Origin of the sequence: Citrobacter sp. Cb031, from assembly GCF_030336725.1 — a bacterium.
Taxonomy (GTDB): Bacteria; Pseudomonadota; Gammaproteobacteria; order Enterobacterales; family Enterobacteriaceae; genus Citrobacter; species Citrobacter braakii.
Genome location: NZ_JAOWDA010000034.1, coordinates 230,687 through 288,357, shown reverse-complemented (window position 1 = coordinate 288,357; position 57,671 = coordinate 230,687). Strand labels below are relative to the sequence as shown.

At 51.3% G+C, this 57,671-nt stretch carries 56 protein-coding genes and 1 pseudogene (2 of these 57 running past the window's edge); 34 read left to right on the top strand and 23 right to left on the bottom strand.

Going from position 1 to position 57,671, the window contains the following annotated elements:
- The 3 genes from narH to OGV93_RS17815 form a co-directional block, all read right to left on the bottom strand.
- Positions 1-1,398, bottom strand: partial view of a nitrate reductase subunit beta gene (gene narH, locus OGV93_RS17825; protein WP_003833388.1) — the 5' portion only. The gene continues 141 nt to the left of window position 1, outside the view; the window shows 1,398 of its 1,539 coding nt (coding positions 1-1,398); its start codon is at positions 1,396-1,398; its stop codon lies off the left edge, out of view.
- A complete protein-coding gene (locus OGV93_RS17820; protein ID WP_047358964.1) occupies positions 1,395-5,138 on the bottom strand; it encodes a nitrate reductase subunit alpha in 3,744 nt (1,247 codons plus the stop codon). The genes narH and OGV93_RS17820 overlap by 4 nt, the downstream gene beginning before the upstream one ends.
- 395 nt (positions 5,139-5,533) lie before the next feature.
- The gene (locus tag OGV93_RS17815; protein WP_016153284.1) at positions 5,534-6,925 is read right to left on the bottom strand and encodes a NarK family nitrate/nitrite MFS transporter; all 1,392 of its coding nucleotides are present in this window, start codon (positions 6,923-6,925) and stop codon (positions 5,534-5,536) included.
- 340 nt (positions 6,926-7,265) lie between these two features.
- Between OGV93_RS17815 and narX the strand changes: the two genes are divergently transcribed.
- Both narX and narL read left to right on the top strand, forming a co-directional pair.
- Positions 7,266-9,062 carry a nitrate/nitrite two-component system sensor histidine kinase NarX gene (narX, locus tag OGV93_RS17810; protein WP_016156734.1) on the top strand — a complete coding sequence of 599 codons (1,797 nt, stop codon included), beginning with the start codon at positions 7,266-7,268 and terminating at the stop codon, positions 9,060-9,062.
- Positions 9,055-9,705: a two-component system response regulator NarL gene (gene narL / locus OGV93_RS17805; protein ID WP_003020756.1), complete on the top strand. Its 651-nt coding sequence runs from the start codon at positions 9,055-9,057 to the stop codon at positions 9,703-9,705. The genes narX and narL overlap by 8 nt, the downstream gene beginning before the upstream one ends.
- A 21-nt stretch (positions 9,706-9,726) precedes the next feature.
- On the opposite strand, the gene OGV93_RS17800 is transcribed toward narL, so the two are convergent.
- Positions 9,727-11,112 (bottom strand): YchO/YchP family invasin, encoded by a 1,386-nt coding sequence (locus tag OGV93_RS17800; protein ID WP_142417373.1) that lies wholly within the window; start codon positions 11,110-11,112, stop codon positions 9,727-9,729.
- Positions 11,113-11,287: 175 nt separating this feature from the next.
- Here OGV93_RS17800 and OGV93_RS17795 point away from each other — a divergent pair, with 175 nt between their 5' ends.
- Positions 11,288-11,641: a DsrE/DsrF/TusD sulfur relay family protein gene (locus tag OGV93_RS17795; protein ID WP_016156736.1), complete on the top strand. Its 354-nt coding sequence runs from the start codon at positions 11,288-11,290 to the stop codon at positions 11,639-11,641.
- A gap of 262 nt (positions 11,642-11,903) precedes the next feature.
- Positions 11,904-12,149 carry a DUF1883 domain-containing protein gene (locus OGV93_RS17790; RefSeq protein ID WP_003833405.1) on the top strand — a complete coding sequence of 82 codons (246 nt, stop codon included), beginning with the start codon at positions 11,904-11,906 and terminating at the stop codon, positions 12,147-12,149.
- A 54-nt stretch (positions 12,150-12,203) separates the two neighbouring features.
- Here OGV93_RS17790 and OGV93_RS17785 read toward each other — a convergent pair whose 3' ends face one another.
- Both OGV93_RS17785 and chaB read right to left on the bottom strand, forming a co-directional pair.
- Positions 12,204-12,899 (bottom strand): gamma-glutamylcyclotransferase, encoded by a 696-nt coding sequence (locus OGV93_RS17785; protein WP_016156738.1) that lies wholly within the window; start codon positions 12,897-12,899, stop codon positions 12,204-12,206.
- Positions 12,900-13,095: 196 nt separating this feature from the next.
- On the bottom strand, positions 13,096-13,326 hold the full coding sequence (chaB, locus tag OGV93_RS17780; RefSeq protein WP_016153288.1) for a putative cation transport regulator ChaB: 231 nt from the start codon (positions 13,324-13,326) through the stop codon (positions 13,096-13,098).
- A 275-nt stretch (positions 13,327-13,601) separates the two neighbouring features.
- Here chaB and chaA point away from each other — a divergent pair, with 275 nt between their 5' ends.
- Positions 13,602-14,702, top strand: coding sequence for a sodium-potassium/proton antiporter ChaA (chaA, locus tag OGV93_RS17775; protein WP_016153289.1), 1,101 nt, complete (start codon positions 13,602-13,604; stop codon positions 14,700-14,702).
- A 152-nt stretch (positions 14,703-14,854) separates the two neighbouring features.
- Here chaA and kdsA read toward each other — a convergent pair whose 3' ends face one another.
- The 6 genes from kdsA to hemA are packed head-to-tail and all read right to left on the bottom strand — an operon-like array spanning position 14,855 to position 20,159.
- A complete protein-coding gene (gene kdsA / locus OGV93_RS17770; RefSeq protein WP_016156739.1) occupies positions 14,855-15,709 on the bottom strand; it encodes a 3-deoxy-8-phosphooctulonate synthase in 855 nt (284 codons plus the stop codon).
- A 35-nt stretch (positions 15,710-15,744) separates the two neighbouring features.
- Positions 15,745-16,554, bottom strand: a complete 810-nt coding sequence (gene sirB1 / locus OGV93_RS17765; protein WP_003020775.1) for an invasion regulator SirB1 — start codon at positions 16,552-16,554, stop codon at positions 15,745-15,747.
- Positions 16,555-16,556: 2 nt separating this feature from the next.
- Positions 16,557-16,949 carry an invasion regulator SirB2 gene (gene sirB2 / locus OGV93_RS17760; protein ID WP_016153291.1) on the bottom strand — a complete coding sequence of 131 codons (393 nt, stop codon included), beginning with the start codon at positions 16,947-16,949 and terminating at the stop codon, positions 16,557-16,559.
- Complete coding sequence (gene prmC / locus OGV93_RS17755; protein WP_200084528.1) at positions 16,946-17,779, bottom strand: peptide chain release factor N(5)-glutamine methyltransferase; 834 nt, start codon at positions 17,777-17,779, stop codon at positions 16,946-16,948. The genes sirB2 and prmC overlap by 4 nt, the downstream gene beginning before the upstream one ends.
- Positions 17,779-18,861 (bottom strand): peptide chain release factor 1, encoded by a 1,083-nt coding sequence (prfA, locus tag OGV93_RS17750; RefSeq protein WP_101700523.1) that lies wholly within the window; start codon positions 18,859-18,861, stop codon positions 17,779-17,781. The genes prmC and prfA overlap by 1 nt, the downstream gene beginning before the upstream one ends.
- A 41-nt stretch (positions 18,862-18,902) precedes the next feature.
- A complete protein-coding gene (gene hemA, locus OGV93_RS17745; protein ID WP_016153294.1) occupies positions 18,903-20,159 on the bottom strand; it encodes a glutamyl-tRNA reductase in 1,257 nt (418 codons plus the stop codon).
- 211 nt (positions 20,160-20,370) lie between these two features.
- Here hemA and lolB point away from each other — a divergent pair, with 211 nt between their 5' ends.
- From lolB to dauA, 4 genes are all read left to right on the top strand, one after another.
- Positions 20,371-20,994, top strand: coding sequence for a lipoprotein insertase outer membrane protein LolB (lolB, locus tag OGV93_RS17740; protein ID WP_047358971.1), 624 nt, complete (start codon positions 20,371-20,373; stop codon positions 20,992-20,994).
- Entirely contained in the window at positions 20,991-21,842 is an 852-nt protein-coding gene (gene ispE / locus OGV93_RS17735) for a 4-(cytidine 5'-diphospho)-2-C-methyl-D-erythritol kinase (RefSeq protein WP_287109899.1), read from the top strand. Before lolB ends, ispE begins: the two co-directional genes overlap by 4 nt.
- Before the next feature lie 217 nt (positions 21,843-22,059).
- Positions 22,060-23,007 (top strand): ribose-phosphate diphosphokinase, encoded by a 948-nt coding sequence (gene prs, locus OGV93_RS17730; protein ID WP_001518537.1) that lies wholly within the window; start codon positions 22,060-22,062, stop codon positions 23,005-23,007.
- Positions 23,008-23,131: 124 nt separating this feature from the next.
- Positions 23,132-24,814: a C4-dicarboxylic acid transporter DauA gene (dauA, locus tag OGV93_RS17725; protein WP_287109897.1), complete on the top strand. Its 1,683-nt coding sequence runs from the start codon at positions 23,132-23,134 to the stop codon at positions 24,812-24,814.
- A gap of 97 nt (positions 24,815-24,911) precedes the next feature.
- On the opposite strand, the gene OGV93_RS17720 is transcribed toward dauA, so the two are convergent.
- Complete coding sequence (locus OGV93_RS17720; protein ID WP_287109895.1) at positions 24,912-26,375, bottom strand: pyridoxal phosphate-dependent decarboxylase family protein; 1,464 nt, start codon at positions 26,373-26,375, stop codon at positions 24,912-24,914.
- Positions 26,376-26,390: 15 nt separating this feature from the next.
- The gene (locus OGV93_RS17715; protein ID WP_019076946.1) at positions 26,391-27,776 is read right to left on the bottom strand and encodes a diaminobutyrate--2-oxoglutarate transaminase; all 1,386 of its coding nucleotides are present in this window, start codon (positions 27,774-27,776) and stop codon (positions 26,391-26,393) included.
- Positions 27,777-28,387: 611 nt separating this feature from the next.
- On the opposite strand from OGV93_RS17715, the gene lysC reads away from it, so the two are divergent.
- A complete protein-coding gene (lysC, locus tag OGV93_RS17710) occupies positions 28,388-29,749 on the top strand; it encodes a lysine-sensitive aspartokinase 3 (protein WP_287109893.1) in 1,362 nt (453 codons plus the stop codon).
- Positions 29,750-29,873: 124 nt separating this feature from the next.
- Here lysC and ychH read toward each other — a convergent pair whose 3' ends face one another.
- Complete coding sequence (ychH, locus tag OGV93_RS17705; RefSeq protein WP_016153301.1) at positions 29,874-30,155, bottom strand: stress-induced protein YchH; 282 nt, start codon at positions 30,153-30,155, stop codon at positions 29,874-29,876.
- Between the two features lie 274 nt (positions 30,156-30,429).
- Here ychH and pth point away from each other — a divergent pair, with 274 nt between their 5' ends.
- Together pth and ychF are read left to right on the top strand one after the other, a co-directional pair.
- On the top strand, positions 30,430-31,014 hold the full coding sequence (gene pth / locus OGV93_RS17700) for an aminoacyl-tRNA hydrolase (RefSeq protein WP_046275292.1): 585 nt from the start codon (positions 30,430-30,432) through the stop codon (positions 31,012-31,014).
- Positions 31,015-31,129: 115 nt separating this feature from the next.
- Positions 31,130-32,224 (top strand): redox-regulated ATPase YchF, encoded by a 1,095-nt coding sequence (gene ychF, locus OGV93_RS17695; protein ID WP_016153303.1) that lies wholly within the window; start codon positions 31,130-31,132, stop codon positions 32,222-32,224.
- 390 nt (positions 32,225-32,614) lie between these two features.
- Here ychF and OGV93_RS17690 read toward each other — a convergent pair whose 3' ends face one another.
- Positions 32,615-33,664 (bottom strand): alpha/beta hydrolase, encoded by a 1,050-nt coding sequence (locus OGV93_RS17690; protein ID WP_016153322.1) that lies wholly within the window; start codon positions 33,662-33,664, stop codon positions 32,615-32,617.
- A 219-nt stretch (positions 33,665-33,883) separates the two neighbouring features.
- Between OGV93_RS17690 and OGV93_RS17685 the strand changes: the two genes are divergently transcribed.
- The 13 genes from OGV93_RS17685 to OGV93_RS23870 all read left to right on the top strand — a co-directional run bounded on the left by OGV93_RS17685 (position 33,884) and on the right by OGV93_RS23870 (position 44,886).
- Positions 33,884-34,564 carry a heavy metal response regulator transcription factor gene (locus OGV93_RS17685; protein WP_016156746.1) on the top strand — a complete coding sequence of 227 codons (681 nt, stop codon included), beginning with the start codon at positions 33,884-33,886 and terminating at the stop codon, positions 34,562-34,564.
- Positions 34,565-34,579: 15 nt separating this feature from the next.
- A complete protein-coding gene (locus OGV93_RS17680; protein ID WP_287109890.1) occupies positions 34,580-36,049 on the top strand; it encodes a heavy metal sensor histidine kinase in 1,470 nt (489 codons plus the stop codon).
- 70 nt (positions 36,050-36,119) lie between these two features.
- Positions 36,120-36,770, top strand: a complete 651-nt coding sequence (locus tag OGV93_RS17675) for a flavodoxin (protein ID WP_434532899.1) — start codon at positions 36,120-36,122, stop codon at positions 36,768-36,770.
- Positions 36,771-36,821: 51 nt separating this feature from the next.
- Entirely contained in the window at positions 36,822-37,469 is a 648-nt protein-coding gene (locus tag OGV93_RS17670) for a DUF4405 domain-containing protein (protein ID WP_103928427.1), read from the top strand.
- A gap of 107 nt (positions 37,470-37,576) precedes the next feature.
- Complete coding sequence (locus tag OGV93_RS17665; protein WP_103928292.1) at positions 37,577-38,056, top strand: (R)-mandelonitrile lyase; 480 nt, start codon at positions 37,577-37,579, stop codon at positions 38,054-38,056.
- A complete protein-coding gene (locus OGV93_RS17660) occupies positions 38,034-38,795 on the top strand; it encodes a carboxymuconolactone decarboxylase family protein (protein ID WP_287109889.1) in 762 nt (253 codons plus the stop codon). Before OGV93_RS17665 ends, OGV93_RS17660 begins: the two co-directional genes overlap by 23 nt.
- 135 nt (positions 38,796-38,930) lie before the next feature.
- Complete coding sequence (locus OGV93_RS17655; protein ID WP_287109887.1) at positions 38,931-39,995, top strand: alpha/beta hydrolase; 1,065 nt, start codon at positions 38,931-38,933, stop codon at positions 39,993-39,995.
- Positions 39,996-40,359: 364 nt separating this feature from the next.
- Positions 40,360-41,007, top strand: a complete 648-nt coding sequence (locus tag OGV93_RS17650; protein ID WP_047389848.1) for a thermostable hemolysin — start codon at positions 40,360-40,362, stop codon at positions 41,005-41,007.
- Complete coding sequence (locus OGV93_RS17645) at positions 40,997-42,433, top strand: AMP-dependent synthetase/ligase (protein ID WP_080859787.1); 1,437 nt, start codon at positions 40,997-40,999, stop codon at positions 42,431-42,433. The genes OGV93_RS17650 and OGV93_RS17645 overlap by 11 nt, the downstream gene beginning before the upstream one ends.
- Positions 42,434-42,435: 2 nt before the next feature.
- Positions 42,436-43,101, top strand: a complete 666-nt coding sequence (locus OGV93_RS17640; RefSeq protein ID WP_047389842.1) for an iron-containing redox enzyme family protein — start codon at positions 42,436-42,438, stop codon at positions 43,099-43,101.
- Positions 43,064-43,894 carry an SDR family oxidoreductase gene (locus tag OGV93_RS17635; protein WP_233618770.1) on the top strand — a complete coding sequence of 277 codons (831 nt, stop codon included), beginning with the start codon at positions 43,064-43,066 and terminating at the stop codon, positions 43,892-43,894. Before OGV93_RS17640 ends, OGV93_RS17635 begins: the two co-directional genes overlap by 38 nt.
- Positions 43,891-44,508 (top strand): tetratricopeptide repeat protein, encoded by a 618-nt coding sequence (locus tag OGV93_RS17630; protein WP_109017614.1) that lies wholly within the window; start codon positions 43,891-43,893, stop codon positions 44,506-44,508. The genes OGV93_RS17635 and OGV93_RS17630 overlap by 4 nt, the downstream gene beginning before the upstream one ends.
- A gap of 285 nt (positions 44,509-44,793) precedes the next feature.
- Positions 44,794-44,886, top strand: coding sequence for a hypothetical protein (locus tag OGV93_RS23870; RefSeq protein WP_353057862.1), 93 nt, complete (start codon positions 44,794-44,796; stop codon positions 44,884-44,886).
- A gap of 23 nt (positions 44,887-44,909) precedes the next feature.
- Here the strand turns inward: OGV93_RS23870 and OGV93_RS17625 are convergent.
- Positions 44,910-45,122: pseudogene (locus tag OGV93_RS17625) on the bottom strand (LacI family DNA-binding transcriptional regulator); the annotation flags it as partial.
- Positions 45,123-45,517: 395 nt separating this feature from the next.
- On the opposite strand from OGV93_RS17625, the gene OGV93_RS17620 reads away from it, so the two are divergent.
- Positions 45,518-46,369, top strand: a complete 852-nt coding sequence (locus tag OGV93_RS17620) for an aldo/keto reductase (protein ID WP_204565790.1) — start codon at positions 45,518-45,520, stop codon at positions 46,367-46,369.
- Positions 46,370-46,395: 26 nt separating this feature from the next.
- The gene (locus OGV93_RS17615; protein ID WP_287109886.1) at positions 46,396-47,385 is read left to right on the top strand and encodes an aldo/keto reductase; all 990 of its coding nucleotides are present in this window, start codon (positions 46,396-46,398) and stop codon (positions 47,383-47,385) included.
- A gap of 24 nt (positions 47,386-47,409) precedes the next feature.
- Here OGV93_RS17615 and OGV93_RS17610 read toward each other — a convergent pair whose 3' ends face one another.
- Entirely contained in the window at positions 47,410-48,303 is an 894-nt protein-coding gene (locus OGV93_RS17610) for a LysR family transcriptional regulator (protein WP_016156764.1), read from the bottom strand.
- A 148-nt stretch (positions 48,304-48,451) separates the two neighbouring features.
- Here OGV93_RS17610 and OGV93_RS17605 point away from each other — a divergent pair, with 148 nt between their 5' ends.
- On the top strand, positions 48,452-49,243 hold the full coding sequence (locus OGV93_RS17605; protein ID WP_047358276.1) for an SDR family oxidoreductase: 792 nt from the start codon (positions 48,452-48,454) through the stop codon (positions 49,241-49,243).
- Between the two features lie 142 nt (positions 49,244-49,385).
- Here OGV93_RS17605 and OGV93_RS17600 read toward each other — a convergent pair whose 3' ends face one another.
- The 5 genes from OGV93_RS17600 to ycgZ form a co-directional block, all read right to left on the bottom strand.
- Positions 49,386-49,937: a LuxR C-terminal-related transcriptional regulator gene (locus OGV93_RS17600; protein WP_016156766.1), complete on the bottom strand. Its 552-nt coding sequence runs from the start codon at positions 49,935-49,937 to the stop codon at positions 49,386-49,388.
- Positions 49,937-50,182, bottom strand: a complete 246-nt coding sequence (locus OGV93_RS17595) for a hypothetical protein (RefSeq protein WP_016156767.1) — start codon at positions 50,180-50,182, stop codon at positions 49,937-49,939. Before OGV93_RS17595 ends, OGV93_RS17600 begins: the two co-directional genes overlap by 1 nt.
- Before the next feature lie 128 nt (positions 50,183-50,310).
- Complete coding sequence (locus OGV93_RS17590) at positions 50,311-50,577, bottom strand: biofilm development regulator YmgB/AriR family protein (protein ID WP_016153343.1); 267 nt, start codon at positions 50,575-50,577, stop codon at positions 50,311-50,313.
- 34 nt (positions 50,578-50,611) lie between these two features.
- Positions 50,612-50,884: a hypothetical protein gene (locus OGV93_RS17585; protein ID WP_047358278.1), complete on the bottom strand. Its 273-nt coding sequence runs from the start codon at positions 50,882-50,884 to the stop codon at positions 50,612-50,614.
- Positions 50,885-50,926: 42 nt separating this feature from the next.
- Entirely contained in the window at positions 50,927-51,163 is a 237-nt protein-coding gene (gene ycgZ, locus OGV93_RS17580) for a regulatory protein YcgZ (protein ID WP_016153345.1), read from the bottom strand.
- Between the two features lie 318 nt (positions 51,164-51,481).
- Here ycgZ and OGV93_RS17575 point away from each other — a divergent pair, with 318 nt between their 5' ends.
- The 6 genes from OGV93_RS17575 to OGV93_RS17550 form a co-directional block, all read left to right on the top strand.
- On the top strand, positions 51,482-52,693 hold the full coding sequence (locus OGV93_RS17575) for a diguanylate phosphodiesterase (RefSeq protein ID WP_016156768.1): 1,212 nt from the start codon (positions 51,482-51,484) through the stop codon (positions 52,691-52,693).
- Positions 52,694-52,914: 221 nt separating this feature from the next.
- Positions 52,915-53,646, top strand: coding sequence for a MerR family transcriptional regulator (locus OGV93_RS17570; RefSeq protein WP_032931597.1), 732 nt, complete (start codon positions 52,915-52,917; stop codon positions 53,644-53,646).
- A 320-nt stretch (positions 53,647-53,966) separates the two neighbouring features.
- Positions 53,967-54,497 carry a Csu type fimbrial protein gene (locus OGV93_RS17565; protein ID WP_016153348.1) on the top strand — a complete coding sequence of 177 codons (531 nt, stop codon included), beginning with the start codon at positions 53,967-53,969 and terminating at the stop codon, positions 54,495-54,497.
- Positions 54,498-54,511: 14 nt separating this feature from the next.
- Positions 54,512-55,234 carry a fimbrial biogenesis chaperone gene (locus tag OGV93_RS17560; RefSeq protein ID WP_016153349.1) on the top strand — a complete coding sequence of 241 codons (723 nt, stop codon included), beginning with the start codon at positions 54,512-54,514 and terminating at the stop codon, positions 55,232-55,234.
- Between the two features lie 55 nt (positions 55,235-55,289).
- Positions 55,290-57,575, top strand: a complete 2,286-nt coding sequence (locus OGV93_RS17555) for a fimbria/pilus outer membrane usher protein (RefSeq protein ID WP_287109884.1) — start codon at positions 55,290-55,292, stop codon at positions 57,573-57,575.
- Positions 57,576-57,588: 13 nt separating this feature from the next.
- Positions 57,589-57,671, top strand: partial view of a Csu type fimbrial protein gene (locus OGV93_RS17550; RefSeq protein ID WP_137367344.1) — the beginning only. It continues 886 nt past the right edge of the window; the window shows 83 of its 969 coding nt (coding positions 1-83); the start codon lies at positions 57,589-57,591; the stop codon falls past the right edge of the window.

Here is a 57,671-nt window from a genome sequence, read left to right as displayed (position 1 = left end):
CGCCAGTTCACGATGGCTGCTCGGTACCACGAAACGATCTTCGTAGTTAGCAATCGCCAGATAACGATACATTTCCTGTGCCTGCGCTTCGCTTAAGCCCACCTCTTCCAGCGCACGGGTATCAACTTTACCGTCAACGGTTTCCGCACGTTTGTAGTGACGCATCGCCAGCATACGTTTCAGCGCCAACAGTACCGGCTGAGTGTCGCCTGCGGTCAGCAGGTTCGCCAGGTACTGAACCGGGATACGCAGACTGTCAACGTCCGGCAGAATACCGTTGCTGCCCAGCTCGCCCGCATCGGCGGCAGACTGGATCGGTGACAAAGGCGGCACGTACCAGACCATCGGTAGCGTGCGGTATTCCGGATGCAGCGGCAGCGCCAGCTTCCAGTCCATCGCCATTTTGTAAACCGGCGACTGCTGTGCAGCATCAATGACGCTCAACGGAATACCATCTTTCAGCGCTTGTTCAATAACAGCCGGATCGTTCGGATCGAGGAACACGTCCAGTTGACGCTGATACAGATCTTTCTCGTGCTCCGTGCTTGCCGCACTTTCAATCGCATCTGCGTCATACAGCAGTACGCCGAGGTAACGAATACGGCCTACGCAGGTTTCGGAACAAACGGTCGGCTGACCGGCTTCGATACGCGGGTAGCAGAAAATGCACTTCTCAGATTTCCCGCTCTTCCAGTTGAAGTAGATCTTCTTATACGGGCAGCCAGTGATACACATACGCCAACCGCGGCATTTATCCTGGTCGATCAGCACGATGCCATCTTCTTCACGCTTGTAGATAGCGCCGCTTGGGCAGGTCGCCACGCACGCCGGGTTAAGGCAATGCTCACACAAACGCGGCAGATACATCATGAAGGTATTTTCGAACTGACCGTACATCGCCTTCTGCATGTTTTCGAAGTTCTGGTCTTTGGCGCGTTTTTCGAACTCGCCCCCCAAAATTTCTTCCCAGTTCGGACCGCTGGTGATTTTATCCATCCGCTGACCGGTGATCAGCGAACGCGGACGGGCAATCGGCTGCGCCTTACTGTCTGCTGGGGCGTTGTGCAACGTTTGGTAGTCAAAATCAAACGGCTCATAGTAATCATCCATGCCCGGCAGATGCGGGTTAGCAAAGATTTTACCCAGCAGCAGTGCTTTGTTACCCATGCGCGGCTGCAGCTTGCCATTGATTTTACGGATCCAACCGCCCTTCCATTTTTCCTGGTTTTCCCAGTCGTTCGGGAAGCCAACGCCAGGCTTACTTTCGACGTTATTGAACCAGGCGTACTCCATACCTTCACGGCTGGTCCAGACGTTTTTGCAGGTCACTGAACAGGTGTGGCAGCCGATGCACTTATCGAGATTCAGCACCATGCCGACTTGTGAACGAATTTTCATTTTACGCTCTCCTGTACCTGGTCATTGCCTTCGCCATCCAACCAGTTAATGTTCTTCATCTTACGTACAACTACGAACTCATCGCGGTTTGAACCGACGGTACCGTAGTAGTTAAAGCCGTATGCCAGTTGCGCATAACCACCGATCATGTGAGTTGGTTTCGGCGTAATACGGGTTACCGAGTTGTGGATCCCGCCGCGCTGCTGGGTGATTTCAGAACCCGGCAGGTTAACAATACGTTCCTGCGCGTGGTACATCATGGTCATCCCGGCCGGCACACGCTGGCTGACAACTGCACGCGCCGTCAGCGCCCCGTTGCTGTTGAAGACTTCGATCCAGTCGTTATCTTCGATACCAAGATCCTTCGCATCAACTTCACTCATCCACACAATCGGACCACCGCGAGACAGCGTCAGCATCAGCAGGTTGTCGCTGTAGGTGGAGTGGATACCCCATTTCTGGTGCGGCGTCAGGAAGTTGAGCGCTTTTTCCGGGTTACCGTTAGATTTCTCGCCGATCACCGCTTTCACCGAACGGGTGTCGATTGGCGGACGATACACCAGCAGGCTCTCACCGAAGTCACGCATCCACTGGTGATCCTGATACAACTGCTGGCGACCAGACAGCGTACGCCATGGGATCAGCTCATGAACGTTGGTATAACCGGCGTTATAAGACACATGTTCATCTTCCAGACCTGACCAGGTCGGACTGGAGATAATTTTGCGCGGCTGCGCCTGGATGTCGCGGAAACGAATTTTTTCGTCTTCTTTATTCAGCGCCAGATGCGTATGGTCACGACCGGTAAATTCACTCAGCGCCGCCCAGGCTTTAACGGCAACCTGACCGTTAGTTTCCGGAGCCAGCGTCAGGATCATCTCAGCAGCATCAATTGCGGTATCCAGCATCGGTTGGCCTTTCGCCGGACCGTCAGCCTTGGTGTAGTTGAGCTTACGCAGCAGATCCATTTCGCTCTGGGTGTTCCAGGCAATCCCTTTACCGCCGTTACCGATTTTTTCCATCAGCGGACCAATGGAGGTGAAACGCTCGTAGGTTGCCGGATAATCACGCTCAACGGTCATGATGTGCGGTGCCGTAACACCTGGAATCAGGTCGCATTCCCCTTTTTTCCAGTCCTTCACGTCCAGCGGCTGCGCCAGTTCAGCGGCGGAGTCGTGCTGTATCGGCAGCGTAACGACGTCGGTTTCTTTACCGAGGTGGCCCACACAAACTTCAGAGAATTTCTTGGCGATGGCTTTATAGATTTCCCAGTCGCTCTTCGATTCCCAGGCCGGGTCAACGGCCGCAGACAGAGGATGAATAAACGGATGCATATCCGAGGTATTCATGTCGTCTTTTTCATACCAGGTAGCGGTCGGCAGCACGATATCGGAATACAGACAGGTACTCGACAGGCGGAAGTCCAGCGTAACGACCAGATCCAGTTTGCCGTCCAGTCCGTTATCCTGCCATTCCACTTCTTCTGGCTTCACGCCGCTCTGCTGGCCGAGATCTTTGCCCTGAATACCATGTTCAGTACCCAGCAGATACTTGAGCATGTACTCGTGGCCTTTACCGGAAGAACCGAGCAGGTTTGAACGCCAGATAAACAGATTACGCGGATGGTTTTTACCGTTTTCCGGCTGCTCTGCCGCAAAGCGAATAGAACCTTCTTTCAGGGATTTAACGGTGTAGTCCACCGGCGTCATACCTGCTTTCTGCGCTTCTTTCGCGATATACAGCGGGTTAGTCCCTAACTGCGGCGCCGACGGTAACCAGCCCATACGTTCAGCGCGAACGTTAAAGTCAATCAAATGACCGCTATAGCGGGATTTGTCTGCCATCGGGGACAGCAGTTCCTGCGCAGTCACCGTCTCATAGCGCCATTGGCTGGAGTGGTTATAGAAGTAGGAGGTACTGTTCATATGACGAGGCGGACGCTGCCAGTCAAGAGCAAACGCCAGCGGCTGCCAGCCAGTTTGCGGACGCAGTTTTTCCTGCCCTACGTAGTGGGCCCAGCCGCCGCCGCTCTGGCCGATACAGCCACAGAACACCAGCATATTGATCAGGCCACGATAGTTCATATCGAGGTGGTACCAGTGGTTCAAACCGGCGCCGACGATAATCATCGAACGACCGTGCGTTTTATCTGCGTTATCCGCAAATTCACGGGCGATGCGCACAATCTGAGAACGTGATACACCTGTAATTTTTTCTGCCCACGCTGGCGTGTACGCTTTCACGTCATCGTAGCTGGTCGCGCAGTTTTCATCGTTCAGACCACGTTCCAGGCCGTAGTTGGCCATAGTCAGATCGTAAACTGTGGTCACCAGCGCCGTAGAGCCATCGGCCAGTTGCAGGCGTTTAACGGGCAATTTATGCAGCAGAATGTTTTCCAGTTCGACTTTACTGAAGTGCTCGGTGCCTTCGCCACCAAAGTACGGGAAGCCCACTTCAGCGATATCATCCTGGCTACCCAGCAGGCTGAGCTGCAGTTCAGTTTCATCACCGGACGTGCCATCGCGCTGCTCAAGGTTCCATTTGCCTTTTTCGCCCCAACGGAAACCAATTGAACCGTTTGGCGCAACCATTTCGCCGTTGCTGTTAATAGCGACAGTTTTCCATTCCGGGTTATTTTCCTGGCCCAGAGAGTCAACCAGATCCGCAGCACGCAGCATACGACCAGCAGCATAGTAGCCGTCGCGCTCTTCGAGCATCACCAGCATTGGCATGTCGGTATAACGACGAACGTAGTCGGTGAAATATTGGCTCGGGTTATCGAGGTGGAACTCGCGCAGCATGACATGACCCATCGCCATTGCCATCGCCGCATCGGTTCCCTGCTTCGGAGCCAGCCACAGGTCGCACAGTTTGGCGATTTCTGCGTAGTCCGGGGTAATTGCTACTGTTTTGGTGCCTTTATAACGAACTTCAGTAAAGAAGTGCGCATCCGGGGTACGGGTCTGCGGTACGTTAGAGCCCCATGCCAGAATGTAGCTGGAGTTATACCAGTCGGCAGATTCCGGTACGTCGGTCTGCTCGCCCCAGGTCTGCGGGGAAGCTGGCGGCAGGTCACAGTACCAGTCATAGAAGCTCAGGCAGGTCCCGCCAATCAGCGACATATAACGTGCGCCGGACGCATAAGAAACCATCGACATCGCCGGGATCGGCGAGAAGCCTGCGACGCGGTCAGGACCATAGGTTTTGATGGTGTAAACGTTAGATGCGGCAATCAGCTCATTCACTTCCTGCCAGGAAGAACGAACGAATCCACCACGACCACGCGCTTGTTTGAAGCTTTTTGCTTTGTCGGCGTCTTCGATAATGGATGCCCATGCATCTACCGGATCGCTGTGCAGTCTTTTTGCTTCACGCCACATCTTCATCAGACGTTTGCGCATCAGCGGGTATTTCAGACGGTTAGCGCTGTAGAGATACCATGAATAGCTTGCACCACGCGGGCAGCCGCGAGGCTCGTGGTTGGGCATATCTGGACGAGTGCGTGGGTAGTCAGTTTGCTGGGTTTCCCAGGTCACCAGACCATTTTTCACATAGATTTTCCAGCTGCATGAGCCGGTGCAGTTTACACCGTGGGTTGAACGCACGATTTTGTCATGCTGCCAACGCTGGCGGTATCCATCCTCCCAGTCCCTGTTGGTATTGAGAAGCTGGCCGTGCCCATCGGCAAAGGTTTCGCCCTTCTGCTTGAAGTAGCGAAACCGGTCCAGGAATTTACTCATCGGTTTTCTCCTGTAGGAGCCTGACGGCTCTCTGATAAATCGACATTGCTTGATTGAGAGCGAAGGTAACGCTCTGAAAGGGCGTGAGAATTGATAACGATCAAGGCAGGCAGGGATGAAAATTGAGGGCCGATTTTGACATACCCCCTTAGTGGGATATCGATAAATCAATCAACATATTGAATTTTATTGATTTTTTTAAACTCACTTATCATACAAATGTTAAATTCTTTATAAGTGGGTATTAAGGGGTATCCCCCCTGTTTAGCATATTACGAGCGCCGTTCTAACAGGCTGTTGTCGCGTCATAATATAAAAGTATGTTGTAACTAATTGCAGGCAAAAAAAAGCGCGGTCTAACACCGCGCAATGGATAATCAACAGTTACTACTTTTTTACTTTTTAGAATGACGTCCGTACACCGCCCAGGTGATAACCACACAGGCGACATAGAAGATCAGGAATACTTTCATCGCATCGACCGGAGAGCCAGTTAATGCCAGGGACGTACCGAATGCTTTCGGGATAAAGAAGCCGCCGATCGCACCAATAGCTGAGATAAAGCCCAGCGCTGCCGCGGTGTCGGTCGCCGCCTCACGCATCGCTTTCTCTTCTGAACCGCCTTCAGCTTTCACTCTGTCCATCGTCAGCTTGCGAAAGATAACGGAAATCATCTGGAAGGTTGAACCACTCCCCAGACCAGCCGTCAGGAACAGCGCCAGGAACACCGCAAAGAAGGCGATGAAGTTGCCACCGACACCGTTTGATGGCAGCGTCAGGAACAGTAAGGCACTGAAAATAGCCATCAGCACGAAGTTCACCAGCGTTACACGGGTCCCCCCCAGTCGGTCAGAGATTGCGCCGCCTGCTGAACGAGCCAAAGCGCCAATCAACGGTCCAAAGAAGGCGTAATGCAGGATCTGTACCTCAGGAAACTGCGTTTTTGACAGCATCGCGAAACCGGCAGAGAAACCGATAAATGAACCGAAGGTTGCCAGATACAGCAGGCTCATAATCCACAGGTGCCCGCGTTTCAGCACCGGCAATTGCTCTTTCAGCGAAGCTTTTGAGGTTGCCAGTTCATTCATACCAAACCATGCGGCCAGCGTTAAAACAGCCAGGAACGGGACCCAAATCCATGCAGCGTTTGCCAGATACAGCTGCGTACCATCCGGTTGTTCAACACCCTGGCTGCCAAATGCGGCAAAGATTGACAGTGAAACCACCAGCGGAGCGACTAACTGCATCACGCTGACGCCCATGTTACCCAAACCACCGTTCAGACCCAGCGCGCCGCCCTGTTTCTGTTTTGGAAAGAAGAAGCTAATGTTTGCCATGCTGGAGGCAAAGTTCGCGCCGGCAAAACCGCACAACAGCGAGATAATGATAAAGGTACTAAATGGCGTGGAGGTATCCTGCACCGCAAAACCTAACCATACGCAAGGAATGATCAGGATACCGGTGCTGAACGCCGTCCAGCGACGTCCACCAAACAGGGGGACCATAAAGGAGTACGGTACACGCAGCAGCGCGCCGGACACCGAAGGTAATGCCGTCAGCATGAACAGTTGTTCAGTGGTGAAATCAAATCCGACTTTCGGTAAGTTCACCGCCACGGCGCTAAATAACATCCACACGCAAAACGCCAGCAGCAAGCAAGGGACGGAAATCCACAGGTTACGGCTGGCGATTCGATGACCACGCTGCTGCCAGAAGGCGGGATCTTCCGGCCGCCATTCGGTAATTACAGCTCCAGATGCCCTTTCCGGGGCAGATGAGTGACTCATAGACACCTCTGATACTTGTTTCGATGCCTGCCACATTAGGGTTTACAGCTGGAGGTAAGTTGATATAAATCAAAGGAAAAGGTGTCATTATTGATGCCTGAAATTTATCATCATCCTAAATGAGTACATAACTTCGGTAAAAAAGATGTGGTTTTTCACGCTTCTGTCGTCCCCTACTCCCCCTCGTTTAGGATCTCTCCCTCTGGCGGCAATTAAGGGGTAGCCCGTTTGAGGTATGGGTATACTCCAGTGTATCGCCGAGAATAACGCCACTGCCTGCAGCAGAATCGTCATTCAATAAGGTTTTCGGTTTTACGAAAACCCGAAGGAACAAGTCACCATGTTTAAACGTTGTCTTTCCCCGCTTACGCTGGTCAACCAGGTGGCGCTGATTGTTTTATTGTCTACTGCCATCGGCGTGGCGGGTATGGCAGTCTCTGGCTGGCTGGTTCAGGGCGTTCAGGGTAGCGCGCATGCAATCAACAAAGCGGGATCGCTACGCATGCAAAGCTATCGCCTGCTGGCGGCCATACCGCTGGACGCCAACGATCAACCACTACTGGATGAAATGGAGCAAACGGCGTTTAGCCCGGAATTGACGCGTGCCGCGCAGCGTGACGGACAACAGGCGCAATTAAAAGCCTTACAGGATTACTGGCACACCAAACTGGCACCGGGGCTTGCGCATGCGCAAACGCCTGATGCGGTTGCGCAGGATGTCAGGCGCTTTGTGGGCGGACTGGATAAGCTGGTCACCGCCTTTGACCATACCACCGAATTACGCATTGAACGCGTCGTTCTGCTGCATCGCCTGATGGCTGTATTTATGGCGTTGCTGCTGGTCTTCACCATTATCTGGCTGCGCGTGCGCCTGTTACAGCCGTGGAAACAACTGCTGGCGATGGCGCGAGCCGTCAGTCAACGTGATTTTACCCAACGCGCACATATCAGTGGACGTAATGAGATGGCAGCGCTGGGCTCGGCGCTGAATAATATGTCGGAAGAACTGGCCGAAAGTTACGCGGTGCTGGAACAGCGGGTACAGGAGAAAACGGCGGGTCTGGAGCACAAAAATCAGATCCTCTCTTTCCTGTGGCAAGCCAACCGCCGCCTGCACTCTCAGGTGCCGTTGTGCGAACGCCTCTCTCCGGTACTGAACGGTCTGCAAAATTTGACCCTGCTGCATGATATTGAACTGCGGGTCTATGATCTGGAAGATGAAGATAATCATCAGGAATTTACCTGCCAGTCCAATGTCAGCTGTGATGAGAAAGGCTGCCATTTGTGTCCGCGCGGTACGCTACCCGCCATTGACGGCGGTATCACACTGAAATGGCGGCTAACCGACGCCCATACTCAGTATGGTATCCTGCTCGCGACTTTGCCGTACGGACGCCATCTCAGCCACGATCAGCAGCAACTGGTTGATACCCTGGTTGAGCAACTGACCGCAACGCTTGCACTCGACAGGCATCAGGAGCGTCAGCAGCAGTTGATCGTGATGGAAGAGCGTGCCACCATTGCGCGCGAACTTCATGATTCTATTGCACAATCGCTCTCCTGTATGAAGATGCAGGTGAGCTGTTTGCAGATGCAGGGCGATGCGCTTTCAGATAACTGCCGCGAGCTGCTCAGTCAGATTCGTAACGAGTTGAACGCCTCCTGGGCGCAACTGCGCGAGCTGTTAACGACCTTCCGTTTACAACTGACGGAACCTGGATTAAGACCGGCGCTGGAAGCCAGCTGTCAGGAATACAGTGCGCGTTTTGGTTTTACGGTTAAGCTGGATTATCAGCTGCCACCGCGTCTGGTCCCTTCGCATCAGGCGATTCACCTGCTACAAATTGCGCGCGAAGCCCTGAGCAACGCCCTCAAACACTCTCAGGCCGATGAAGTAGTCGTGACGGTGGTGCAAAATGGTAAGCAGGTCAAACTTACAGTGCAAGATAACGGCTGCGGCGTACCGGAAAACGCCGAACGCAGTAACCACTACGGCATGATAATCATGCGCGACCGTGCGCAGAGCTTGCGCGGCGATTGCCGTGTACGCCGTCGCGAGACAGGCGGTACTGAAGTTGCTGTCACTTTTATTCCCGAAACAAACTTCACAGAAGTCCAAGGAGATACCCATGAGTAATCTGGAACCGGCAACCATCCTGTTGATCGACGATCATCCGATGCTGCGAACCGGTGTAAAACAGCTTGTCAGCATGGCGCCCGATATCACCGTTGTCGGCGAAGCCAGCAATGGTGAGCAGGGTATCGAGCTGGCAGAATCCCTTGATCCCGATCTGATCCTTCTTGATCTCAACATGCCCGGCATGAACGGTCTGGAAACACTCGACAAGCTGCGTGAGAAATCACTGTCAGGCCGTATCGTCGTGTTTAGCGTATCCAATCATGAAGAAGACGTGGTTACTGCACTGAAGCGCGGTGCCGACGGTTATCTGCTGAAAGATATGGAGCCGGAAGATTTGCTGAAAGCATTGCAGCAAGCGGCTGCCGGTGAAATGGTGCTGAGCGAAGCCTTAACGCCGGTTCTGGCCGCCAGCCTACGCGCCAATCGTGCAACGTCCGACCGTGATGTTACCCAACTGACGCCGCGCGAACGCGATATTCTTAAGCTCATCGCCCAGGGCCTGCCTAACAAGATGATCGCCCGCCGCCTGGACATCACCGAAAGCACGGTAAAAGTTCACGTGAAGCATATGCTGAAGAAAATGAAGCTCAAATCACGTGTTGAAGCCGCGGTATGGGTGCACCAGGAACGTATTTTCTGATAACGCGCGCATGCGTCATTGTTAACGAGGATCATTTTCCGAAACGGTAGTAAACGGTTCGGTCAGTGATAGCGTGATCTCATTGGAAGAGACACGCTGGCCCTGCTCATCTTCTACCACCACAGACAACCGCCAGCGGTTCGTCGCACCTTCTCTGCTGTCCCACTTCGGCATAATAATCGTCCAGCCCTGCGCGCTTCGGTTATTGCTGCCAGCCGTTAAGCTCAACGCCTGAGGATCGCCCTGCCACGTCAGGTGGCGGATCCCATGCAAACTACGCACCTGCAGCTTCAGCGCCACCGTCTCTCCCGGTTTGAGATCCCAGGGCGGCGTGGCCAAAAATACCGACAGCGTTTTACGCTGGCGATACTCCAGCGTCGGCAAATTGTTACGCTGCGGATCGTCATAACGACTGCCGCGCAGTGAACGGCTGTTCGCCACCTCACTGACCATCAACTGTTTTTTTAACGGCACGCCAAAACGGTAACTAAGCGTTAAGCCGAGGTTATTCTGGCTAATGCCGCTTTCACCCTGCTTATGCTGCGCTGTCACCGTGATCAGCGGCACCGGTGTATAGCTCAGCCCGAGGTTCACCGCCACCGGATTGTGATACCCGGTTCCCGAATGAAATAGATCCACCCGGTCGCCAAAATACTGTTCCACGCTGACGCTGGTATTGAGATGTTGATAGAACGGCATCCGCATTTGCGCGGTCAGATCGTAGCCGCGGGCCATCCGTTGTTGCTGGGTTGCAAAACGATCCTGCCAGGAAGACAACGGTTGATAATAGTTAGCGGATAAGCGCAAATATTCGCCCCATGCCTCCGCGCCGAGGCCTCCCCGGGGCAGATTTTCATCCAGTAAGTTGTCATAAAAGGTGTTGTAACCCAGTAACCAACCGTCGCGTACCCAACGTTGCCCAATCCCCGCATTACTGACTAAGCCGTCGTCCTGTTGCGTCACTCCTAGCTGGCTCCAGGTAAGATAACGTTGGTTGTCCTGCCACGGCACAAACCAGCTTCCCCGACTCCCGGTAAAACTGCCTTCGTTATCCACCTGCAACCCGATGCTGGCGTTTCCCCAGGGAGAAAGCCAGGATTCCAGTTGCTGATTCACCTGTTCGCTGACCGTATCTCGCACCTGGCCAAACGCGAACTGCTTCGCCTGTTCACCGGTATCAAGCCCGTTATCAGTCATGCTGGCTTCACCAAACGCTTTGACCATTTCGGCAAAATGCTTTTCGCCTGCCCGCGACTCCGGGGCCATACCAAGATCGGGCAAGCCATCACTATTGTTATCGAAAGGGTTTTCAGCCTGGTGCACAAAGGACGACTGCGCGTTAGCAGTACCGCCTGCCAGCGGCAAGAGTGCGAATACAGCAAGAGAAGAACAGATAATACGGCTCAAATCGTTAGTGGTTTCTTACATCAATTAGCCACAGTGGCATACTTATCTTAAACCATAACGTTTTCAGCGTTGATTTTCAGCCCCTCCCCCTTTTTTCGGCATTATCCTGGCATTGAGAAATAGGTGTAACATACGTGTCGGTTATTAACGCTCACATGCAGTAACAGGAGTAAAAATGCAAAAGATAGTGATCGTCGCGAACGGAGCGGCTTATGGAAGCGAATCGTTATTTAACAGCCTGCGTCTGGCTATCGCCCTACGCGAACAGGAAGCCGGTCTCGACCTGCGTCTGTTTTTAATGTCTGATGCCGTAACCGCAGGATTACGTGGTCAGAAACCCGCGGAGGGCTACAATATTCAGCAAATGCTGGAGATCCTGACTGCGCAAAATGTTCCGGTAAAACTGTGCAAAACCTGCACCGATGGTCGTGGGATCACGGCGCTGCCGTTAATTGACGGAGTGGCCGTCGGCACGCTGGTAGAACTGGCTCAATGGACGCTGGCTGCAGATAAAGTGTTGACCTTCTGATATACCGTTTTCAGGCAAGCGCACTGAAAGTGTCGATAATTTCCGGATTTAATATTTGATGGGCGCGGTTTCGTTGAACGTTAGCACGCCCGTTCAACCCTTTTGAGGTGTTTTGTCACTTTTGTTTAATCGTTATGCCATTTTTTGATCAAAATCAGCATCCTGTTGCTCCCCCTTTGGTGTTATGCAATGAGTGAAATGTGAACAACATCACGTAGCACTTTCGACAGAAAGTACGTTGTTTTCAAGAACGGGGTGAAAAATGGCATTAGTGAAGGCAAGTTTAAAGTTATTTGGTGGCGATACGGTGGTTGTGCGCTGTTCCGAGCGCTGTCACATCCATCTGATGAGCGAAAAAAATCACGTCAAAGACACGCAGTCCGACATCTTAAGCGTGCAGGATCGTGATAACGCATGGTTGACCGTGCCCTATACCGGCGTCTGGAACGTGCTGATCGACAGCCACAGTCAGTCGCTTGAGCATTCGATAAGTTATATTGCAGCCTAAGCGTGACATGCCCGAAAAGCGCCTGGCTTTCGGGCATACAATTCCACGCCGGGTTCAGGCAAACCCTGGCCGCATAACGCCTTCTGGCAGGTTCTCTCCCAACAATCGTTTGACCGTGATCACCAGATCATTAAGACAATCATCCTGCATCCCCAGCTTGACCAGCTCTTGTTCCAGCGAGAACAGATACTGGGCATTGGTGCCTAAAGGTCCGCTGGCCGCGGCGATAAGCGGCGCGATCACCTGCGCGCGCGTGTCTGACTCAAACAGCGGATGGCGCGGATCCATAATAAACACCAGCGCGTTCACCGTACGGCCGTCATCAAGCGCCAGCTGGCACCAGGTCGGCAGATAGCATCCGGTGATCATTTCTCGCTTCCACAACAGAGAAAGCTCTTGTTCCAGCGACGCGTCCGGCAAGCGGTAGGCCACACCGGTGGTACGTCCGCCCTCTTTCAGGGCCAACATGCGGCCTGGCTGACACGCCGTTCCTCGCCCCGCCGTCAGGCGCAGACAAAATGCACGGTGCCAGCCGACTAATGTGCCGGTACAGGACTCTTCAAACTCTAAGGCCGGGTTCCACATCAACGATCCATAACCGAAGATCCACACCGGTCCATCATCTGGTCGACAAGCGAGCGTAGCGGCCAGTGAGGCTGCACGTTGTTCCGCTGACCAGAGTAGTGATTCTTCAATAGCACCAAATGCCGTCTTACAGTCGGCATTCAATAAAAAATCACGCGTTAACACCTTACACCTCCGCCACTGCTGCTTCCCTGCGACAACTTTTTTGACGCCTTCCGGGCTTTTTTACTGCTCATTTTGAAACCAATAGCTGGACAATAGGCAATTCACCGCTCGCTTGCAAGCCAGTAACCGCGCGGCGTAGCACGATTCGCTAACGCCTGATGCAAGCGAGTTTATAAAGGCATTATAATTGATACTGTTACGTCTTTTTATGCCATTTACCATCATCACCTTTTTGGTAATCATTTTTAACCGCGGCCCACGCTACCTTATGTGCCGTCTCTTCTCGGGTGGCATCGTCACGGCGGTCAGATTTGTCTTTATACTGTTCCCAGGCGCTGTTGAAAGCTTCTTTATAAATGTCCTGAGCATGGGCTGGCAGAACGTGCTGCACGCTGTCAGGCAGATCGCTTTTAGATTTATAAGGCATTGTGAACTCCTCTTTTTAGGCTAAACCTTAAGTGTGGTTAACAATGCGGCGAGACGCCAATAATGGACATTTTTAGAAATTTTCTTTACCTAACCTTCTGTTAATTAAACAGTCTATAAACAAGAAATTGTTTTTTGGCCGCTTTGAGAGGGAAAACAGGTGATGTAGTAAAATTTCGTAAAATGTCACCTACAAAACCACGTTTTCTGTTATTTTTTACATTCTTTAATACTTTTTATAATTATAAATACCTGCAGAGATGGAGAATTAATGCAATGACACAAGCACATGAGGCGGTAAAAACCCGCCACAAGGAGACCTCTCTCGTCTTCCCGATTTTGGCGCTGGTAGTCCTGTTCTTCTGGGGGAGCAGTCAGTCACTACCAGTGGTCATCGGTATTAATGCGCTGGCCCTTATTGGTATATTAAGCAGCGCATTCAGCGTTGTCCGTCATGCGGACGTATTAGCCCATCGACTTGGCGAACCCTACGGGTCGCTGATCCTCAGTTTGTCCGTTGTTATTCTTGAAGTCAGCTTAATCTCCGCATTAATGGCAACCGGCGATGCCGCACCTACGCTGATGCGCGATACGCTGTATTCAATCATTATGATCGTAACCGGGGGTCTGGTCGGTTTTTCATTACTGTTAGGTGGCCGTAAATTTGCCACTCAGTATATGAACCTATTTGGTATTAAGCAGTATTTAATCGCCCTGTTCCCACTGGCCATTATTGTACTGGTATTCCCGATGGCGTTGCCGGGGGCAAATTTCACTACCGCGCAGGCGCTGTTGGTGGCGTTAATTTCTGCGGCGATGTACGGCGTATTTTTGCTGATTCAAACTAAAACGCACCAAAGTCTGTTCATTTACGAGCATGAAGACGAGGGTGACGACGACGACCCGCATCACGGTAAGCCGTCTGCGCACAGCAATCTGTGGCACGCCGCCTGGCTTATCATTCATCTGATCGCTGTTATCGCTGTGACCAAGATGAACGCCAGTCCGCTTGAGACCTTGCTGACTGAACTGAATGCGCCAGTCGCATTTACGGGTTTCCTGGTCGCGTTACTGATCCTCTCGCCTGAAGGACTGGGCGCACTGAAAGCGGTTCTGAGCAATCAGGTACAGCGGGCAATGAATTTATTCTTCGGTTCGGTATTAGCCACAATTTCGCTGACCGTACCGGTGGTGACGCTGATTGCATGGGCAACCGGGAATGATTTGATGTTTGCGCTGGGTGCGCCAGAGATGATTGTGATGGTTTCATCACTGGTTCTGTGTCAGATCTCTTTCTCCACCGGACGCACCAATGTGCTTAACGGTGCAGCGCATCTGGCACTGTTTATCGCCTATCTGATGACAATATTTGCCTGATTATTATTTTAGACGTACCGCACGGTCCTCTTCAGGGCCGTTTTCTTTTCTGCCGATATAACACAATCGATGGCGCGTCTGGTGCCTGACGGCGACCTTTATACCCTTTTCAAATAGCAGGCCGGAGGGAAATTCCGGCCTGTCACACTCTCTTAGTTCTCGGTATCCAGCTCGTCGAAGCTTTTCACCAGGTCATCAATCGCTTTAATCTGCGTCAGGAACTGTTCCAGCTTCGCCAGCGGCAGCGCGGATGGACCATCGCATTTCGCATTGGCTGGATCCGGATGCGCTTCAATAAACAGACCTGCCAGACCAACCGCCATACCGGCACGCGCCAGTTCGGTAACCTGCGCACGACGACCGCCGCTTGCTGCGCCAAACGGATCGCGGCACTGCAGCGCATGGGTAACGTCAAAAATCACCGGTGAGTTGCCGGAGACTTTCTTCATCACGCTGAAGCCCAGCATGTCCACAACCAGATTGTCATAACCAAAGTTCGCACCACGGTCGCACAGAATAACCTTATCGTTGCCGCCTTCATGGAATTTATCCACGATGTTGCCCATCTGAGCCGGGCTGATGAACTGCGGTTTCTTCACGTTGATAACGGCACCGGTTTTCGCCATTGCTTCCACCAGATCGGTCTGACGAGCAAGGAATGCCGGAAGCTGAATCACATCCACCACATCAGCAACAGGCTGTGCCTGGCTGGCTTCGTGAACGTCGGTGATCACTTTTACGCCAAAAGTCTGTTTCAGTTCCTGGAAGATTTTCATCCCTTCTTCAAGGCCCGGTCCACGGTAAGAGTGGATGGAAGAACGGTTGGCTTTATCAAAGGAGGCTTTAAACACGTAAGGGATACCCAGCTTTTGAGTAACGGTTACGTAGTGCTCACAAATGCGCATCGCCAGATCGCGGGATTCCAGCACGTTCATTCCGCCAAACAGCACGAACGGCAGGTCATTTGCCACGTTGATGTCGCCAATGCTAACCACTTTTTGTTTCATAGGATCGCCTTAAACGGTAGGTAAAGTGTGATTAATCAATGCAATACAATTTGTTTGTGCGAAATAGTATTAATTTGCGCACGAATCATTTCGCTGATCGGGTCTTCCGGACACTGTTCAACGAAATAACTTAAATCTGTCAGCGCAACATGTTCGCACTCGAGCTGCGCGTATATTAAACCACGATCGCGAATTTCATACGGATCTTCAGGATTAAACTGCAATAGTGCTTCACTGGCACGCAGCGCCAGCTCCATTTGCCGCTCTTCCATCAGTGATGATTTCAGCGTGTCGAGCAGTTTGCGGATCACTTCCGCGTTATCCGCTTCATCCAGGTCTTCGTTAAACAGCTCCGCGACCGGGCTGATGTTCCCCTTCAACCACACTTCCAGCGTGTGCTCATTTAACGTTTCGCCATTGAATGGATTGATTAGCCACATTTCACCATCGAGCGACTCAATACGAAGGATCAGTTGCGTCGGGAAAATCACCGGTACCAGCGGCAGCTCCAGTCTGTTGGCAATCCACAATAAGATCGCCCCCAGAGACACGGCGCTGCCCTGCCGATTTTTCAGTACCTGGTCAAGCCAGAGTGCATCAGAAAGACGATAGACGCCGTGGGTATCCGTAAATCCCCATTCGCCGTAAAAAAGTGCCAGCAGTTTTTCCAGTTGCTCATCCTGAGACAGGAGCTGGCTAATTTCTTCTTGCGCCAGACTGACCAGACGTTCCAGTTCGTCGTAGACAGTTTGTGTTGGAAAATCCAGACGGATAGACTCCGACGCCAGGATCATCCCATCACACAATGGCGCTTTATTAAATTCGAAATCAGCTAACGACCTCATGCTTACCCCAGTAACGGTATTTTTGTGGTGGCGAGTTTAATGATGATGTACAGCACCACCAGCGCCAGCGGAAATGCGACTAATCGCGCCTGCTGACTGCGCGCCCGACGATAATCGAGCGCAATAAAACCCAAAACGATGTAAATGATAACCCCAAACAGCTTTTCAGTCAGCCATGTCCCGTGCTCAGTGAATGGCAGGATGTGCGCTTTAACCATTAACGCCACGCCGCTGAGTAATAAAACGGTATCCACAACCGGTGGCACAATGCGCGTCCAGCGTGCGCAGGCAAGACGCGAGTCGGTGTAACGCCACCAAAAACGCAGCGTCAGCAAGCCAACGGAAAGCGCAATACTGATGAGATGAATGTTGAGTAACACACTGAAGGTACTCATGATGGGATGCGTCCAAGCGTAATTCGCTCGTTGCCGCCATAATCACGGCAGGTTTCAACCGCCTGGTAACCAGCACGAGTAAATACGTCCCGGACGGCCTGCCCCTGCTGCCAGCCATGTTCCAGCAACAGATAGCCGCCGGGCGTTAACACGCGCTGAGACTGGTCAATGATATGCACAATATCCGCCAGTCCCCGATCGCCCGCCACCAGTGCCGACAGAGGTTCAAAGCGTACATCGCCTTGCGCCAGGTGCGGATCCTGTTCGTCGATATACGGCGGATTACTGACAATCATGTCAAACTGCTGTCCCTGCAAAGCGCTGAACCAGTTGCTTTGCAGCACGCAAACATTGCCGATGCCCAGATGCTGTTTGTTGCGAGTGGCCAGCGCAACAGCATCCGGCATGCGGTCAACCGCCGTTACTGCGCAATCCGGACGTTCGGTTGCCAGTGCCAGCGCAATGGCGCCCGTGCCGGTTCCCAAATCGAGAATGCGGCATGCTGAGGCCGGCAGGCGAGCCAGCGCCTGTTCCACCAGACACTCTGTATCCGGACGAGGAATAAGCGTAGCCGGAGACACAAACAGCGGCAGTGACCAGAACTCCCGCACGCCGGTTAAATGCGCCACCGGCTCACCCCGCTGACGGCGCTCCAGTAATGTGTCGAGCTGTTGACGCTGCGCCTCGGTTAATACCGTTTCACCGAAAGCCAAAATAAAGGTGCGTCCCTTACCTGTAACAAACTCGAGCAAAATCTCGGCGTCACGGCGCGGGCTTTCACTTGCCTGTAATTGGCTTATCGCTTCACGCAGCCAGTGCTGATAATCCATTAATCCTGCTCGGACAACGCCGCCAGTTGGTCGGCCTGGTATTCCTGGACAATTGGCTCAATGAGCATATCCAGTTTGCCTTCCATCGCTTCATCCAGACGGTAGAGCGTCAGGTTAATGCGGTGATCGGTCACGCGACCCTGCGGGAAGTTATAGGTACGGTTGCGATCGCTGCGATCGCCACTGCCCAACAGATTGCGACGCTCAGAGGCTTCTGCCTGTTGACGTCTTGCCACTTCGGCGGCACGAATTCGCGCCCCCAGCACCGACATCGCTTTCGCTTTGTTTTTATGCTGCGAACGTTCGTCCTGGCATTCCACTACGATACCGGTCGGCAAGTGGGTAATACGGATTGCGGAGTCGGTGGTGTTAACGTGCTGACCCCCTGCGCCTGATGAGCGGAAGGTATCAATACGCAGATCGGCCGGGTTGATGTCCGGCAGTTCGGCATCCGGCAGTTCCGGCATGACCGCGACCGTACAGGCCGAGGTGTGAATACGGCCCTGTGACTCCGTCGCAGGTACGCGTTGCACACGATGCCCACCGGACTCAAATTTCAGTCGACCGTACACGCCTTCGCCGCTAATTTTGGCAATGACTTCTTTAAACCCGCCATGTTCGCCTTCGCTGGCGCTCATGATCTCTACCCGCCAGCGACGCGATTCAGCGTAACGGCTGTACATGCGGAACAGATCGCCGGCAAACAGCGCGGCCTCATCACCACCGGTTCCCGCACGCACTTCGAGGAAGGCGTTACGTTCGTCATCAGGATCTTTAGGCAACAGCAGAACCTGCAGATGTTGCTCCAGCTGCTCGCATTTATCTTTTGCTTCACGCAGTTCATCCTGCGCCATTTCACGCATTTCAGGATCGTCGAGCATCATCTGAGCCGTCTCGATATCTTCCTGAACCTGTCGCCAGTCCGTAAAACAGCGAGATACATCGCTTAATTGCGCATATTCGCGCGACAGTGCACGAAAGCGTTCCTGGTCTGCGATAGTACCCGCATCCCCGAGCAGCGCCTGAACTTCTTCATGGCGTTCATGCAGGGCTTCCAGTTTGGCAACGATAGAAGGCTTCATAGGCGTAAATGCACCCTGTAAAAAATAAGATTGGTGTGCTGCTACTCCAGCCCGAGGCTGTCGCGCAGAATATTCAGGCGTTCACTATCCCCGTCACGGGCGGCCTGTTGAAGTGATTTGGTTGGTGCATGGATCAAGCGGTTGGTCAGTTTCCAGGCCAGATCCTGCATAATGGCTTGCGCATCACCACCCTGTTGAAGAGCAGCCAACGCTTTGGCAGTCAGTTCATCACGGATCTGTTCTGACTGACTGCGATACTCGCGGATAGTTTCACTTGCGCCCTGAGCGCGTAGCCAGGCCATAAATTCGCTGGTTTCCTGCGCCACAATGGTTTCGGCTTCCACGGCCGCCGCTTTGCGCTGGGCCAGGTTATGCGAAATGATGCTTTGCAGGTCGTCAACGCTGTACAGATAGGCGTTGGACAACTTACCCACTTCCGGCTCGACATCGCGCGGTACGGCGATATCCACCAGCAGCATAGGTTGATTACGGCGATTTTTAAGCGCGCGCTCCACCATTCCTTTGCCGATAATCGGCAGCGGGCTGGCGGTAGAACTGATAATAATATCGGCATCCTGTAAACGCGCGTCGATATCACTCAGCGAAATCACTTCGGCGCCGACTTCATCCGCCAGCACTTGCGCCCGCTCGCGGGTACGGTTGGCGATGATCATCTTCTTCACTTGATGCTCACGCAGGTGTCGCGCCACCAGCTCAATGGTTTCGCCTGCGCCCACTAACAGCACGGTCACCGTGGAGAGCGATTCAAATATCTGCCGCGCCAGCGTACAGGCGGCAAAAGCCACGGACACGGCGCTGGCACCGATGTCTGTTTCTGTACGTACACGTTTAGCGACAGAGAATGATTTCTGGAACATGCGCTCCAGCGCACTGGCGTTCAGGTGACCTTTTTGCGAATCCGCAAAAGCTTTTTTCACCTGCCCCAGAATCTGCGGTTCACCAAGCACCAGCGAATCCAGACCGCTGGCAACACGCATCAAATGGCTGACGGCGTCGTTGTCCTGGTGCCAGTACAGGCTATTGCGCAAGTCTTCTTCATTAAGATTATGGTAATCGCACAGCCAGCGAACCAGCGCTTCTTGCAGGTTATCCTGCTCTTCAACGCTGAGATACAGTTCCGTACGGTTACACGTCGACAGCACCACCCCGCCCTGCACCATTGGCTGCGCAAGCAGGCTGTCCAGCGCCTGATCGAGCGTATCCGGCGAAAACGTTACGCGTTCTCGCAGCGATACAGGTGCCGTTTTATGGTTAATACCAAGCGCTAAAAGGGTCATGTGTGCGGGAATAGTACCAGCGTTGATAAGGTTAGACTGGGTGCATCATACAGGATGCGTGCGGTCAATAAAAGAGACTGCCCCCTTTTGGAGTAATAGCTTAGTGCACAAATTTGAGCGATTTAAGATAACTTGAACGTAGACGATGTATGATGGCGGCGCTAGCATTAAGAGTTATAACTGCAACGTATCTCAAGGATTTGTCATCATTATGACCCTGCCTGATTTTCGCCTGATTCGCCTGCTGCCGCTCGCGGCCCTGGCTCTTACCGCCTGTACGCTCAACGCGCCGAAAGGTCCCGGCAAAAGCCCTGACTCTCCACAATGGCGCCAGCACCAGCAGGAAGTACGCGCCCTGAACCAATATCAGACGCGCGGTGCGTTTGCGTATATTTCCGATCAACAGAAAGTCTATGCCCGCTTTTTCTGGCAACAAACCGGACAAGATCGCTACCGTCTCCTGCTGACCAATCCCCTGGGCAGCACTGAACTGGAACTCAATGCCCAGCCGGGCAACGTCGAACTTGTCGATAACAAAGGCAAGCACTACACCGCTGACGACGCCGAAGAGATGATTGGTAAGTTGACCGGCATGCCTATTCCATTGAACAGCCTGCGCCAGTGGATCCTTGGCCTGCCGGGAGACGCCAGCGATTACAAACTCGACGACCAGTATCGTCTGAGTGAAGTGAACTACAGCAAAGACGGTAAAAACTGGAAAGTGGTCTATAGCGCCTACGACAGCAAAATTAAGCCTGCGATGCCGGCAAACATGGAACTGTCCGACGGCGATCAGCGTATTAAGCTGAAAATGGATAACTGGATTGTGAAATGATGACCCACTGGCCCTCTCCGGCAAAAATGAATCTGTTTTTATACATCACCGGGCAGCGTGCGGACGGTTATCACACCTTGCAGACGCTATTCCAGTTTCTTGATTATGGCGACACGATAGGTATTGCGCTGCGTGGCGACGGCGAAATCCGCCTGTTAACGCCGGTGGAAGGCGTTGCACATGAAGACAATCTCATTGTCCGTGCGGCGCGCTTGCTGATGAAGGCGGCGTCTGAAAGCGATCGCCTTCCCAAAGGGAGTGGCGCCGATATCAGTATCGAAAAACGCCTACCGATGGGCGGCGGTCTTGGCGGAGGTTCGTCTAATGCAGCTACCGTCCTGGTGGCGCTGAATCACCTTTGGCAGTGCGGACTTTCGGTTGATGAACTGGCAGGACTCGGCTTAACGCTGGGGGCGGACGTTCCCGTATTCGTGCGCGGCCATGCGGCCTTTGCCGAAGGCGTAGGTGAAATTCTGACGCCAGTCGAGCCAGAGGAAAAATGGTATCTGGTCGCACACCCGGGAGTCAGTATTCCGACGCCGGTGATTTTTAAAGATCCCGACCTCCCGCGCAACACGCCAAAAAGGTCAATAAAAACGTTACTAAAATGTGAATTCAGCAATGATTGCGAGGTTATCGCAAGAAAACGTTTTCGCGAGGTTGATGCGGCGCTTTCCTGGCTGTTAGAATACGCGCCGTCGCGCCTGACTGGTACAGGGGCTTGTGTCTTTGCTGAATTTGACACTGAGTCTCGTGCTCGCCAGGTGCTTGAGCAAGCCCCGGAATGGCTCAAAGGCTTTGTGGCGAAAGGTGTCAACCTCTCCCCATTGCACAGAGCGTTACTCTAAATCATTCGGGTTTCAGGAAGATGGCGAAATATGCCAGCACACATGAAACGTGAACGATGACGAGTAAGCCGGGCAAGCTGAGTTGCGGTGACAACGTCACCCTGTTCCAGACGTTGCATCGCGCTCTTTAATACACCGCATGGAGAGGATACTGCCTGGCCCGCACAGTTTTCGGCAGATTCTTTCCACCAATGGACGCATGCCTGAGGTTCTTCTCGTGCCTGATATGAAGCTTTTTGCTGGTAACGCCACCCCGGAACTAGCACAACGTATTGCCAACCGCCTGTACACTTCACTCGGCGACGCCGCTGTAGGTCGCTTTAGCGACGGCGAAGTCAGCGTACAAATTAATGAAAATGTACGCGGTGGTGATATTTTCATCATCCAGTCCACTTGTGCCCCTACTAACGACAACCTGATGGAATTGGTCGTTATGGTTGATGCGCTGCGCCGTGCTTCCGCAGGCCGTATCACCGCCGTTATTCCTTACTTCGGCTATGCACGTCAGGATCGTCGCGTACGTTCCGCTCGTGTACCGATTACTGCTAAAGTCGTCGCTGATTTCCTGTCCAGCGTTGGCGTTGACCGCGTCCTCACCGTTGACCTGCATGCTGAACAGATCCAGGGCTTCTTTGACGTACCGGTTGATAACGTATTCGGTAGCCCGATCCTGTTAGAAGACATGCTGCAGCTGAATCTGGACAATCCGATTGTGGTTTCTCCGGACATCGGTGGCGTCGTGCGTGCCCGCGCTATCGCTAAACTGCTGAACGATACCGACATGGCTATCATCGACAAACGACGCCCGCGCGCGAACGTTTCTCAGGTGATGCACATTATTGGTGACGTTGCAGGTCGTGACTGCGTGCTGGTTGATGATATGATCGATACCGGCGGTACGCTGTGTAAAGCAGCAGAAGCACTGAAAGAACGTGGTGCAAAACGCGTATTTGCTTACGCTACCCACCCGATCTTCTCAGGTAATGCGGCAAACAACCTGCGCAATTCAGTGATTGATGAAGTCGTTGTCTGTGACACGATTCCACTGACTGACGAAATCAAAGCACTGCCAAACGTGCGTACATTGACCCTGTCGGGTATGCTGGCCGAAGCGATTCGTCGTATCAGCAACGAAGAATCCATCTCTGCTATGTTCGAGCATTAATCGAGCCCGGCTCAAAAACCCGCTGCGGCGGGTTTTTTTATCTGCAACATCTATTTGTATGACTTATGCCTCCTTCACCTGCCATTTAGTTGACAGATGATGCGCTCATGGATGAAACATTATTGTGAACAGATTATTTTCCTCACATGTGATGCCTTTCCGCGCCCTCATCGACGCTTGTTGGAAAGAAAAATATACCGCTTCTCGCTTTACCCGCGACCTGATCGCCGGGATAACCGTTGGGATCATTGCCATTCCGCTGGCGATGGCCCTGGCAATAGGCAGTGGCGTGGCGCCGCAGTACGGCTTGTATACCTCAGCCGTGGCTGGGATTGTTATCGCCCTTACCGGGGGTTCACGTTTTAGCGTATCTGGACCAACCGCCGCTTTCGTGGTGATTCTGTATCCGGTGTCGCAACAGTTTGGGCTGGCAGGCCTGCTGGTCGCAACGCTAATGTCCGGGATATTCCTGATCCTTTTCGGCCTCGCCCGTTTTGGTCGCCTGATCGAATATATCCCGGTATCCGTTACGTTAGGTTTTACATCGGGTATTGGTATCACCATCGGTACCATGCAGATTAAAGATTTTCTCGGTCTGCAAATGGCCCATGTCCCGGAGCACTACCTGCAAAAGGTCGGCGCGCTGTTTATGGCCCTGCCAACCCTCAACGTTGGCGATGCCGCAATTGGCGTGGTGACGCTGGGGATCCTGATTTTCTGGCCGCGTCTGGGGATCCGACTGCCGGGCCACCTTCCTGCGCTGCTGGCAGGCTGTGCGGTAATGGGGATTGTGAACCTGACCGGCGGCCATGTCGCCACCATCGGTTCTCAGTTCCACTACATTCTGGCTGACGGCTCGCAGGGTAACGGCATCCCGCAGTTGCTGCCGCAACTGGTATTACCGTGGGACATGCCGGAGTCAAACTTTACCCTGAGCTGGAGTTCGTTACAGGCGCTGTTACCAGCCGCCTTCTCCATGGCGATGCTCGGGGCTATTGAATCTCTACTGTGCGCCGTCGTGCTCGATGGGATGACCGGCACCAAGCATAAAGCCAACAGTGAGCTGATTGGCCAGGGCCTGGGTAACATCGTGGCACCGTTCTTCGGTGGTATCACCGCCACGGCGGCAATTGCCCGTTCTGCGGCAAATGTCCGCGCCGGGGCGACCTCACCAATTTCAGCGGTCATCCACGCGATTCTGGTGATCCTTGCCCTGCTGGTGCTTGCGCCGCTGCTTTCCTGGTTACCGCTTTCCGCCATGGCCGCCCTGCTGCTGATGGTGGCATGGAACATGAGTGAAGCGCATAAAGTGGTGGATCTGCTGCGTCATGCGCCAAAAGACGACATCATTGTCATGCTTATGTGTATGTCGCTGACGGTGCTATTCGACATGGTGATCGCCATCAGCGTCGGTATCGTTCTCGCCTCCCTGCTGTTTATGCGTCGTATCGCGCGCATGACGCGTCTGGCGCCGGTCAACGTAGACGTACCTGACGATGTGCTGGTGCTGCGCGTTATTGGCCCACTTTTCTTTGCCGCTGCGGAGGGATTATTTACCGATCTCGAATCGCGTATTGCAGGTAAACGTATTGTGGTCTTGAAGTGGGACGCGGTCCCGGTACTGGATGCCGGTGGTCTGGACGCTTTCCAGCGTTTTGTAAAACGCCTCCCGGAAGGGTGTGAACTGCGGATCAGTAATCTGGAATTCCAGCCGTTACGTACCATGGCGCGCTCGGGCATTCAGCCGATTGCCGGACGCCTGACGTTCTTCCCGAATAAAGACGCCGCGCTGGCAGATATCAACTGACGTGTAGCCCGGCCAGGCGAAGCGCCGCCGGACTACAAATGACAGGCAAAAAAATGGCTCCCGTGTGTGGGAGCCATTTTTATAATCAGCTTATTGCTTACGCGTTCAGCAGTTGCTCAGCTGTCGCTTTAACGCTTGCCAGCAGGACTTTAACATCCTCCAGACACACCGTTGGGTTCAGCAGCGTCAGCTTCAGGCAGGTTACGCCATCTGCTTCGGTCACGCCAACGTTGGCGCTACCAGAAGCCAGCAGAACGTCGCCAATACGCTGGTTCAACAGCGCAACGAACGCCATGTCGTCACTGTGCGGACGGAAACGGAACAGCACGCTTGCCAGCTGCGGCTCCATCACCAGTTCCAGGTGTGGCTGAGTTTTCACAAACGCAGCCACATCACGCGCCAGCGTTACGCCGTTATCAATGATTTCGGCATACTGCTTTTTGCCCAGCGCTTCGAGCCCCATCCACAGCTTCAGCGCGTCAAAACGGCGCGTGGTCTGCAGCGATTTAGACACCAGATTCGGTACGCCCGCCTCTTCATCGAAATCAGAGTTCAGGTACGCCGCCTGGTAACGCATCAGCTCGTAATGACGCGCGTCTTTCAGCAGGAACGCGCCGCAGCTGATGGTCTGGAAGAACTGTTTGTGGAAGTCCAGCGTCACGGAATCCGCCAGTTCAAGGCCGTTCAGGAAGTGACGATACTGCTCAGATAGCAGTAACGCCCCGCCCCATGCCGCATCCACATGCATCCAGATCTGGTGTTCTGCCGCCAGCGCCGCAATGTCCGCTAACGGATCGATTGCGCCCGCATCGGTAGTACCCGCAGTGGCGACAATCGCCATCACTTGTTCGCCGTTGGCTTTCGCCTGGGCCAGCTTGTCTTTCAGGTCAGCCAGATCCATGCGTGAGAACGCATCAGTCTTCACCTGAGTGACGGAACGGTAACCCAGCCCCATCAGCGCCATGTTCTTCTGCACAGAGAAGTGCGCGCTTTCAGAGCAAAATACTTTGATTTTGCTCAGGTCGCCGGTCAGACCATTCTGCTGAATGGAATGCCCCTGGCGGGCAAAGAAGGCGTCGCGTGCCAGCATCAGGCCCATCAGGTTGCTCTGGGTGCCGCCGCTGGTGAACACGCCCGCGTCGCCTGCCGCATAGCCCACCTGCTCACGCAACCATTCGATCAGTTTGATCTCAATGATAGTCGCCGACGGGCTCTGATCCCAGGAGTCCATACTCTGGTTGGTGGCATTGATCAGCACTTCTGCCGCCTGGCTAATCACCAGGCTCGGGCAGTGCAGGTGCGCCACGCACTGCGCATGGTGAACTAACAAGCTGTCTTTCAGAAAGTATTCAACCGCACGCTCAATAGCGGCCTGGTTGCCCAGGCCCTGAGACGTAAAATTCAGGTTGATACGTTCGCGCAGTTGCTCAACGGTTTTGCCCTGATACATCTCAGGCTGCTTCAACCATTCAACGACCGCTTGCGTACTCTGCTCGATAGCGTCCTGGTAGGCAGCGATGCTTTGTGCCGAGCCGAACAGAATCGGGTTTACGTCTGACATTCGATCCAACTCCGTTTAAACCGGCTTCACGCCAGCGCCCAGCAGGGCATTTTCGAATTTATCGAGGAAAATCTCCAGCTCTGCGTTGGTGATCAACAGAGACGGCAGCAGACGCAGTACGCAACCGTTACGGCCGCCACGCTCAAGAATCAGGCCGTTTTCGAAACATTTTTTCTGCAGCAGCGCGGAAAGCTCGCCATCGGCCGGGTAGCAGCCCATGTGATCCTGCGCTTCGTTCGGCTTAACGATTTCCAGACCAATCATCAGGCCCAGACCACGTACTTGGCCGATAACCGGGTAACGTTTCTGCAGGTCAGTCAGTTTGCCTTTCAGCCACTCGCCCTGCGCAGCAACTTTATCGGCAATCTTGTCGTCTTTGAGGATTTTCAACGTTGTCAGACCGGTCGCCATCGCCAGTTGGTTGCCGCGGAAGGTACCAGTGTGATGGCCCGGAGCCCACGCATCGAACTGCTTTTTAATGCCCAGTACCGCCAGTGGCAGACCGCCGCCAACCGCTTTGGACATCACGATGATATCCGGCTCAATACCGGCGTGTTCGAAGGCGAACAGTTTACCCGTGCGCGCGAAGCCAGCCTGAACTTCATCGATAATCAGCAGAATGCCGTGTTCCTGGGTCACTTTACGAATACGCTGCAGCCACTCGATCGGAGCCGGGTTTACCCCGCCCTCGCCCTGCACCGCTTCGAGGATCACGGCAGCCGGTTTACGCACGCCGCTCTCAACGTCGTTGATCAGGTTTTCGAAGTAGTAGGTCAATGCTTTGACGCCAGCGTCGCCGCCAATACCCAGCGGGCAACGGTACTGATGCGGATACGGCATAAACTGTACTTCCGCCATCATGTTGCTGACGGCTTCTTTCGGCGACAAGTTGCCGGTCACGGACAGCGCGCCGTGGGTCATCCCGTGGTAACCACCGGAGAAGCTGATGATGCTGGAACGGCCGGTAACTTTCTTCGCCAGCTTCAGCGCCGCTTCAACGGCATCGGCACCGGACGGCCCGGTGAACTGCAGGCAATACTCTTTGCCCTGGCCCGGTAATAAAGAAAGTAAATACGATGAGAATTCATCTTTTAACGGTGTGGTAAGGTCAAGCGTATGTAACGGTAAGCCGCTTGTGATGACACTTTGAATGCTCTGCAGCACTTCAGGATGATTATGACCAAGCGCCAGGGTTCCGGCACCTGCCAGGCAATCAAGATATTGATTATTTTCTACGTCAGTAATCCAGACGCCCTGCGCTTTAGCAATCGCTAATGGCAGTTTACGTGGATAGCTGCGGACATTAGATTCAAACTCAGCCTGTCTTGCTAAAAAGGTATCATTGCTCTGTGGTAATGAATTAGCACTTAAAGTATCAATACGGACTTTATCCGTCATCATATCACTCCTACAACCAGGTGTAGATTAACGCCTGATTGAATAAATGGTTATAAGGGTTACCTGTAAAAAAGCGCGGCTAATATATGTTGTTTTAGCCCTGGACTCAATCATTTATTTTTCAACACATTTAACAGGTGCTTTTCCTTTATAATTCAAAGTGTAACGGCCACCCTTCATTACGAAATCCTAAAGAAATATATCTATTTAATTAACAATTACCGTAGCCAATTGCAACGCATACGATGTTATAAAAACCATGTGATTTTCATGTTTTTATTATTTTTTTACACGTTTTTACCATTAATAATGTACGCGTTTTCTTGTTACGACATGATTTTTCACTTATTTGTCGATAAATCGAATAAAAAAGTCGATCCCTAAATATAAATCACTTAGTATGGCGCGCTTATTTGCAGGCTATGTAAATAAAATTAATGCGCAGCACCCGGTAACGCGTACAGGCGACACGCGTTTTCGACAACAGGAATTCCCTGGGTTGTCAGCAGAAATGTTCGCGGGCGGACATTTCGTAAGGCGAACACCGTTTCCCCTTATGCCGAGAATGAAAATTTTCTAGCCATACTTTTATGGCGCCCTGATATGAGATTGTTATGACTCGCATTTATCCACCATCCGTCGTTGCCAAATTTGGCGGCACCAGCGTCGCTGATTTTGATGCGATGAACCGAAGCGCCAGCATTGTCCTTGCTGATCAAGATGTCCGTTTAGTCGTACTGTCTGCTTCAGCAGGCGTTACAAACTTACTGGTCGAGCTTTCTGAAGGTCTGGAAACGCATCAACAATTAGATAAGCTTGAGACCTTACGCGCCATCCAATACAACATTATTTCCCGCCTGAAGCAGCCGTCCGTTATCAGCACGGAAATCGATAATCTTCTCAACAACATCCGCCATCTTGCACAAACGGCGACCGTTTCACCGTCTGATGCGCTAAGCGATGAATTGGTCAGTCACGGCGAGCTGATGTCCTCTTTACTGTTTACTGAAGTCTTACGTGAACGGCATGCCGAGGCCGGGTGGTTTGACGCCCGCAGCGTGATGCGTACCAACTCGAGTTTCGGCTGCGCCGAACCCGAACTCAGTACCTTGCACCACCTGGTGGAGACTCACCTGCGCCCTCGTCTTGAGCAAGCGATTATGGTGACCCAGGGGTTTATCGGCCGGGATGCCGCAGGGCATACCACTACGCTGGGACGCGGTGGTAGTGATTACACGGCGACGCTTCTCGGTGAGGCGCTTCACGCCACACGCGTGGACATCTGGACCGATGTCGCAGGGATCTACACCACCGATCCGCGCATTGCGCCGCGGGCCAAACGGATTGACCACATCTCATTTTCCGAGGCCAGCGATATGGCCGCCTTCGGTGCGAAGGTCCTCCACCCGGCTACGCTGCTTCCGGCAATGCGCAAAAGCATTCCGGTGTTTGTTGGCTCAAGTAAGGATACTGCTGCCGGTGGTACGCTGGTACATAACACCACCGACAACCCACCTCGCTATCGTGCGCTTGCCGTGCGCCGTAAACAGACGCTGTTGCGATTACATAGTCTGGAGACACAACCGTCCGGTTCTTTCCTGGCGCAGTCCTTCGCCATTTTAGCTCGCCACGCGGTCACGGTGGATTTGGTTACAACCTCAGAAAACAGTATTGCGCTGGCGCTGGACGCGACTCACGCTACCTCAGGTGAAGATCATATACTGACCAGCGCATTGTTTACCGCATTGTCCTCCCACTGTCGTGTGGAAGTGGAAACCGGACTGGCATTAGTCACTTTGGTGGGAAATCGACTGACTCAGGCGGCGGGAGTTTGCAAAGACGTTTTTGCCTGGCTTGAAGGGCAAACGGTGCGAATGATTTGCCACGGCGCGTCAAATGACAACCTGTGTTTCCTGTTGCCCGCTGAAGACGCGGATAGCGCGGTTAAAACGTTACATTATCGGTTATTTGAATAACGTTTCTTATATTCCGTAGCGAATATAAAAGTGCGTTCTATGCAAGGATAATGAACAAGCAGAGTCCTGGCTTTTCAACCAGGACTTTGTATTCAAACCGCAGCCCTCTCTGCCGGGAAACGATTTAGTTATGACGATGAGTGGTATCACCGCGACGACAGCGTTTGTCATAATGGCGTACCCACCAGTAACGGTCACTGATTTGCTCGTGCCCGCCCACTCTGGCTCCCGCCAACCACAGAACACCACCTACAAAAATACTGAGCACGGCACCATGTGCGAAAAACTGTGGCAGATTAAATTGCGGCAATTGGTTTAAAATAGAGTAACCAACCCCCCCCACCATCACCACCAACCCTAAAGCCATGAGCACGTTACCGAGTAACGAAGCGTTTTTGCGTTTCATGTGTCACCTCCGGAACTTTGGGTTGCTACAGGGAATACCCCTAATCCTTATGTGTAAAGTATAGACAACACTGCCGTTCGCAAGTGCGGGAGCGATCACAATTACAAACACTCGCGCAACAAAACTTTACAAATAAGCTACTGAACATACTCAATTTCTAATAGTCCATTTGTGCAATTATTCAGTTTTTGGCGATTAGAACGCAGTTTTTTGTCAAGAGCAGCGTCAGACAGTAAACTACACGTCGTTTATGGAAACACTCAGGACAAAACACGTGACGATTAAATTGATTGTCGGCCTGGCGAACCCCGGCGCAGAGTATGCGGCAACGCGACATAACGCAGGCGCATGGTATGTCGATTTACTGGCAGAGAGATTACGCGCGCCCCTGCGTGATGAGCCGAAATTCTTCGGCTACACCTCCAGAGTAACGCTCGAAGGGGAAGATGTCCGTTTGCTGGTACCGACCACATTTATGAATCTCAGCGGCAAGGCAGTGAGTGCGATGGCCAGTTTTTATCGTATCAACCCCGATGAAATTTTGGTCGCGCACGACGAATTAGACCTGCCGCCTGGCGTGGCAAAATTTAAGCTCGGTGGCGGTCATGGCGGACATAATGGTCTGAAAGACATCATCAGCAAGTTGGGCAATAACCCCAACTTTCATCGTTTACGCGTGGGAATTGGTCATCCGGGTGATAAAAACAAAGTTGTCGGATTTGTTTTAGGCAAACCGCCTGTTTCAGAACAGAAGTTAATTGATGAAGCAATTGACGAAGCGGCACGTTGTACCGAGATTTTATTCAAAGATGGCCTGACCAAGGCAACGAGCCGGTTACACACCTTTAAAGCGCAATAAGCAGCGATGTGCGGCATTTTTCTCGCGTGCTGTGTATAATAGGCAGAGTTATTTACTTTTCTACAATCTGTTTTCCATAACAGGTTGAATATCAAAAGATTAAGGTGATTTAAACATGGGATTCAAATGCGGTATCGTCGGTTTGCCAAACGTAGGCAAATCCACCCTGTTCAACGCGCTCACAAAAGCGGGTATTGAAGCGGCAAACTTCCCGTTCTGTACTATCGAGCCGAACACAGGTGTTGTCCCGATGCCCGATCCGCGTCTGGATCAGTTGGCCGAAATCGTCAAACCGCAGCGTATCCTGCCAACAACGATGGAATTCGTCGACATTGCCGGTCTGGTAAAAGGCGCGTCCAAAGGCGAAGGTCTGGGTAACCAGTTCCTGACGAACATCCGTGAAACCGAAGCTATCGGCCACGTGGTTCGCTGCTTTGAAAACGACAACATCATCCACGTTAATAACAAAGTGGATCCGGCTGACGACATTGAGGTTATCAATACCGAACTAGCGCTGTCTGACCTGGATACCTGTGAGCGCGCTATCCATCGCGTACAGAAGAAGGCCAAAGGCGGCGATAAAGACGCTAAAGCGGAACTGGCTGCACTGGAAAAATGCCTGCCGCAGTTGGAAAACGCTGGCATGCTGCGTGCGTTGAAAACGCTGACCGATGAAGACAAAGCGGCTATCAAATACCTGAGCTTCCTGACGCTGAAGCCAACCATGTATATCGCCAACGTCAACGAAGACGGTTTTGAAAACAACCCATACCTCGATAAAGTGCGTGAAATCGCCGCAGCTGAAGGCTCCGTGGTTGTTGCAGTTTGCGCTGCCGTTGAAGCTGACATCGCAGAACTCGATGATGCTGACCGTGAAGAATTCATGGCTGAAATGGGTCTGGAAGAACCTGGTCTGAACCGCGTAATCCGCGCTGGTTACGAACTGCTGAACCTGCAGACCTACTTCACCGCTGGCGTGAAAGAAGTTCGTGCATGGACAATTCCTGTTGGCGCAACGGCTCCGCAGGCGGCGGGTAAAATTCATACTGACTTCGAGAAAGGCTTTATCCGCGCACAAACCATCGCTTTTGAAGATTTCATCACCTATAAAGGTGAACAAGGCGCGAAAGAAGCCGGTAAGATGCGTGCAGAAGGTAAAGATTACATCGTTAAAGATGGCGATGTGATGAACTTCCTGTTCAACGTCTAAATAAAACTTCTCGTCTCATGAGGTTTCATCAAATCTCATGAATATCGAAAAAGTCTATAAAATCCACGCAATTGCGTGGATTTTTTCATTTCATAGAGTGTGAATCCATCTCGTAACGAGACAGTACAAACAAGAGCTCGTTATGCTCACCGGAATTCAATGCGGTAATGCTAAACCTAAAGTTGGCCTGGACCACGAAGTAAAACCTTACAGGCAAAAAATAATCCTCAGATGTCGCTGCCGTTTTATGAATTTCATTCATAGCGGCTATTTAATGTGCGTAATTATCTTTCCTCCCGACTTCGTTAGTCTTGGTCACATGCGGACACACTCATTATGTCCTGATATGACCAGCCTGAGTGGCTGGCCAAAGGTATCGTCTGATAGGGGTTAAATACTCTTATCGAAGAAGACGTCCAGCTTTTGCAAAGCCTTGTCGACGTACTCAGGAACCCAATACGTCTCGATATGGGTAGCGCCATCGATCAGGAAGAGTTCTTTGTCTTTTGTACCGGTGGCTTTCGCAAACGCATCTTCCGTCATATAGAGCGTATCCGCTTTTGTGCCAGCAATCATCAGCAGCGGTTTATTGATGAGATTGATATGGTCCGTAACGTCAAAACTCATCAAATCTAACAGGCTGCTTGTCGTGTATTTAAACGTAGAGTTCGGGTGCGCGTGAGTTTTCCAGTAGTACTCATAGCCCTGTCGATATAAGGCAAAAGGTAACTTAGCGATCTGTTCATCAGTCAGATTGGCATCACCGGAGTACAGGACTTCGCCTCCGGAAGCTTCCTGAGCACGTGCGTCAGAAGCCTGCTGAAGACGCTGCTGAATAGTATCCAGCTGTGAGTCCTGAAAACCGTTGCGCCGCACCAGGCCTGAATTAAACATGCTGATGGTTGCGATCGATTTAAACCGTTGATCCGTTTCGGCCGCAACAAGTGAATAACCGCCACCTCCGCAAATACCCAGCAGACCGAGGCGGGAAGTATCCACTCCCGGATACTGGCTGATGTAGTCAGCCATGCCGTGGATATCCTCGATGCGATTAGCGGGTTTATCCACGCTGCGAGGCATCCCACCGCTTGCGCCCTGATAAGCCGCGTCGGCAGTAATCGTGATGTAGCCCTGTTCGGCGAGACGCTGGGCATACAAGCCTGCGACCTGCTCTTTTACGCCGCCATTCGGATGTGCAACCACCACGGCAGGGTATTTTTTGGCGGGATCGTAGTTAGCAGGGGTATAGACATTCGCAGCTATCTGAATGCCATGCAGATCGTACTTCACCGGATGAATGTTGACCTTGCCTTTGACGTTCTCAGTGATGGCACCGTCATAGGCCAGGGTGAATGGATTTTTTTTGTAATCAGCCGCATTGACTGAGGTGGCCCCGGTTATTGCCGTGAGCAGTATTGCAGTTAACAGATTGAATTTCATGGTCTCTCCCGATGAGTTTCAGGCTTGCGGATTTAAATGTGCAGACTCAGGTTAGAGAGAGAGGCCTGTCAGCATCGTGACAGGTAAATAACATTTTTGTCAGCAAGCAGACTGAGATGGCTTCATGTTTCTGACAATGCTGTCAGGTAAGCGTCAGCTTTATGTTGGCAATCAAGAGGCAGAATAAGCCCGATTGAACAGTTAAGAGGAAATCCTGTTATGCGCCTGTTGCTAGTCGAAGATGAAGAAAAAACGTCAACCTATCTCAACCGTGCGTTGAGTGAATCCGGATTTACGGTAGATGTCTCTGCAGATGGCGCAGAAGGTCTTCATTACGCGCTGGAGCTTGACTACGACGCGATAATCCTTGATGTGATGCTGCCGGGGATGGATGGCTACCGGGTACTGGAGGGGGTGCGAGCCGTCAAACAGACGCCGGTACTAATGCTCTCGGCCCGCGGTTCGGTCGACGAGCGCGTTAAAGGGCTTCGACTTGGCGCTGATGATTATCTCCCTAAGCCCTTTTCGCTGATTGAACTGGTGGCACGCATTCAGGCTCTGGTGCGTCGCCGCGCTACGGATGGCGCAGACATCACCCAGCTGCAAATTCACGATCTGCATCTCGACCTGCTGGCCCGCCGCGTATTTCGCGCCGGAACGCGACTGGAGTTGACCGCAAAAGAGTTTTCCCTGTTAAGTCTTCTGGCCCGGCATCAGGGGGAGATCCTGTCAAAAATGATGATTGCTGAGCAGATATGGGACATGAATTTTGACAGCGATGCCAATGTGGTTGAAGTCGCCATTAAACGTCTGCGAGCCAAAGTGGATACCCCGTTCGACGTCAAACTGTTACATACCGTTCGTGGCATGGGGTATGTCCTCGAAGTCCGGTCGGAATAAATGAAGAGGCTCAGCATGCCTAAACGTTCCATCTCCGTTCACCTGGCGCTGATGTTTGCCTTATCCGCGCTGCTGATTGTGTCCATTATCGGTATCTTGCTCAGAAGCTCATTACATGACTCTTTGCAAAAGCAGATGCACAACGAACTGTTGTTCCGGGAATCATTAATGAGTCCGTGGATCGCCGCACGAACCTCGGCTGACGGCTGGTCGACGTTGGCTAATAAATTTACTCTGCTAACCAATTCTGAAGGTGAGCGCGTTCGCTACTGGATAGTGAGCGATAACCCGCGCTTTAGCATGGGGGGAATACCACCGGTGGGCGTTCAGTGGTCTTCTTTGCAGGAGGGATTTAATAAAGTGCCCGGCGCATCGGAAGGTGCATGCTCACTGTTCCTGTTAGTGAAAACCATCCCCGCCAACGGTGAAAGGCCTGAGCTGCGCTATGTGGTTGCCATCGACTCTACGCCGTATATGGGCACACTTGATGCGTTCACACGGACGCTGCTGATTATTGCCGCGCTGGGCGTACTGATTGTCGCCTTACTGGGATACGTTGTTTCACGGATTGGCCTGCGTCCGGTGGGCATGCTCAGTCAGCAGGCACAACACCTTGCACCAGGTGACCATGGCCAGCGCCTGAATACCCGCGCGTTGCCCGAAGAACTGCAGCAACTGGCATCATCATTTAACGGTGTGTTAGAGCGTCAGGAAATCGCCTGGCGACAGCTTGAGAGCTTTAATGCCGATGTTGCGCATGAACTTCGTACCCCGCTGACTAACCTGATCGGTCAGACGCAACTCGGGCTATCACGCCGACGTTCACAAGATGAACTGGAAGAGTTATTGGGTTCAAACCTGGAGGAGCTTGAACGCATGACGTCGATAGTTAACGACATGCTGTTCCTGTCTCATGCGCACGCGGGTGAACATGCTTCCCAGCTTACGCAAGTCTCCCTGCGCGAAGAAACCCTGAAAACAGCGGAATATGTTGAACCCTCTTTTGCTGAAAAACAGCTTTCGCTGGAGGTTGAGGGCGACGTCACCGCGCATATCGACAGGCGGCTGTTTCACCGTTCACTGGCTAATTTGCTGGAAAATAGCGCCAGGCATTCCCCCTCCAATAGCACGGTTACGGTACGCTTAAGCGAAAAAGGCAATCAAGCCTGTGTAGACGTTTCTAACCCTGGCGATCCGATAGCGCCAGAGCACTTACACCGGCTTTTCGAACGGTTCTATCGTGTTGACACTTCCCGAGCCAGGAGTGATACCCATCATGGGCTGGGCCTGTCGATTGTCCGTGCCGTCGCCATTATGCACCGGGGAGATGTCTTTGCCCGTAGCGAGAACGGTATCAATACCTTTGGCCTGACGTTTGCTAAACAGCCTGACGCTATCCGAACCGGGAGACTGATTTCAGAGACAAAATCGGGATCTCCGCGCGCAAAGACTTCTGACAAAATTGTCAGAGAGTCGTCAGTCTGATGTCAGGCTATCTGCGCCAGAATCACTGCTGATACTCACCACGGCTGATTGAAGGAATGAAACAGTGAGAATGAAAAAGGTATTTAGCGGGTTTCTGGCGATGATGGTCATGGGGCTTCTGGGGCAGCCCACGTTCGCATCAGAGGATTCATCCGCACACGCCCGCACGCTGATTATCTACTTTTCACAGCCAGAGGAGATGAAACCTGGTGCCGTGGATGGTTTTTCCGGGGCCAGCGTATTACAAAAAAATACGCCAGAGACTGGCAGCACGCAGTTTATTGCGCAACTGATTCAGAAGCAGACTCACGGCGACCTGTTTCGCATTGAAACCGCCACTCCCTACCCTCGCCAGCATGATGCACTTTTGCGCGTTGCCGAAAAGGAACAGCAAACGAAAGCCAGACCCTCGCTAAAAACGCCGCTCCCTGACCTGAGCAGTTACGACACCATTTACGTCGGCTACCCCATCTGGTGGTATACCATGCCAATGGTGATATACAGCCTCTTTGAGCAAAATGACTTTGCAGGCAAAACGGTCGTTCCCTTTACCACCCATGGTGGCAGCAGGTTAGCCGACTCCCTGCGAGAAATTGCTCGCATGCAGCCACAGGCCAAATTAGTCACTCGTGCGCTCGCGATCTCGCGCAACGATATTTCAGCTCCTGACGTACCCGCGCAGGTTGAGCAATGGGTAAAACAAGTCCAGCCACAGCGTTAATCCCTCGACATGAAGAAAATTTATATTTTCCAGGTCATGCAGGATGCGCTGATGACGTTACTTCTGTTGGTATTGATGGGATTTCACCTTCACGGTGAAATCGTGCATGAATGGGCGGGTATTATTTTTACGCTGCTCATCATGCTGCATTTATATCTTAACCGGCATCGCTTGTGGTCACTGTCGCCCAATATTCCGTTAACCATGCTGGTAGTTAACAGAATCATTAATGCAGTGACATTCGTTGTCATTCTGACCGCGATTGTCTCGGGCATGATGCTGTCCCAACATATCCTTCTGGACCTGGCGTTCCACAACCCGGCGAGCTGGATCAGGAAAGTACACATGACGTCGGTCCACTGGGGAATGCTCATTCTGGCGCTGCATATCGGGTTGCACTGGAAAATGCTGGCGACTTTTTTCTGCCGGGTCCTGAACATCTCCAGCAATTCATTCTTTGCAAATGTCATGATGCCAGGAGTTTTTTCGCTAATCGCACTACTGGGATTGTACGAATTACTGAACCAGGACTATCTCGATTATTTGTTGATAAAGGTCGATTTCTCCTTTTTCGATTACGATGAATCTGCCCTACTTTTTTATCTACGCTACCTGGCCATTATTGTTTTATTTTCATTAATGACACGGTTTTCGCTTTGGTGCCTTATTTTTAGAAAAGACAAAGCAGCGTCACCATAATAAGGGTTAACTGACAGAATTGTCAGGCTGGCGTCAGTCTGACGACATCTCCCCCTGATTAGAATCATTGCAGACCCTCTCCATCATTGTAGATAAGGACGCTTTGCATGATCAGACATTTACGTTACCTCGGGCTGTTACTGCCCCTCTTTACGTTTTCATCCTGGGCGGCGGAGCAAAATCCCGCTGTCCATATCGCCACCGCCGGAAGCCAGAATGCGGTGTACGGGCCAGCAGAGAACTTTACCGGTCGCGTCCGGGTTGATCCTCTCTTCAAACCAGATAACGAAATTAGCGTTTCCGGGGCTTATGTCACCTTTGAGCCAGGTGCTCGTTCCGCCTGGCATACGCATCCGGCAGGGCAGCGGCTGATTGTGACCTCGGGAATTGGGCTTACCCAACAAGAAGGCCAACCGGTGCAGGTCATCCGCGCTGGCGACGTTGTCTCTTGCCCGGCGGGCGTCAAACACTGGCACGGGGCGGCACCCGGCAGCGCAATGACACACCTGGCGATAACCGGGATTGTGGATGGCAAAAGCGTTAACTGGATGGAGAAAGTGACAGATGAACAATACCACGCCCATTAAGGCATTAACGGCAGCGGTACTGCTGACCTTTGGTTTGGGTCTCACAGCACATGCTGCGCCCGTCAATAAAGGAGCCTCAGAAATGAACCACCAACAAACGGTTTCAGATACGCTGTCAGCTCGCCAGCAAGCCATCCCGTTGATTGCGGCATTAATGGCCAGCAGTCAGATGGATAAGCTGAATGCGGCACTGAATCAGGGGCTTGATACAGGACTCACGATAAACGAGACCAAAGAGATTCTCGTCCAGCTCTATGCCTATACGGGATTTCCCCGTAGCCTGAACGCGCTGAATGAACTGATGAAAGTCGTCGAAGCACGTAAACAACGTGGCGTTGAAGACGTTGAAGGTAAAGAGCCGGTCGCCGCCATCCCTGTCGGAGATGAGCTTCGCCGTGTCGGTACCGCAAACCAGACTAAAATCTCCGGCGCCCCCGTCCAGGGACCTCTGTTTGATTTTGCCCCGGTCATTAATCAATTTCTACAAACGCATCTGTTCGGCGACATTTTCGCCCGCGATAACCTCGACTGGCAAAGCCGCGAGCTGGCAACGGTTGGCGCATTAGCCGCCACGCCGGGCGTTGAAGCTCAGCTGTTATCGCATACGCGAGCCAGCATGCGAGTCGGCCTGACGGCAGCGCAACTGCGCCAACTGGCACAGGTTCTACGTGAACATGGCGAAGAAGATGCAGCTACGCGGGCGGAACAGGCGCTGCAACAAGCGTTAGCAAACAGTTAGGCGTTGGTTTGAGACGATACGGTGCTAATCCTCCGCATTCATGAGTCTGCCAAATAAGGGCAATCAAAGGTGCTAAATAATTCACGCTGACAACTCAGATATGATTGAACGGCAAACATAACAGAGGATGTAATCTTGAAAACTGTCTTAAAAACGCTGGCCATCTGCGCGATGGCGGGTGGCATGGTGGCTCAGTCGGTATACGCCGAGCCGCTGGTCATTCAGGAACAGGGTAGCTTTTCTGCTGGTGGTACTATCATCACCGCACCAGGGAAATTTGACGCGAAAACGCCGCTGGATTCTGCGGGTCAAACCTGGCATGGCGATCATGCGTCTGTGTTCTACCAAATTCCGGAGAATCCGCATAAATACCCTATCGTCATGCTGCACGGCGCAGGTCAGTTCTCCCGCACCTGGGAAACCACGCCGGATGGTCGCGAAGGGTTCCAGAACATATTCCTGCGTCGTGGATTCTCAACTTATCTGGTCGATCAGCCACGTCGGGGCAGCGCCGGGCGCACGACGGTAGAAGGTACTGTTACGCCTAAACCGGATGAACAGATGTGGTTTAACCAGTTCCGCGTTGGCGTGTGGCCGGAGTATTTTAAGGGCGTTCAGTTTTCTCACGACAAAGAAGCCCTGAATCAGTATTTCCGTCAGATGACCCCGAATACCGGGCCGTTTGATATCAATGTTATCTCTGATGCGATGTCCGCCGTCGTGGATAAATCTGGCCCGGCTATCCTTTTCACCCACTCCCAGGGTGGCGGACCAGGCTGGTACACGGCGATGAAAAATGACAAGGTCAAAGCCATTGTCGCCTTCGAGCCTGGTAGCAGCTTTGTCTTCCCGGAGAAAGAGCTCCCTGCCCCAATGCCAAGCGCGTTCGACACGCTGAAGGGTGAACCGGTGCCGATGGAGCAGTTTATGGCACTGACTAAAATTCCGATTCTGATTATTTACGGCGATAACATCCCGGATAAACCTGTCGCCATGCCCGCGCAGGACAGCTGGCGCGTGCGTCTGGCAATGGCTCGCGAGTGGCGTGACGTGGTGAATAAGCATGGCGGGGATGTCACTGTGACGCATCTGCCTGAAGTGGGAATCAAAGGTAATACCCACTTCCCGTTCTCGGATCTGAATAACGTGCAGATTGCTGATATGGTGAGTAAATTCCTGGAGGAAAAAGATCTACAATAGGAAGAGCTAGTATTGAGCCTTCATTATTGAGGGCTCAATACAATCATCAGTTATATCAAAAAAAATAAAATGGGGGAGCGAAAGTCTGCTATAAGGGAGAGGCGGAATTTTGCTTCCCGCTAATTTCACATTATATTAAGGATAGCATCCCAGTTGGTGTTCTTTCACCATATACCCGAGCATAAATACCGGTATTTACTTCTAAAAAAGGGGCATGTCGTAAAGCCGTTAACGAAAGTGATGAATTATAGATAGAAAACCTTAAAGTTTTATTAAATTTGGAAAATTTAAATAATCAGTCATCTTAAGGTTAACATAATAATATCTCCCCATTATTGATAGGACATCTGTGAGAGGTCTTATCATGCGAATAATCTCGCCCTACACATTAAAATGGCTACATGGCGGAAGCGAACATAATGATATTTCTGCATTAATACGCGAAAACTATCATCAGGTTTACCATGCTTCACTTTCCCGCTGTATGCCCTGGCTTCTTGGTATGTATGACGCCAACGGTGAACTTAAAGCCGCATGCGGCGTCCAGGTGGCATCTCATGGAACGTTATACCTGGAACAATACCTTGATACTCCAATTGAAACGACATTATCGTCGCGGCTGGAACTGCCTGTTCCGCGTGAAGCAATTGTCGAAATCGGCAATTTCAGCGCGCGTGATGGTGCCAGCGCGCGGATTATGTATGCCGCCCTCTGTCTGTTGCTTAATCAATATCACTACGGATGGATCGTGTTTACTGGTACGAAGAAAATCCGCAACACCTTCTACCGTCTGAATCTACATCCCATTCAGTTGATGTCTGCTGATCCTGGCAGACTGGGCGATGCGGCCCTGGAATGGGGTGAGTACTACCAATATGATCCACAAATAATGGCAGGAGAACTGACTCGCGGATACACAGCGCTGAGTCAGAACACCATGCTGTTAGCCCTGTTTACGCCATTACCAGATGCCCCATGGACTGATCTTTCAGGAGGACGCCATGTTTCTTAACGCGCTTGAGCAGCAGGCTCGTCTACATCCCGATAGCGTAGCCCTGCAAGGAGAAACCCGGTTCTGGAGCTGGCGGCAATATCATGAAACCGTGATTGACACCGCAACACGATTACAGTCACTCGGAGTTAAATGTCTGGCGCTGGAAGCCGACAACAGCCCGGAGTGGGCGATCATCGATCTCGCCTGTCTGGCTTGTGGGATCATTATTATCCCTGTCCCCGCCTTCTTCACCGACGCACAAAAAGAGTGGGTACGCGCATCGGCATCGGTTGATGCGCAAATCGGCGGCGAGTTGATGGTCGGCTGGCTGAGGCATGATTTCCCATTCGGCAGACTGCAAACTCGCCAGATTACTGCTCCAACGCCCCTGCCTGCCGGGACGGCCAAAATAACGTATACCTCTGGCACTACAGGTGAACCTAAAGGCGTCTGTCTGAGCCAGGAAGGGATGTTCTGGACTGCACAAACGCTGGCCAGGGCCCTGCAGAATATCAATTCGCAAAAGCATCTGGTCACACTACCGCTCAGCATTCTGCTGGAGAATTTGTGCGGAATCTATATCCCTATGTTGCTGGGCGCACAGACAGTGGTACTGCCCTCTGCACAGATTGGATTCGCAGGTTCCAGCCAGTTTAATCCCTCTCAGTTTTTCCACGTGTTGATGAAATGGCATCCACAAAGTCTGGTGTTGGTGCCAGAACTGTTACGGGCGCTGCTCCACCTGCACCAGCAGATCCCGGAAAGCACGCAATCCTTGCGCTTTATCGCCGTCGGCGGTGGAAAAATTTCAACCCAGTTGTTGGCATTGGCGGGACAAAGCGGTCTACCGGTATTTGAAGGGTACGGCCTTTCGGAATGTGGTTCCGTTGTGGCACTGAATCTGCCTGATGCGGCAAAAGCGGGCAGCGTCGGCAAACCGTTACCGGGTATCAAGGTATCGGTTGATGCCAGTCAGCAACTGTATGTAAACAGCCCGGCCAATGCGCTGGGCTATCTGGGGACTGAACCAGCCTCGCAGAATGTTGCGACTGGCGATCTCGGCAAAGTGGATGAAGAAGGATTTATATATCTTCATGGGCGTCTAAAAAATATTCAGATAAATGCTTTTGGTCGCAATTTCTCGCCAGAATGGCCGGAAGCTGAAGCAATGGCATGTTCGGCGGTCCGACGTATTGTGATCTTCGGCGAGGGATTGCGACGCAATGTTGCCCTGGTTGATGTCTTTGACGGTCAACAGGAACTGGCCCGTGAGCAACTTCAGGCCCTCTCCGCTCGCTTGCCTGACTATGCCCGGTTCCATCGACTGCTTTTTACTTCAGTCCTGTCATCTCCCGATATGTTTACCGCCAATGGGCGTCCCCGGCGGAGCGCCATCTGGCACTCCCTGAAACAAGATATTCTCACCTGCAGTGAGGAGGAATAATCATGAGTTTTTATCAGGAACTGCAAAAACAAACCGCTGAGGACCGTCAGCGGTTACTGGCATCGCCAATCATCGCCCGCTGCCAGCAAGGCGATATTTCCCGCGCAATGTATATCCACTTTCTGACACAGGCATATTACCACGTCAGCCATACCGTGCCGCTGCTGATGTGCGCCGGCAGTCGTCTTGCTGCTTCACGTGAAGCAGTGCGAGGAGCCATTGCCGAATATATTGATGAAGAGTACGGACATCAGGAATGGATCCTCAATGATATTCGCACCTGTGGTGGCGACGCGGAAAAAGTCAGAAATGGAACGCCTGGGCTACCAATCGAAATGATGATCGCTTACCTCTACTATCGTATTGAACGAATCAATCCAATGAGCCTCTTTGGCATGGTCCAGGTACTGGAAGGTACCAGCGTGTCGATAGCATCAGCCGTTGCCGCACAAGTTGAGCATACGCTGGCGCTACCTGAGCAGGCTACCACTTATCTGCGTTCACATGGCGAGCTTGATCAGGGACATTTGCGATTTTTTGCATCTCTGATGGATACCATCACCGATAAGGACGATCAGACTGCCATTATCCACACCGCCCGTCGTGTTTATAACTTGTATGGGCAGATGCTTGAGCAACTGGGAAATGACGCAAATGAACCTGCATGACAAGACGGTTTTACTCACCGGCGCAAGCGGGGGTATCGGTCAATCGCTGGCACTGTCGCTGGCGAAAAAAGGGGCACGGCTTTGCCTTGTCGGGCGCAACGAGCAGGCAATGAAGCTTCTGCAACAGACACTTCCCTATGCGGAGCGGCACAGCATCGCGCTAATGCGTAATTATTCTGATGATGAAATCAACGCGCTGGCCGCACGATTTAGCCAGGATGGTGGGCTGGATATCCTGATAAACAATGCGGGAAGTAGTCGCTTTGCGTTGTTTGAACAGCAATCTTTTGACGATATTCGTGAGCAGATCCGCGCCAACATTGAGATCCCGGCCTTACTCACCCGTGCTTTAATGCAAAAGATGAATACACCAGGGATCGTGCTCAATATAGGGTCTATCTTTGGGGAAATTGGTCATCCAGCCTGGAGCGTTTACAGTGCGACCAAAGCAGCGACACACCGTTTTTCTGAAGCATTAGGGCGTGAATTACAGGGTAGCGGCATCACGGTACTGTATGCCGCTCCGCGTTCAACAGAAACCTTGCTGAACAACGAACATGTGTATGCCCTGAATCAGAAACTCGGCAACAGTAGCGATTCCCCCGACTTTGTTGCCGCGCGACTCACCCGTCTACTTGAAACTGAACAGAAACGCTACCGCTTTGGCGTGATGGAACGCCTGTTTGTCAAAATCAATGCCTGGTTTCCCACCGTCATCGATGGGGCATTAGGAAAGAAATTACCTGTGATTCAGTTATTTGCCAGAAAACCGCTCAAGGGAGAACATAAATGAGAATTCTACATGTACTCATTATTGCGACAGTGATACCTGTCTCTGCAATGGCGAATACGACGCTGGAAGATTTACAGCATGAGTGGTCCATTTGCCAATATCAGACGTTAGCCGCGAAAAAAGAGAGTTGTTTCAGTGCGCTCAGCCAAAAGACCCACAATGCTATTCAAGCTAACAATACCGATGCACCGTTGTTAATCTGGTCAGGTATTATTGACAGCAGTTGGGCTGGCGCCAAAGGCGGTCTTGGCGCGCTGAGCCTTGTTAAACAGGCGCGCAGTAATCTGGAAAAAGCCATTGAGATTGATCCAGGCGCATTGCAGGGGTCAGCCTGGACTAGCCTCGGTGCGCTGTATTATCAGGTACCAGGCTGGCCGATTGGTTTTGGTGATAAAGAAAAAGCCGAAGAAATGTTAAAGAAAGCGCTGGCGATCAATCCTGACGGTATTGACCCTAACTATTTTTATGGTGACTTTCTATTGCAGGAGAAAAAAAACCAGGACGCGAAGCGCTATCTGGATAAAGCACTGAAAGCTCCGGCGCGCCCAGGACGAGAGATTGCTGATAATGGACGCCGTCGTGATATTGCGAAGGATCTGGCCAGTATTAAGTAAAAAACCAGTACCCGCAGAATATACTGTGCCGCCCACTGTTCCCTGTGAACGGTACAGATATTCCCTTTTTCCTTTGACGAGAATAGCCATCACTGTGGTGATGCCTTCGTCTTTTTCAGGCTTGTCATCCACACCCAGCTCACCTATTGTAGGCGTCATTTCAGCACCGTCTGGCAGACTCTCAATTTTCTGACAGCATAGCGGACACCAAATAAGATGGGCGCTATCCATGAAATTGTTAACTACAGTGCGTAAAAAAGCCCTAATTATCTCGTTGAGTTCAAAATCAAAATGGTTGAACGCTCAGATCGACCAGAGATCTCCGTGGCGAAACTCGCTCGTGAGCATGGAATCAACGATAATCGGCTGTTCAAGTAGCCAAATGAACTGTGCCACTACAGATTGACCAGGTTCGGCAACACGACGGCGATGAGGCCTGAACATTTGCCGCTCAGTTGAATCGCGCTTTTACTGGGCACATAACACAGGAAATCCATTGCATCACGTACCGCCTGACGCGTTTCAGGCACTACGCTGGGATGATTGTTAAGCACCCGCGATACAGTAGCCGTTGATACTCCTGCTTTTTTTGCAACATCTTTAATGGAAGCCATGATGATGAAATGTGTCCTCTAAAAAGTAATGTCACTATAAAGTGTGATAGAGGTCAAAGATGTAAGCCAGTTCACATGTTGTTGCGTTACATGAAACCCAGTTCGCGCTCTCACTTCCATTGGCGTTAGCGCCGCAAAAAATTCAATCCCCGCGAGTTTGCTGATTTACGAGGTATTATAGGGTCTGAGGTGCGACGGGCAGCTGCATGGACTGTCTCCCGACGGATAAATGCCTTTCCTTAGTGTTTAAAACGTTCATTTCTTACACAAAGCCGCCCATCAGCCCTCCTCAAAATTAATGAACACATCTAATAAACCCTAGCTAATTACCCCATCTAATCGAATAAATAACTTTGCGTTATGCTTTTCCTCGACAACAGCCAAAGGATAACGTCATGCAAACTGTAAAACTGAACAACGGTATTGAAATGCCCCTGCTGGGCTTTGGTGTGTTTCAAATGTCTGATGCCGCTGAATGCGAAAGAGCCGTTATTGATGCCATCGATACGGGATACCGCCTGATCGATACCGCCGCGTCTTACCAGAATGAAACCCAGGTCGGGAACGCTCTGAAACAAAGTGGTATCGCCCGTAACGAACTCTTTGTTACGACCAAGTTGTGGCTGCAGGATACTCATTACGAAGGCGCTAAAGCCCAGTTCGAACGCTCCCTGAATCGTCTGCAACTTGATTATGTTGACCTGTATCTGATTCACCAGCCTTACGGTGATGTCCATGGGGCATGGCGTGCCATGGAAGAATTACAACAGGCAGGAAAAATTCGCGCCATTGGCGTCAGCAACTTCCATCCTGACAGACTGGCCGACCTTATCGCCTTCAACAACGTTGCCCCTGCGGTAAACCAGATTGAAGTTAACCCCTTCAACCAGCAGCTGCATGCCGTTCCCTGGAATCAAAGCCGTGGCATTCAGCCGGAAGCCTGGGCTCCGTTTGCTGAAGGGAAAAATGGTCTGTTCCAGCATCCCGTGTTAACGGCAATTGGTCAGAAGTACGGCAAAAGCGTGGGCCAGGTTGTTCTGCGTTGGATCTTCCAGCGAGGCATCATTTCACTGGCGAAATCGGTGCGCAAAGAACGCATGGCAGAGAACATTAACATTTTCGATTTTGAACTCAGTTCTGAAGATATGCTGCAGATTGCTGCCCTCGACACTGCAACCAGCGCCTTCTTCTCTCACCGCGATCCGGCGATGGTGGAATGGCTGACCGGCCGCAAACTTGATGTTTAAGTCGCGATAAAAGAGGTATTCATTCAATGCAAAAACGTTATCTGGGTAAATCCCGACTCGAAGTATCCGCGCTTGGGCTCGGCTGCATGGGCTTAAGCCATGGCTACGGTCCGGCGACCGATACCCGTCAGGCTATCGAGCTCATTCGCGCTGCGGTTGAACGTGGCGTCACCTTCTTCGATACCGCTGAAGTGTATGGCCCCTTTCTTAATGAAGAGGTTGTAGGCGAAGCCTTAAAACCGTTTCGTGACCGTGTGGTTATTGCCACCAAGTTTGGTTTTACCTTCGGTGCGGACAACAAGCAGCAGATTTTAAACAGCCGTCCGGAGCATATCCGTGAAGCTGTGGAAGGATCATTACGCCGCCTTAAGACTGATGTCATTGATCTGCTGTATCAACACCGTGTCGACCCGGATGTCCCCATTGAAGATGTCGCGGGAACTGTGAAAGACCTGATAGCGGAAGGCAAAGTCAAACATTTCGGTCTGTCCGAAGCGGGCGCACAAACCATTCGTCGTGCACATACCGTACAACCGGTCACTGCGCTGCAAAGCGAATACTCTCTGTGGTGGCGCGAACCTGAGCAGGAAATCCTGCCGTTACTGGAGGAACTGGGTATTGGTTTCGTTCCCTTCAGCCCATTAGGCAAAGGCTTCCTGACGGGATCGATTAAGCCAGGAACCACTTTTGGCAAGGATGATTACAGAAGCCAAGTGCCGCGTTTCGCCGAACAGGCAATTGAAGCCAATGAAAAGCTGGTCTCCTTGCTGGGTGAACTGGCGGCAGAGAAAGGCGTGACGTCTGCGCAAATCGCGCTGGCATGGCTGCTGGCACAAAAGCCGTGGATTGTTCCTATCCCTGGTACCACCAAACTACACCGGCTGGAGGAAAACCTGGGGGCTGCCGACATCATTCTTTCACAGAAGGATACGCAGCAGATAACCCAGGCGCTGGAAACGATTAACATCGTCGGTGAACGTTACTCTCCTGAGCACCTGGCCCGCGTAGGCCGTTAATACCCGAACGGGTCCACGGACCCGTTATTGGGCGTAGCGAAGTGCATCAATCATCAGCGCAAATGCGGGCGGGTGCTGCTTACGGCTCGGGTAGTAGAGATAATAGCCGGGAAAAGATGGACACCAGTCCTGCAGAACCTGAATAAGCTCTCCTGACTTTATATAATCCTGCACCCTGTCTTCAGGCATACAGGCAATGCCAAAACCGGATAAAGCAGCATCAATCCTTTCTGCCTGCTGATTAAACGTTACCTGCCCTTCCACTCTGACCCGTAACGGTTTCCCTTCCTTCTCAAACTCCCAGTGATAAAGCCCACCGGCAGTCGGCAGGCGCATATTGATGCACCGATGATTTTGTAGCTCGTGCGGCGTTTCAGGTGCAGGGTTTGCCGCGAAGTAAGACGGTGCTCCCACCACGGCCATGCGCATGTCCGGGCCAATTCTTACAGCAACCATATCCTTATCCACGCTTTCGCCCAGGCGGATCCCGGCATCAAAACGGCCCTCAACAATATCGACAAAGCCGTTATCAACCACCAGTTCGAGATTAATTTCCGGATATTCCCTGAGGAAAGGTTTTAACTTTGGCCATACCAAACTTCGCGCGGCATGCTCCCCAGCAGATAAGCGGATATTGCCGGAGGCAGTGCCGTTCAGTTGAACCAGCGATTCCAGCTCCTGTTCAAGATCGGCAATACGCGGTTCAAGGCAGGCAATAATTCTCTCACCGGCTTCCGTAGGGGCAACGCTTCGGGTCGTACGGGTCAGAAGGCGGATATTGAGCCTTTCCTCCAGCGCCTTCATCGCATGGCTGAGTGCAGACTGAGATACACCCAGTTTGCCCGCTGCTTTGGTAAAACTTCGCTCCCTTGCCACCACCAGAAAGATTTGCAGTTCGTTGAAGTTTTCTTTGAGCATCGGCGATTTCCTTATGGTGGCATTCCCTTCATCGCGCACTCATGAAGGGTGTTCATAGACACAATCATTTTAGCCCTATTACTGACAATAATGATAATTGATATTCTGGCTGTAGAGAAAATAAGTCTGAATTATCAGAAGGTTTATCATGAAAATACTCATTGCAGGCGCGACCGGAAGTATTGGTCTTCATGTCGTGAATACCGCTATCGAAATGGGTCATCAGCCCGTGGCGCTGGTCAGAAATAAACGGAAAGTAAAATTACTTCCGCGTGGAACGGATGTTTTTTACGGCGATGTTTCAATGCCTGAAACACTTACCGATTTGCCGAAAGATATTGATGCCATCATCTTCACTCTCGGTTCCGATGGCCAGGGGCGTATTGGCGCCAGAGCGATAGATTACGGCGGTGTGCGTAACATTTTACGACTCTTCAGGGATACACCTGTACGCATCGGTTTAATGACCACGATTGGCGTGACTGAACGACTCAGTACCTGGAATCAACGCACTGAGGTTCATGACTGGAAAAGACGTGCCGAACGTCTGGTCAGAGCGAGTGGTCACCCCTATACCATCGTCAGACCCGGCTGGTTTGATTACAACAATGATGATGAACACAGAATTGTTTTGCTCCAGGGGGATCGTCGCCATGCAGGAACACCAGAAGATGGTGTGATATCAAGGCAGCAAATCGCCCAGGTTCTGGTCAGTGCCCTGACCAACGAGGCAGCAAAAAATAAAACGTTTGAGCTGGTGGCCGAACGAGGCGAAGCACCGCAGGATCTTACTCCACTGTTTGCAGACCTGCAGGCTGATGATCCACAAAAAAATGATGGCGTTTTAGATATAGACAATATGCCTCTGTATGAAGAACCTGAGTGCATTATTAACGAGCTGAACCGCACGGGGTTGCTGAAATCTATAAATAAATCATAAGCATCTCGACAAGGCTGTATCATCGCCCTCTTATAATGCGCGTTAATTTATGTTCACAACAGAAGACATCATCGATAAGATAACCCGAGCGATTGATTTAAACTTACACAAATCGCTGAAGGTAAGTTTAGCGTATCGATGATCAGGCATGCTTCAGCCAGTTCCGGAATATTTGCGCTTGCAGTATTCCCTGAAAATCAATCAGCCCTGAGCAACCAAGTTTCTTGATCAGATTCTGCCTGGCCTGGTAAATGGTTTTTAAGTGTAGATTTAACATGGCAGATATCTCAAAAACAGTTCGCCCCTCCCCTAGCTGCGTTAAAATATATTTATCTCGCGCAGTCAAGGAGATATTGAGTTCCGATTGATGCTCGTGCTTTCCACCAGCACGAGTAATATCAATAATAAATTGCTTGATTGAGGCAACATCGCTATCTACTGGCAGTCTGTAAAGTGAGATGTCATTGAGATACTGATACAGATGGCCATCAATCAGCAGCACCAGACGATATGTATTCAGATCGTAATTTTGCTTTTTTACCGCGTCAAAGTGATTAGCGGTGAAGAAAACAAGTCGCGCCTTGTCATCTTCAAAAACGATATCTGCAAGGATATTCTTTAACCCTTGCCTGATATAGATATCATCAATCCATAAAACTGCGTTTCCAGCATGTTCCTGCACGATGTTCATCATTATGACCTCAACGAAAAATCACCATTGACCTCACCGGGCTGCGAAGTTTTATCGAGTTGAAGATGTGCCAGTATCTGTGAATAGAGATCGGTCAGTATCACATTCTTCTCATTCTTCAACTGCGTGCTGAATGCCTGAATAAGAACATCATTACTGATACAACCCTGTTTTAACATGACATTACGCTCTATATCCTTATACAAAGCGCAGCGGAAAATAAAATCTTCCGGAATTGAATTAGCCATATCAAATCCATAATATGCAGTCATAAAAACAAGAGGATGCTATGTATAGTCTTAATCCAAAAAGCGAAGCGACAGAACTTACATCATACAATAATTGTGCTGTGTATTTATATTAATGTGCTATCTCATTAGACGTCATCAGCCGTATAACGTAACACTATTTCCAGGGTTTTTCTGATAATGTCTGCCTTGACAACGTCAGTTGTTGACTCCAGAGAACTAATCAGGCTTAAAATGATGTTTTTATTATTAACATTATCACCTGCCAGAATTACATTTGTTACCGCCTGCCCCAATACCACTGACTCATCTGCTAATAGTTCACCTGCATTATGGAAGTAACTTGATAAAGCTTTATCCGTCATTACACTGTGGACATTAATTTCATGAAGCATGGTAACCTCGCTTGTATAGTCTGGAGAATTATCTTTAATGTAATTTAGGGTTTTTGCTGGCACTGAAAGCACTCTCATCTCTCGTTTGTTCCGGTTTTCTGCTTATCTTCCCCGGATTAACATTTGTGAAATCATTGATAACGCTGTCAATTAATTGTTTACGTGTACCATCCATTTCACTGGCATGCATAAGCCGCAATTGCTTAATCAGTGCAGCTAACGAAACGTCTTTATGCATTCGCAAAATTTCTAGCACAGCCAAACCTGTAATTTCATGTTTCAAGCGTTCACTGTCAGGTTTCTTCATAACTCCTTCACTACTTACCCATTATCATAGTAGGGCTTTATTTTATTCGAAAAGCAGGCCGATTAACGCATTGTAATGTTTCTGTTCATTCTCACCTGATGCATTTTCAAGACGGTGCAGAAGTTTGGTACACAGTGATTTGCGACTGAGATTGCGCCCATCTTTTAGTATCTCAGTCACGATTTCGCCCAACGTTTCCTGTTGGGTTGGCAGATGCGCTTTAGCAAAGTAACGAGAAATCGCGCTTGCAGAATCAGTGCGAACGGTATGCTGCTGCATGGAGTGCTCCTGTAACAAAATGCTGGTGAATATTAAGTTTTATAACAGTAGCAAAGCTGTACCGAAAATGTGTACAACATAGCACGCTAATTTTTAGCAAAAAATGCTAAACCAATTAAATCATGTGGTTACGATGATTAAGATCTCCATGAAATTCAATTTCTTTGTACAAATCACTTTGTGTTATCAATGAAATTGATCTGTATTAGCCCGATTACTTGTAAAGACAAAGTTAGAATTATGTATTAAAATCAGGGCGTAACCTGGTTTGTCTGATACTGACCAGACCTCTTCTCCTTCCTTGATCCCGGACTGTCCATGCTCACGACCATTATTTACCGTAGCCATCTACGTGAAGACGCCCCTCTCAAAGCGCTTGAGGATATGGTGACAGCCGCAAATATCAAAAACAGGCGATCAGATGTTACGGGGATCTTACTCTTTAACGGCCATCACTTTTTCCAACTGCTTGAAGGCCCAGAGGAGCAGGTAAAAGAGATCTATCGTTGTATTTGTAACGACCCCCGGCACCACAATATCGTTGAACTGATGTGTGATTACGCGCCTGCGAGAAGATTCGGAAATGTAGGGATGGAGTTATTTGATTTACAAAAACATGAACGGAATGACGTCCTGCAAGCTGTACTCAATAAGGGTACGTCCAAATTTCAGCTCACGTATGATGACAGAGCATTACAGTTTTTCCGCACATTTGTCCTCGCCACGGAAAAATCGAGCTATTTTGAAATACCTGCGCCTGATTACTGGAGTTTTATAACCGACAATACCTGTACCATCCTGGATGAAAGCACACTCCCGTCAGATACAGATTTCAGCTTTGCTTTTCAACCAATTATCGATCCTATGTCACAGCGCGTCATTGCGCTGGAAGCCCTTATTCGCGGTAAAGACGGTGAAACGCCCGCAACGTATTTTGACAAATTCAAACCTGAAGATGTGTATACCGCTGATCTGCAGAGCAAAAAGACTGCATTTGCAATGGCAAGCGCACTGGGACTTAATCACAAAATGCTGTCGGTTAATCTGTTACCCATGACCCTGGTAAACAGACCCGATGCAGTCAGCTTTCTTATAAACGAAATCGCGGCGCATGGACTGGTGCCTGAACAAATCATTGTTGAGTTTACCGAAAGTGAAGTTATTTCGCGTTTTGATACGTTCGCGCAGGCCGTGAAGTCACTCAAGGCAGCGGGAATATGTGTGGCGATAGATCATTTCGGGGCAGGTTTTGCCGGGCTTCAGCTTTTGTCTCGCTTTCAACCGGACCGAATTAAGATAAGCCGCGAACTCATCACTGATGTGCATAAAAGTGGACCACGGCAGGCCATCATTCAGGCCATAATCAAATGCTGCGCTTCACTGGAGATTATGATTTCTGCGGTCGGCGTCGAAAAACCTGAAGAGTGGATGTGGCTTGAATCCGCGGGTATTGAGATCTTCCAGGGTAACCTGTTTGCAAGAGCCTGCCTGAATGGTACTCCGTCTGTCGCGTGGCCAGAGAAAAAATGATTTCTCAGCGTTATAATAATTAACGTATTGTTATTACACAATAATCCCGCCACCTCTTTTATGCTGAACATAAAAATTCAGCATTTACTCCCTACGTGATAGTAAAGTAAATCTTAATTTTGCTAGAATCCTATGTATGTTTTGTACAATTTGATGCATGTTGTACAAAGTAGCAGGAACCGCATATCGGTGACGGAGAATCATGAGTGTCTGGGGGAATTATGGCTTATTACAGCATTGGGGATGTCGCAGAACGTTGCGGGATAAATCCTGTCACCCTTCGGGCATGGCAACGACGTTACGGTTTACTCAAACCTCAACGCAGCGAAGGTGGCCACCGACTCTTTGATGAAGAGGATATTCAACGTATTGAAGAAATAAAACGTTGGATTAGCAGTGGCACACCCGTTGGCAAAGTTAAAGCATTGCTGGAAACCAGTACTCGTGAAACTGACGACGACTGGAATCAATTGCAAGAAGAGATGATGGGCATTCTTCGTATGGCGTATCCCCCGAAGCTGCGAGCCAAAATTATCGCACTCGGTCGCGCCTACCCCGTAGATGCGTTGATTGATCGCGTTTATCTTCCTGTGCGTCAGCGGTTGATACTTGACCATAATACATCCCGCATCATGAACAGTATGCTTGATGGCGCATTGATTGAATATGTAGCCACCCTGCTGTCTGAAACGCGGCGCAAATCAGGGAAAGATGCCATCCTGATGGCCTGGGATGTTGAAGACCGAACCCGTTTATGGCTCGAAGCCTGGCGTTTATCGCAATCGGGCTGGCATATTGCCGTGCTTGCTGAACCCATTGAATCGCCAAGACCTGAACTCTTCCCCGGGCAAACGCTTTTTGTCTGGACTGGTATTACGCCAACCCGCAGACAAAATGAACTTCTACAACACTGGAACGAACAAGGTTATAAAGTCATTTTTCACAGCCCGTAACCAACATGTATCGCAGTAATGAGCTGAGTAAGATAAATCTTACTAATTCTCATTTTTTGGGTGGTTATTTTGAATGCCATCCAATGAATCTGTGTTCCCTACCTGCCTGACTTAATGCCCGCAGTAGCATAAAAACAAAACAATATACTCACCCGTGGGTATTATTTTTTTGCATACGACATCACCTTTTTCCTAAGTAAAATTCATTAGATCAACTGGCGCACGCCTAATACTTATTCTAGGGTTAAACCATGTCTTCTTGTACCACATTATTGTTTTTCTAAAGTAATAAATGTGGTTATTTGAAAAAGGTAAAGGATATGGCTCTAGTCTTAGACAAACGCTTAATTCTTTGTTGCTGCGCCTTTTCCATTATTCCCGTGGCAAATGCAGCAACCGTTAACGGAACATTTCAGGTACTGATGACGATTCAAAAGGCCTGTACCGTGACTGCCGGTTCGGCTTCAAATATCACGCTTGGGCCGGTGAATACCACGGCAACAAATACCAATGCAAGCAACACGATTTCGATTAATTGCTCAAAAACCACGCCCTATTTTATCGGTCTGGCACCGTCGGCCGCCAATGGGGGGACGACGACAGGCTCAGGCGCCATGTCCTCCGTGGCTAACGCAGCCACCAATACCGATAAAGTGCCCTACCAGCTAAATCGAACATCAGCAACAGGTCCGGTGTGGGGGAACACCGCCACCGACACCGCGCCTGGAAACGGCGTAGCGGCGACGGGGACCGGGCTGGTGCAAACGTTTACGGTTTATGCCACCGCACCGAGCGCCAACTTCACTCCTGACGACTATGCCGACACGGTAACGGTTAACGTTAACTACTAACTTCAGGAAGCCACATGAGAGTAAAACTGCCTGTTCAGCAGTGTGCCTGCGCATGCCTGTTAGGGATGGTTGCGAGCCTCAACCCTGCTGCCGCCAGCGGGCTGCAAATCGCCCCGGTCACATTAACTTTGCTCGCGACGCAAAATGCCGATGGTATCTGGCTTAGTAATGCGGGTGAAAATGTGCTCAATGCCCAGGTTCGGGTTTTTCGCTGGAGCCAGAGCGCTTACGGCGACAAACTTTCCCCCTCTCAGGGGCTGGTCATTAGCCCGCCGATGCTGGCATTAGCCCCCGGAGAACGCCAGTTGATTCGCGTTATTCGGACCGGCCCACCTTCGGCACATGCTGAAGACGCTTATCGGTTATCGATAGATGAGTTACCGCCTGCAAAAGTAGAAAAAAATAAGCTTCAGTTTGTGCTGCATTATTCCGTCCCCGTTTTCATTCAACCAACATCAGCGGCGCAAACGCAGGCAAAATTGCAATGGAAATTACAACAGCTTGATGGCAAAAAATTTATTGAAGTGAGTAACCAGGGAAATGGGCATGCACAATTATCTGCTGCAACATTTATAAGCCCTGACGGTGCTAAAAAAGTTATTACGCCCGGACTGTTAGGCTACGTTTTACCCGGCTCAACGATGCGCTGGATAGTCTCTCCGTCGGCCAGTAATACTCATGATGGCGGGAAAGTTGAAGTCACAATCAATGGCCAAAAAACAGTACAAGATCTGTAACAGATCCTGGCTTCTGGTGAAATATTGCTTTCTCAATGGAGTATTAATATCGGGAATGGTTTGCGCACAAACGCTGAATAATAACCAGAACGAAGATGGTGTTATTAATGGCGCAGCGCAGCTCGTGGGGGTCAATTTGTATCTCGACGTCACCTTAAATGGGAATCCCGTTGGGCTGGTGCATTTGGGTTACGATAATGGAAAGCTCTATGCTGGGGCAGATACCCTGCGAAAAATGGGCTTTCGCTTTGCGCCTGACGCCACTCACGCCGTCTGCCTGAACGATATCCCCGAGCTAACGATTGACTATAACGTTCAGTTGCAAACGCTTTCGCTTACTGCGCCACTCAGTTCACTCGATCTTGCGACCACGCAGCTTAACTCCCCCGTAGAGACCGCGCCGACGGCGACAACATCACGCGGAGCGCTGCTCAATTACGATATCTATACCCAACGGGGGGATGAAAGCGCAATAAATACCTTCAGCGAACTCCGCGCTTTCAATGCTGCAGGCGTGCTCAGCACCACCCAGTTGACGCAGTATTCCACCGAGGAAAATGCGGATAACAGCGTTGAGCGACTCGATACCAGCTGGCGTATGTCATTTCCCGAAACGATGCTGGCGGTAACCGTTGGCGATACCCTGACCAGTTCACTTATCTGGTCCCGGCCGACGCGTATCAGCGGCATTCAGATAGGAACCGATTTTGGTTTGCGGCCCTATATGCCAACCACCCCGCTCCCTGCATATCTTGGCTCCGCGACGTTGCCGTCAAACGTTGAGCTGTACGTCGACGGCGTCAGGTACTACAACGGAGAAGTCCCCGCGGGTAGCTTTCAGATCAACACAATGCCGAACATCAGTGGCGCGGGAACGGGTCAGGTGATGATGACGGATGCGCTGGGCAGAACGAGCGTACAAAATTTTTCGTTCTACAACGATCAGCAACTGCTGCGGGAAGGATTAACTGCCTGGTCTGCAGAACTGGGTACGGTACGCGAAAACTATGGTTACTCCTCTTTTGATTATGCCAGCGCACCGGTACTGAGCGGTACATGGCGTCGTGGGTTTAGCAATACGTTCACCGCCGGGACTCACGCTGAAACCAGCGATGGACTGATTAACGCGGGCTTCAGTGACGACTGGATCCCAGGCACCCGCAGCGGCACGTTTTCGACCTCAATTGCCGCAAGTACCGACGCAGGAAAGAACGGTTTTCTGTACAGTTTCGGTTATCGTTGGTCCGGTGAACGGTTTAATTTCAGTACCAGTACGACGGCCACTTCCGGCGATTATCGTGATGTCGCCACCCATTATGGCGAGCCGCCACCGACGCTTAACAGCAATACGGTCATTGGCTATTCGCTGGAAGCTGCCGGTAATGTCAGCCTGAGTTACCTGCAGTTTCGTTATCCGCACGAAAATGCGGTGCGCTACGCCAACGCCAGCTGGTTCAAATCGATTACCGACAACATTTCACTGAATGCCGGATTCAACCAAAACATCGACGATAACCGCGATCGCAGTCTCTATTTGATGGTGACAATAACCACTGATAATAATCTCAGTGCCAGCAGCACCCTACAACGCACCAATGATGAGACCGGCTACCAGCTCAACGCCAGCCTGACGCCTCCTGCCGACGGCGGTTGGGGCTGGAATCTGGCCGCAAGTCAGCAGGCTTCCCGGCAAAGCGGTCAGGGAGAAGTGGGATATCTGGGTCGTTATGGTAAAGCGTACGCGGGATTCAGCCGTTTACCGGATAACCATTACGGCTACGCAGGTGCCACCGGATCGCTTGTTACCATGGGAGGCGGCCTGTTTGCAGCACGAGAAATCAACAATGGCTTTGCCGTCGTATCAACTGACGGCGTTCCTGACGTCCCGATTAAATTACAAAATAACCTGATTGGTCGCAGCGACGACCAGGGGCTATTGCTGGTCACACCGCTGAACAGTTATCAAAAAAACCTGATCAGTATTGACCCAATGGATCTCCCCGCCAATATGCGGATCGCACGCGTTGAGACGAATGCAACGCCTGCCAATCGTTCCGGTACATTGGTTAGCTTTGGCATTACCCCTATACGCGCTGCGCAGGTCATCCTCGTCGACAATCAGGGTAAACCCATTACCGAAGGCAGCATGGCATACGCCATCAGCGGAGCAGGACAATCGTCTGTCGTTGGTTTTGATGGGATGACCTGGTTCGACACGCTGGAACAGCACAACGCGCTGCGCGTTGAGACAGACACCGGCAGTTGTCGCGTGCAATTTGACTATCCCGCTTCCGCAAAGGGGATTGTGCAAATAGGTCCACTGGTTTGCCGGCCACACTAACAGGAGTGCGCTCATGAGGTTAAGGCATCTGTTACTCATCGCAGCCGTACTCTTTTGTCCGGCGATTAGCCATGCCGTAACCTGTTCGGTGAGCAA

Coding starts and splice junctions, on each gene's coding strand:
- OGV93_RS17585 (WP_047358278.1), bottom strand. CDS start 50,884: ATGAAGAAACCTGACAGTGAACGCTTGAAACATGAAATTACAGGTTTG.
- ychH (WP_016153301.1), bottom strand. CDS start 30,155: ATGAAACGCAAAAACGCTTCGTTACTCGGTAACGTGCTCATGGCTTTA.
- sirB1 (WP_003020775.1), bottom strand. CDS start 16,554: ATGAGGTCGTTAGCTGATTTCGAATTTAATAAAGCGCCATTGTGTGAT.
- OGV93_RS17560 (WP_016153349.1), top strand. CDS start 54,512: ATGAGAGTAAAACTGCCTGTTCAGCAGTGTGCCTGCGCATGCCTGTTA.
- ycgZ (WP_016153345.1), bottom strand. CDS start 51,163: ATGCAGCAGCATACCGTTCGCACTGATTCTGCAAGCGCGATTTCTCGT.
- prmC (WP_200084528.1), bottom strand. CDS start 17,779: ATGGATTATCAGCACTGGCTGCGTGAAGCGATAAGCCAATTACAGGCA.
- hemA (WP_016153294.1), bottom strand. CDS start 20,159: ATGACCCTTTTAGCGCTTGGTATTAACCATAAAACGGCACCTGTATCG.
- prfA (WP_101700523.1), bottom strand. CDS start 18,861: ATGAAGCCTTCTATCGTTGCCAAACTGGAAGCCCTGCATGAACGCCAT.
- lolB (WP_047358971.1), top strand. CDS start 20,371: ATGACCCTGCCTGATTTTCGCCTGATTCGCCTGCTGCCGCTCGCGGCC.
- OGV93_RS17570 (WP_032931597.1), top strand. CDS start 52,915: ATGGCTTATTACAGCATTGGGGATGTCGCAGAACGTTGCGGGATAAAT.
- OGV93_RS17715 (WP_019076946.1), bottom strand. CDS start 27,776: ATGATGACGGATAAAGTCCGTATTGATACTTTAAGTGCTAATTCATTA.
- OGV93_RS17720 (WP_287109895.1), bottom strand. CDS start 26,375: ATGTCAGACGTAAACCCGATTCTGTTCGGCTCGGCACAAAGCATCGCT.
- OGV93_RS17660 (WP_287109889.1), top strand. CDS start 38,034: ATGAACAATACCACGCCCATTAAGGCATTAACGGCAGCGGTACTGCTG.
- OGV93_RS17565 (WP_016153348.1), top strand. CDS start 53,967: ATGGCTCTAGTCTTAGACAAACGCTTAATTCTTTGTTGCTGCGCCTTT.
- OGV93_RS17630 (WP_109017614.1), top strand. CDS start 43,891: ATGAGAATTCTACATGTACTCATTATTGCGACAGTGATACCTGTCTCT.
- OGV93_RS17645 (WP_080859787.1), top strand. CDS start 40,997: ATGTTTCTTAACGCGCTTGAGCAGCAGGCTCGTCTACATCCCGATAGC.
- OGV93_RS17815 (WP_016153284.1), bottom strand. CDS start 6,925: ATGAGTCACTCATCTGCCCCGGAAAGGGCATCTGGAGCTGTAATTACC.
- ispE (WP_287109899.1), top strand. CDS start 20,991: ATGATGACCCACTGGCCCTCTCCGGCAAAAATGAATCTGTTTTTATAC.
- OGV93_RS17795 (WP_016156736.1), top strand. CDS start 11,288: ATGCAAAAGATAGTGATCGTCGCGAACGGAGCGGCTTATGGAAGCGAA.
- narL (WP_003020756.1), top strand. CDS start 9,055: ATGAGTAATCTGGAACCGGCAACCATCCTGTTGATCGACGATCATCCG.
- OGV93_RS17595 (WP_016156767.1), bottom strand. CDS start 50,182: ATGGCTAATTCAATTCCGGAAGATTTTATTTTCCGCTGCGCTTTGTAT.
- OGV93_RS17615 (WP_287109886.1), top strand. CDS start 46,396: ATGCAAAAACGTTATCTGGGTAAATCCCGACTCGAAGTATCCGCGCTT.
- OGV93_RS17620 (WP_204565790.1), top strand. CDS start 45,518: ATGCAAACTGTAAAACTGAACAACGGTATTGAAATGCCCCTGCTGGGC.
- OGV93_RS17820 (WP_047358964.1), bottom strand. CDS start 5,138: ATGAGTAAATTCCTGGACCGGTTTCGCTACTTCAAGCAGAAGGGCGAA.
- OGV93_RS17575 (WP_016156768.1), top strand. CDS start 51,482: ATGCTCACGACCATTATTTACCGTAGCCATCTACGTGAAGACGCCCCT.
- sirB2 (WP_016153291.1), bottom strand. CDS start 16,949: ATGAGTACCTTCAGTGTGTTACTCAACATTCATCTCATCAGTATTGCG.
- OGV93_RS17675 (WP_434532899.1), top strand. CDS start 36,120: ATGAAAAAGGTATTTAGCGGGTTTCTGGCGATGATGGTCATGGGGCTT.
- OGV93_RS17680 (WP_287109890.1), top strand. CDS start 34,580: ATGCCTAAACGTTCCATCTCCGTTCACCTGGCGCTGATGTTTGCCTTA.
- OGV93_RS17605 (WP_047358276.1), top strand. CDS start 48,452: ATGAAAATACTCATTGCAGGCGCGACCGGAAGTATTGGTCTTCATGTC.
- OGV93_RS17685 (WP_016156746.1), top strand. CDS start 33,884: ATGCGCCTGTTGCTAGTCGAAGATGAAGAAAAAACGTCAACCTATCTC.
- OGV93_RS17640 (WP_047389842.1), top strand. CDS start 42,436: ATGAGTTTTTATCAGGAACTGCAAAAACAAACCGCTGAGGACCGTCAG.
- OGV93_RS17665 (WP_103928292.1), top strand. CDS start 37,577: ATGATCAGACATTTACGTTACCTCGGGCTGTTACTGCCCCTCTTTACG.
- lysC (WP_287109893.1), top strand. CDS start 28,388: ATGACTCGCATTTATCCACCATCCGTCGTTGCCAAATTTGGCGGCACC.
- ychF (WP_016153303.1), top strand. CDS start 31,130: ATGGGATTCAAATGCGGTATCGTCGGTTTGCCAAACGTAGGCAAATCC.
- chaB (WP_016153288.1), bottom strand. CDS start 13,326: ATGCCTTATAAATCTAAAAGCGATCTGCCTGACAGCGTGCAGCACGTT.
- OGV93_RS17670 (WP_103928427.1), top strand. CDS start 36,822: ATGACGTTACTTCTGTTGGTATTGATGGGATTTCACCTTCACGGTGAA.
- OGV93_RS17610 (WP_016156764.1), bottom strand. CDS start 48,303: ATGCTCAAAGAAAACTTCAACGAACTGCAAATCTTTCTGGTGGTGGCA.
- OGV93_RS17690 (WP_016153322.1), bottom strand. CDS start 33,664: ATGAAATTCAATCTGTTAACTGCAATACTGCTCACGGCAATAACCGGG.
- OGV93_RS17590 (WP_016153343.1), bottom strand. CDS start 50,577: ATGCTTCATGAAATTAATGTCCACAGTGTAATGACGGATAAAGCTTTA.
- chaA (WP_016153289.1), top strand. CDS start 13,602: ATGACACAAGCACATGAGGCGGTAAAAACCCGCCACAAGGAGACCTCT.
- OGV93_RS17600 (WP_016156766.1), bottom strand. CDS start 49,937: ATGATGAACATCGTGCAGGAACATGCTGGAAACGCAGTTTTATGGATT.
- narX (WP_016156734.1), top strand. CDS start 7,266: ATGTTTAAACGTTGTCTTTCCCCGCTTACGCTGGTCAACCAGGTGGCG.
- OGV93_RS17650 (WP_047389848.1), top strand. CDS start 40,360: ATGCGAATAATCTCGCCCTACACATTAAAATGGCTACATGGCGGAAGC.
- kdsA (WP_016156739.1), bottom strand. CDS start 15,709: ATGAAACAAAAAGTGGTTAGCATTGGCGACATCAACGTGGCAAATGAC.
- OGV93_RS17790 (WP_003833405.1), top strand. CDS start 11,904: ATGGCATTAGTGAAGGCAAGTTTAAAGTTATTTGGTGGCGATACGGTG.
- OGV93_RS17555 (WP_287109884.1), top strand. CDS start 55,290: ATGGTTTGCGCACAAACGCTGAATAATAACCAGAACGAAGATGGTGTT.